Source organism: Saccharothrix sp., assembly GCF_031180885.1.
Taxonomy (GTDB): Bacteria; Actinomycetota; Actinomycetes; order Mycobacteriales; family Pseudonocardiaceae; genus Actinosynnema.
In genome coordinates, this window is record NZ_JAPSLK010000020.1 from 56,924 (window position 1) to 112,618 (window position 55,695).

Sequence of the window (55,695 nt, forward strand, 5' to 3'; positions counted from 1 at the left end):
TTTAGTGGTACGGTGCGCGACCGTGAGTGCGCGGCGCGGTAACCGATCCGTGATGGGCGGACTGGTCGGGCTGCTGCTGGGGGCCGCCGGCGCTACCGGCGTGGCCTTCGCAAGCCCCGAACAGCTCGCCCCGTTCGTGGCGCCCAGCTCAACACAGGCGGCCGAGGGCGACAACCGGGGCGTCGGTGGGGTGGGCGGCGTCGGCGTGCCCGTGCGGACCGGTGAGCGGCCCGTGTCGCCACGGCCCACCACGACCACCGCCGAGACCACCACGACGACCACAGAGACCACGACCTCCACCACCGAGGCGCCGACGACGACCACCGAGCCGACGACGCAGCCGCCCGCCACGACCACCACCAAGCCGGCCCCCGTGTCGGAGGCCCAGCGGGTCGTGGAGCTGGTGAACGAGGCCCGCGCCGCGGCCGGCTGCCCCGCTCTGAAGGTGGACGAGCGGATCGTCAAGACCGCCCAGGCGCACAGCACCGACATGGCAACCCGGAACTACTTCTCGCACGACACCCCGGAGGGCGTCGACTTCGCCGAGCGCATGCGCGCGGCGGGCTACCCGAACCCGGGCGGCGAGAACATCGCGCAGGGCTACCGCACGCCCGAGGCGGTCATGAAGGGCTGGATGAACTCCGAGGGCCACCGCCGCAACATCCTGAACTGCGGTTTCACCGCGATCGGCGTGGGCCTGGACACCCGCGGTTACTACTGGACCCAGAACTTCGGCTGGTAAGAGGGAGCAACGCGTGACCGACGGGCTGTACGAGACCCCGGAACCCGACCGCCGCCGGCCGCGCGTGTCGCCGAACGTCCTGCTGGCCGCCTCCGGCTTGGCCGTCGCGACGATCTTCGCCACGATCGCGTCCTTGGCGGGAGCCGAGGAGGGCGCGGCCCCGGCCAAGGAGGGCCCGCGCCAGGACGTGGTCAACCGCAGCACCCTGACCACCGTCCCCACCACGACGGCCTCGTCGGTCACCCTCACCACGACCGGCACCACGACGACGACCACCGAGACCACGACGACGACGTCGAAGCGCACCCGGGTCACCACGGTCACCCGCCCGGACGGCACCACCACGACCACCACGGTCGAGGACACCCAGCCGCCCACGCAGACGACCCAGCCGACCACCACCACGTCGTCGAAGCCGCCCACCACCGACCCGACGGAACCCACCACCACGCAGCCGCCCGCCACCACAACGACCACCACCCAGCCGTCCACCGGCACGTGACCCAAACGAGCCGGTAGCCGCTCGGTGACGCCGCGCCACACATTCGTGTGGACGACCGCCCGAACGATGAGGCCGCCGACGCGATGAGCCGATAACTCGGACACCTGACCATCCGACCGGGTTTCCCACAGGGAGATGGTGTGTTCGAGGAAGATCATCACGAGTCACCGAAGCGCGGTGTCCCGGCGGTCGTGCTGCTCGCCGCCGGCGGCGCGGTCGTCGCCACGGTGATGGCCACCCTGGCCTCGATGCTGGCCACCGGCGACCCCGAACCCGAGGCCGGCCCGCCCAGGCCCCAGGCCGACGTGAAGGCCACGACCAGCACCGCGGTCCGCGTCGCCACCGGCAGCCACACCTCGACGGTGGTCATCACCGTCCCGGCCCCGGCCAAGCCCCGCGCCGACGCCCCCGCGCTCCAGCCGGCCCCGGAAGCGCCCGCGGTCGAACTCACCACGACGACCGAAGCGCCGGCCCCGACGACGTCCCAGCCGCAGAGCAACCCGCCGACGTCGTGGCCACCCAGCCCCACCGGCTCGTCGTCCGCGTCGAGCACCACCACCACCACTACGCCGACCACCACGACAACCGGGTGACAGCTGCGCCCCTTTCCGGTTGGCTGGCGTCGACCGGAGGGGGATCTGTTGGTGGTGCGCATCCGGGGGCGAGCGCTCCCACACGGCGAACACGTGGACCTGTGCGCGGACGGTGACCGGTGGACCGACGACCCGGTCCCCGGTGCCGAGGTGGTCGACGGGTGGCTGCTGCCGGGCCTGGTCGACGCCCACACCCACCCCGGCACCACCGACGCGAACCAGCCGCTGGACGAGGACCTCCTGCGCGAGCACCTGCGGCAGCACGTCGACGCCGGGGTCACCGCCATCCGGTCCCCCGGCCTGGCCGGCGACCCGCCCCCGTGGTTCGGCACCGACCCCGACACCCCCAGGGCCTTCCACGCCGGCCCCTGGATCGCCCGCCACGGCCAGTTCTTCGACGACTGGGGCCGCCACGCCGACGTGCACGAACTCCCCGGACTGGCCGCCGCCCAGGCCGCCAAGAGCGGCTGGGCCAAGATCATCGCGGACTGGAGCGTGGACGACGAGCCGGTGCCCGTGGACGTGATGACCGCCGTCGTCGCGGCCGTGCACGCCGTGGGCGGCCGGGTCGCCGTGCACACCCAGCACGCGGCCGGCAGCGCGGCGGCGGTGGCGGCGGGCGTCGACTCCATCGAGCACGGCATGTGGCTGTCCCCGGACCTGCTCGACCGGATGGCCGCCCAGGGCACCGCCCTCACCCCGACCCTGTCCGGCTTCGAACGCGCCCTGCCGGACGTGGCGGCCAAGCCGGACGGCCCCCGCAAGGACTGGTTCGTGGGCGGCGTCCACGCACTCCGGAGCTTGGTGACCGCCGCGTCCGAGGCGGGTGTGCGCATCCTCGCCGGCACCGACGCGGTCCCGCACCACCGCCGCGCGGTCCTGGACGAGATCCACGCCCTGTCCGCCCGCATCGGCCCGCACGAGGCCCTGGCGGCCGCCTCCTGGCACGCCCGCGCCTTCCTGGGCCTGCCGGGGTTGGAGCCGGGCGCACCGGCGGACGCGGTCGTCTACGCCGAGGACCCGAGACTGGACCTGGACCAGTTGGCCCACCCGGTCGCCGTCATCCTGCGCGGCCGGAGGGTTCGCTAGGCCGCAACGCGTAGAAGGCGGCAGCGGCCGTGCCGACGCACAGCGCGACCGCACTCCACGCCAGCGAAGCGTGCACGCCCACGGCCGCCCCCAGCAGCCCGACCGTGAACCCGCTCCCCGCCCGCAACCCGCCCGACGACATCCCGTAGACGCCCAACACCCGCCCGCGATCCGCCGGCGGGCTGAGCAACTGCACCACCGTCTGCGTGATCGACATCGACGCCAGGTGCGCCACCCCGCCGACCAGCAGCAACACCACCGCCAACGGGTAACTCCCGGTCAGCGCGAACCCGAGGCTCGTCACCCCGTAGATCCCGGTCGCCACCACCGCCGTCCGCACGGTCGGCCGCATCCGGGTCGTGGCCTCAAGCAGCACACCGCCCAGCACCCCGCCCGCACCGTTGGCGAACAGCAGCACGCCGTACGCCAGACCGGCGTCACCGGCCCCCAGATCGGTCGCGAAGATCGGCATGGCCGACTGGAGCGAAGCGCCGACGAAGAACGACGCCAGGCCCGCCACAGCGATCATCGCCACCAGCGTCCGGTTCGAGCCCACCTCGCGCAGCACCCGCAGCGACTCCAGCACACCCACGCGCGGACGGGCGTCGTGATCACGCGTGTGGCCGGTGAACTTGGTGCGGAACAGGAACAGGGTCAACGGCAGGTAGAACGCGATGTTGGCGAAGATGCCCGCGGTCGGCCCCAGCCCCAGCAACAACGCCGACCCGACGACCGGGCCGAACAGGACGCCCAGGCTGCGGAACGTGGCGTTGAGCCGGACCGCGCTGGGCAGTTCGTCCGGGCCGACGAAGTCGTGCAGCATCAACTGCTCGCCCGGCCCCCACAACGCGCCCGCGATGCCGTGCAGCACCAGCAGGACGCCCGCGTGCCACACCTGGAGCGCGTCGGTGAGGAACAAGATCCCCCACGCCGCCGACACTGCCATGAACAGCACCTGCGCGGCCTGGATGACCCGGCGGCAGTCGTAGCGGTCGGCCAGCGCGCCGAACCACACCGACAGCAGCAGGAACGGCAGCCAGTGGCTGATCACCGCGAACCCGGCCAGGGCCGGCGACTGGAACTTCTCCCACAGCACCCAGTACGTGATGACGTGCTCGATGTTGTCGGCCATCATGGCCAGCCCGGCGCCGAACAGGTACGGCCGGCAGTCCCGGTTGCGCAGCGCGGCGAACCGGCGTGGCGGTGCCGGCACGTGCGTCGGTACACCACAGGCCGCGCACATCATCGTCCTCCCGGAACTCGTCCCCCGGAGGGCACGCTAGGCAGGCGCGCCCGGCGGCACCTAGGACGTGAGCGAACACGCGGCGCGGATCACACCGGTTCCGCGACGTTCCAGCGACGGTGAAACGCGGTCGCCGGGGCGGCGGGGCGGCGGATCGGCGAGTCGGCGGTAGCGTCCGGCGGATGACCGTGCCGGTGGACCCGACCAACGCAGACCAGCTGACCGCCTGGGACGGCGACCAGGGCGCCTTCTGGGCCGACCACGCCGACCGCTTCGACGGCGGCGCCGCCCGCTACCACGAACGGCTGCTCGACGCGGCCCGCATCGGACCCGCCGACCGCGTCCTCGACATCGGTTGCGGCACCGGGAAGTCCACCCGCGACGCCGCGCGGCGGGCGGCGCACGCGCTCGGCGTGGACCTGTCGTCGCGGATGATCGAGGAGGCCCGGCGGCGGGCGGACCGGGAGGGGGTCGCCAACGTCGCGTTCGAACAGGCCGACGCGCAGGTGCACCCGTTCCCGGAGGCCGCGTTCGACGTCGTCATCAGCCGGCACGGGGTGATGTTCTTCGGCGACCCGGACAAGGCGTTCGCCAACATCGCGAGCGCGTTGCGGCCCGGCGGCCGGATGACGCTGCTGACATGGCAACCGTTGGCGCGCAACGAGTTCGCGTCCACGTTCCGCTCGCTGTTCGCGGCCGGCAAGCCCATGCCCGAGCCGCCGCCCAACGCGCCGCACCTGTTCTCGCTCAGCGACCCGGACCGCGTCCGCGCCCTGCTGACCGGCGCGGGCATGACGGACGTGGAGCTGCACGCGGTCAGCGAACCGGTGTGGCTGGGCGACGACGTGGAGGACGCGCTGGCGTTCATCACCGCCCGTCAGGCGAGTCAACTGGCCGAACTGGACGACGAGACCAAGGACCGGGTCATCCAGGCCGCGCGGGAGGACATGGCCCGGCACCTGGACGAGCACGGGGTGCGCTACTCGTCCGCCGCGTGGATCATCCAGGCCACCAAGTCCTGAGTCACCAGACGTCCCCTTCTCGCCAGTCACACACGATGTCGCCGTCGAGGTCCAGCGGCACCGCGACGGGCATGACGTACACGCCGCCGTCGTCGTCCTCGGTGCGCACGACCCCGCTCGGGGCGAGCACCGAGGACGGCCCGCGCCACAGCACCCATCCGCGGGCCGTGTAGAAGTCCAGCGCGTCCTCGCTCGCGCTCAACGCACCGAGGTCGTAGGCGTGGCGGATCACCCGTTCCAGCGCGGTCATCAGGGCCGCGCCGTGGCCTTGCCGCCGCCGGTCCTGCCGCACCGCAACGGCCTCGACGTACCCGGCCCGCAACGCCCGACCGCCGTGGAGCAACCGCCGCTGAACCACGGATCCGTGCCCGACGAGGTCGTCGCCCTCCCACGCGAAAGCGTGAACGCCGCCGAGGGCGTGCTCCCAGTCGTGGTCGGAGAAGTCGCCGTCGAAAGCGTCGTCGCACAGCGCCCGTGCGGCCTTGAGCAGGTCGACGTCCACGTCGGACGTGTGCAGCGTCGTGATCACCGGGCCCCCAAACCCTTGTCCACCAACAACATCACCGTACGCGCCAACTCGGGGGCGTCGGCGGCGGGCAGCAGGCCGGCCAGGAGTTGCGAGCACAGGCCGTGCATGACGCAGGACATCAGCAGCGTCACGTCGGCCACCGGGTGCGGCGCGAGTTCACCGGACTCCTGGGCGGCTTCGATCGAGGTCGCCATGCGGGCGTAGACCCGCTGCTCGGCCGCCGCGAGGTCGGGGAAGTCGGCGCGGCGGGGGACGTCGGCGGAGCCGAACATCAGGCGGTACAGGGACGGGTTGGCCAGCGCGAACTCCAGGTAGGCGCGCCCGATGCCGTGCAGCCGCTCGAGCGGTGTGCCCGGGGGTTCGGCGAGTGCCGCCAGTTCGTCGAAGCCCTGTGCCATCACGGCGGCGACGAGCGAGGCCTTGTCCGCGAAGTGCCGGTAGGCGGCGGCGTGCGACACCCCGGCCGCGGCGGCGGCCTTGCGCAGGGTCAGCCCCTCCGCGCCCTCGGCGTCCACCAGGGCGCGCGCGGCCGTGACCAGTCCCGCGCGCAGGGCGCCGTGGTGGTAGGGCTTACGCGGCAATGTTGCCACTGGTAACTTCCTCCTCATGACTCGCGTCGCCGGAATCCTCCTCGCCGCACTCGGCGCTCTCCACATCGTCCTCACGACCGCGTTCAACCACGAGAGCTGGGCCCGGTGGATCGGCGCCGGCCTGTGGGCGGCCGTGCCGCCGCCGGGTGCGGGGTTCACGCCGGACCAGTACGTCCTGTGGCTCACGCTGGGCAGCTTCGGCGTGCCCCTGATCCTGCTCGGCCTGGTCGTGGCGGACACGGCCCGGCGCGGCGGAAGCGTGCCCGCGTACCTGGGTTGGGTCGTTGGTGCGTGGGCGCTGCTGCTGTCGGTGGTGCTGGTGGCCGTGCCGGGCTGGTTGGTGCTGGTCCCGGCCGTGCTACTGATCCGTGGCGCACGTCACAGCGCTTCGCCGTCACGAATCGAGGTGCCGTCTCGCTCCACCGTCGACTGAAAGGACGTGGACATGACGGACATCGTGGTCATCGGCGCCGGCTACGCGGGCCTGGCGGCAGCGAAACTCGCGGCGCGCTGGACCGGCGCGAAGGTCACCCTGGTCAACGAGCGCGACCGGTTCGTGGAGCGGGTGCGCCTGCACCAGCTGGCGGCCGGCCAGACCCTGCGCGACCTGCCGCTGGTCGACCTGCTGCGGGGGACCGGCGTGGAGCTGGTGGTCGACCGGGTGACGGCGATCGACCCGGAGGCGCGCAAGGTGCGGCTGCGGGACAGCGCGCTCTCCTACGACAAGCTGATCTACGCGTTGGGCAGCCACGCGGACTTGGGCGCTGTGCCCGGTGTTCGCGAGCACGCCCAGACCGTGACCACGTTGGAGGAGGCCGAACGCCTGCGCCTCGCCCTGGCCGATGCGCGCGTGGTCGCCGTGGCCGGCGGTGGCTTGACGGGCATCGAAGCCGCCGCCGAACTCGCCGAGTCCCACCCGCGGTTGGAAGTCCACCTGGTCACCGCCGGCGCGCTGGGCGCCGGCCTGTCCCCTGCGGCCCGTGCCCACTTGGAGAAGGTGTTCACGCGGCTGGGCGTGGTGGTGCACGAGCAGTCCCGGATCACTTCGGTGGACGCTCGGGGCTTGGCGCTGGCCGATGGCCGGGTCGACGCGGACACCGTGGTGTGGACCGCCGGATTCACGGTGCCGGACCTCGCCCGTTCGGCCGGTTTCGAGGTCGACGCGCAGGGCCGGATGATCGTCGACGACACCCTGACGTCGGTGTCCCACCCGGACGTCGTGGCGGTCGGGGACGCCGCCGCGATGCACCGCCCGGACGGGCAGGAAATCCGCATGGCGTGCGCGACCGGGCTGCCGACGACGCAGCGGGCGGTGCGGGCGCTGGCCGACAAGCTGCGGGGGCGGACGCCGAAGCCGTTCCGGTTCTCGTACATCAACCAGTGCGTGAGCTTGGGGAGGCGGGACGGTTTGATCCAGTTCGTCCGGTCGGACGACAGCCCGCGCGACATGGTCCTGACCGGGCGCTGGGCGGCGCGCTACAAGGAGGCGGTCGTGAAGTTCACGATCGCCTTCCAGCGCCACCCCACCCTGCCCGCCGGCTGACTCGGCGGGTTCCGCTCACCGGATCGAGTGAACTCCAGCGCCACACCCCAACCAACCGGCCGCCCAGCCGCGTAAGACGGGGTGAGGGCGGCAGGTGGTTCGCGGGGTGGCTAAAGCTCGAAGCGGTAGCCCATGCCGGGTTCGGTGACCAGGTGGCGGGGGTGGGAGGGTTCCGGTTCTAGTTTGCGGCGGAGTTGGGCGAGGTAGACGCGCAGGTAGTGAGTTTCTTTCGCGTATTGCGGGCCCCACACCTCCTGCAACAGCTGCTTCTGCGCCACCAACCGACCCCGGTTGCGGGCCAGGATTTCCAGCAGCCCCCACTCCGTCGGGGTCAGGTGCACCTCGGCGCCCTCCCGCAGGACCTTCTTCGCCACCAGGTCCACGGTGAACGACGCCGTCTGCACCACGGCGTCCTCGCCCTCCACCACCGCCGACCGCCGCACCGCCGCGCGCAACCGCGCCAGCAACTCGTCCATCCCGAACGGCTTGGTCACGTAGTCGTCCGCCCCGGCGTCCAGCGCCTCGACCTTGTCCGTCGAGTCCGTCCGCGCCGACAGCACGATGATCGGCACCGACGTCCACCCGCGCAGCCCCGCGATGACCTCCGTCCCGTCCACGTCCGGCAACCCGAGGTCCAGCACCACCACGTCCGGTTTCCCCTCGGCGGCGGCCCGCAAGGCCGCCGTGCCGTCGTGGGCGGTCAGGACCGCGTAGCCCCGTGCGGTCAGGTTGATCCGCAGGGCGCGCACGATCTGCGGTTCGTCGTCGACCACGAGCACCTTCGTCACGGTCCGACACTACGTCCAAACCCGCCCCGCTCGCTGTCCGTGGTCAATTCTGACGTGGTCTTGACGCCTCCCCATCACCGCTTTTATGGCGTTTTTACGGGCGGTTGACCGCATCGGTGCGGAAAGCGTGAGTACATCCGGGTGCGAATGAATCCATTTGCTGGACACCGGTCGCGCGATAGTGCAAATGTCCTGTCCGAATTCGGACAACTGCTCACGGTGGGTGAGCCACGAGGAGGTCTTCGATGACCACCAGTGTGACCAACCAAGACGCGTTGCAGCTCGTGGTCGCCGTCCACCGACTGGTCCGCAGCCTGCGGCAGTCGGCGTCGGTGCGCAGGCTCCAGCCCACGCAGCTCCTCGTCCTCGCCGAGCTGGCGGCGCAGGGCCCCATGCGCATCGGCGAGATCGCGGTCCGGGCGCTGTGCTCGCAGCCCACGGCCACGACCGTCGTGACGGGACTGGAGTCCAGCGGGCTGGTGCGCCGCGAAGCCGACCCGGCGGACGGGCGCGCGACCATCGTGGAACTGACCGGCGCGGGCCGGGAGACGATCGTCTCCCTCGCCCACGGCGAGGCCGAACTGCTCTCCGAACGGCTGTCGCGGCTGTCCGAAGAGGAGCGCGACCACGTCCGCTCGGTCACGCCGCTGCTGCGCCGCCTCGCCGAACCCCGAACACGCTAGCGAACCGTCACAGACCGCGCGGCCTCGGCTGGCAGCGCGGGCACGAGTAGGACGACCGGTTCATGAACGGTTCCCGCACCACGGCCGTGCCACACCGGCGGCACGGCCGGTTCTCCTGCCCGTAAACGTTGAGCGAACGGTCGAAGTAGCCGGATTGGCCGTTCACGTTCACGTACAGCGCGTCGAAAGAAGTCCCGCCCTCGCCCAGCGCCTCGTGCATCACCTCGGCCGCGTGGGTGAGCAGCTCCACCGCTTTCGCCCGCGTCAGCTTCTCCGTCGGCCGCAGACCGTGCAGCTTGGACCGCCACAGCGCCTCGTCCGCGTAGATGTTGCCCACACCGGACACCAGCGTCTGGTCCAGCAGCGCGCGCTTCACCTCGGTCCGCCGCCGCCGCAGCGCCGCCACCGCCGCCACCAGGTCGAACGCCGGGTCCATCGGGTCGCGCGCGATGTGCGCGACCGGCTCCGGCAGGGCGGTGCCGTCCACGTCGACCAGTTCGGCCAGCGCGAGCCCGCCGAACGTCCGCTGGTCCACGAACCGCAGCTCGGGACCTTCGTCGGCGAACCGGACCCGCACCCGCAGGTGCTTCTCGTCCGGCGCCCCGACCGGCTGCACCAGCATCTGGCCGCTCATCCCGAGGTGCGCGAGCAGCGCGTCCCCGTCGGACAGGTCCACCCACAGGTACTTGCCCCGCCGGCGGGCCTGGACCATGGTCCGACCGGTCAACCGATGCGCGAAATCCGCCGCACCTGGTAGGTGTCGGCGGATCGCACGGGGGTGCAGGACCTCGACGGAGGCGACGGTCCGACCGGCGACGTGCTCGTGCAGGCCTCGGCGGACTACTTCTACCTCGGGCAGCTCGGGCACGTGCGGGTGGTCAGTCCTCGTTCTCGGCGGTCTCTTCGGAAGCCTGCTCCAGCTCTTCGAGCAGCTCGTAGGCGGCGGCCTGCGGCTTGGTCGGCTTGAGGACCCAGCCACCCGCCTGCGCGGTGTCGCGGACCAGGACCAAGCCCTGGATGCCGCCGCTGCGGGTGGCGTTCAACGGTCGGGAGGGGCGGCGGTCGCGCACGCGCCGGGTCGTCCGGACGTTCGTGGCATACATCGGCGTCAGTCTTCCTTGGTTTGTGAAGTCTGCGGTGTCGCCGAGTTCTGGGCGTGCCCGTTGCCGGCCGCGGCGGTCTCCTGCTCCGCGCGGACCCGTTCCGACAGCACGCGGTAGGCGGCCTCGGCCGCCTTCTGCTCGGCTTCCTTCTTGGTGCGCCCGTCGCCGGCGCCGTGGGACTGCCCACCCACGAGCACCGTGGCGGTGAACTCCTTGCGGTGGTCGGGACCCTGGTCGTCCACGCGGTACTCGGGGACGCCGAGCCCGGCCGAAGCCGTCAGCTCCTGCAGGCTGGTCTTCCAGTCCAGGCCCGCGCCGCGCAGCGGCGCCTCCGCGAGCAGCGGGTCGAACAGGCGGTGGACCAGTTGACGCGCGGTGTCGATGCCGAACTGCAGGTACACCGCGCCGATGACGGCCTCCAGGCCGTCCGCGAGGATGCTCGCCTTGTCCCTGCCGCCGGTCAGCTCCTCGCCGCGACCGAGCAGCAGGTGCCCGCCCAGACCGTCGTCACCCAGGCCGCGGGCCACACCGGCCAGCGCGTGCATGTTCACCACGCTGGCGCGCAGCTTGGCGAGCTGGCCCTCCGGCAGTTCCGGGTGGGTCTGGTAGAGGTGGTCGGTGACGACGAGGCCGAGCACCGCGTCGCCGAGGAACTCCAGTCGCTCGTTCGGCGGCAGACCGCCGTTCTCGTACGCGTACGACCGGTGTGTCAGTGCGAGCGTCAGCAGCTCGGCGTCCAAGGGGACGCCGAGCGCTTCGAGCAACGGGGCGCGGTCGGCGGACCGACCGCGCGACGACCTGCCCCCCACTGTGCGCCGCTTCTCTTCGCTGGAGGAGGTCAGGCCGGCTGGACGACCTGGCGGCCGTCGTACTGGCCGCAGGCCGGGCAGGCGACGTGCTGCGGCTTCGGCTGGCGGCAGGCCCGGTTCGAGCAGGCCACCAGGTGCACGGCAGCGGTCTTCCACTGAGCGCGGCGCGAGCGCGTGTTCGAGCGCGACATCTTCCGCTTCGGGACGGCCACGACTAGTTCTCCTCTGGATTGTCACGATTCCCGTCGAACCGCTCGCGCAGAGCGGCCCACCGGGGGTCAATCGTCTCATGCCCGTGGTCGGGGCCGAGCTCAGCCAGCTTGCCACCGCAGTCGACGCACAGCCCCGGGCAGTCCGGCGAGCACAGCGGCACCTGCGGCAGCGACAGCACGATGGCGTCGTTCACCACAGGCTCGAGGTCGACCAGGTCGTCGTGCAACCGACTGACCTCGTCCTCCTCGGTGGTCTCGTCGGTGGTGCTGTCCGGATAGGCGTACAGCTCCGTGAGCCCCACTTCGACCTTCGCCGACAGCGGTTCCAGGCAGCGCGAGCACTCCCCTTCGACCACCGTCGAGGCCGTGCCCGTCACCAGGACGCCCTCCACCACGGACTCCAGGAGGAGGTCCAGGTCGACGACGCCACCCTTCGGCACCGCGATCACGCCTTCGAGGCCCATTCCCCCGGCGGGCACCGACCGGGTCACCGCGCGTGAAGAGCCCGCACGACGCCCGAGGTCCCTGGTGTCGATGACCCAGGGCCCGGTGGCTGCGGGACGCGCGGAGGCGTGACGGTGCTCAGACATGATGTTGGTTTTGCCGACGGGTGACTTACCACGGCCAGCCGGTCAAGGGTACGGGACAACCGGCCGGGACGTGAAATCGGGTGCTCAGGGGCTTGCGCGGACGGTGACCGCCCGATGGGCCGGCGGTCAGCGGGCGGCCGACTCGTGGTAGTCGAACGGCGCGGCGGCGGCGTTGACCGCCGGGCCGCGCAGGTGCGAGCGGCCCTTGCCGACGCTGCGCAGGGTGTGCGCGAGCAGGTCCTCGAAGTCGGCGAGCTTGCCGTCCACGTAGGCGTCGCACTCGTTGCGCAGCCGGATGGCCTCCGCCTGGGCGGCCTCCAGGATGCGCGCGGACTCGGCGTGCGAGGCCTGCACCACCTCGGTGGCGTCGACCAGGCGGGCCTGCTCGGCGCGGCCCTCCTCGATGGCGCGCTCGTAGTTGGCGCGGCCGGCCTGCACCATGCGGTCGGCCTCGGCGTGGGCGCGCCCGACCAGGTCCTCGTACTCCTGGCGGCCCGCGGTGACCGTGCGCTGCGCCTGGTCCTCCGCCTCGGCGACCATCCGCTCGGCGCGCGACCGGGCCTCGGACAGCATCCGCTCGGCCTCGTGCTGGGCCTCGGCGACGATCCGCTCGGCCTCGGCGCGGGCCTTGCTGGTGGCGGCCTCCAGCTCGTGCTGGGCCTTGCCGACCAGCTCGTCGCGGTGGTCGAGGACGTCCTGCGCGTCGTCCAGCTCGGCCGGGATGGCGTCGCGGACGTCGTCGAGCAGTTCGAGCACGTCACCGCGCGGGACGACGCACCCGGAGGTCATCGGCACGCCACGCGCTTCCTCGACGATCGTGACCAGCTCGTCGAGGGCCTCGAACACCCGGTACACGGCACACTCCCCACGCCCACACTGCGGTACCCGTCCTAGTGTGCCCTGCCCGATCACGACACGCGGGGAGATCGGGGTGGCGTGTTGGCGAGGGTGATCAAGCTTTCAGATGGGCTCAGGTCAGACCGGTGTGACGTCACTCATGCGAGTGGCCGGATCACCACATCGTGTGAATATCCGGCTACTGGGAGTTGTGTGCTTATCGGCTTATCGCCGCTCGGCGAGGCGCTGGGTCAGGCGGGCCATGATCGACGGGGGCAGCAGGGTGGACACGTCGCCGCCGTAGGTCGCCACGTCCTTCACCAGGGAGCTGGCCAGGAAGCTGTAGATGGGGTTGGTCGGCATGAACAGCGTCTCGACCCCGGTGAGCTGGTGGTTCATCTGGGCCATCTGCAACTCGTAGTCGTAGTCGCTGACCGCGCGCAGGCCCTTGACGATGGCCTTGATGTCGTTCTCCCGGCAGTAGTCGACCAGCAGGCCGTGCCACGAGTCGACCCGCACGTTGGGCCACTGGGCGGTCACCTCGCGGAGCATGTCCGTGCGCTCTTCCACCGAGAACAGGGTCTTCTTGTTCTTGTTGATGAGCACGGCGACGACGACCTCGTCGAAGAGCTTCGCCGCTCTGCCGATGATGTCCAGGTGTCCGTTGGTGGCCGGGTCGTAGGAGCCGGGGCACACGGCACGCGTCATGGTTTCGGACGGTAGCACCCGATCGGATGCGTCCAGTCCGGTCGTGGTCCGCATCACCCGTGCGGGCCGGCGTGCTCCGCCCAGTACAGCGCGGTGTCGCCGTATCGCTTGCTGCGCAAGGATTCCAGCGCGGGTGGCCAGATCGGTTCAGGAGTCCGCGCGGACCGTTCGACGACGATCACCGAGCCGGGCGCGGTCCACCCGTGCGCGACCAGCGCGGCGAGGACCTCGGCCAGTTGGGCGTCGGTCACGTCGTAGGGCGGATCGGCGAAGACGACGTCGCACGGGGCCTCGGGCGGGCTCGCGAGGGCGGCCAGCGCGGTCCGGTTGACGACGGTGGCGCCCGGCAGCCCGATGGTCTTGGCGTTCGCCTTCAACACTTCGGCAGCCCGCTTGTCCGACTCGACGAACGTGGCGTGCGCCGCACCCCGGGACAGCGCCTCGAACCCCAGCGCCCCGCTGCCCGCGTAGAGGTCGAGGACGCGGACGCCGTCGAGGTCGACGAGCGCTTCGAGCGAGCTGAACAACGCCTCCCGCACCCGGTCGGAGGTGGGACGCGTGCCTTTCGGCGGCACCTGCAGGCGCCGACCCCCGGCCACGCCCGCCACGATCCTGGTCATGGGGTGATTGTGCAGTGTTGGATGGCGCGACTCCGTCGCGGCGGCGAGGCCGCCCCGAGGGTCGGCTCATCGCGCCGCGTTTCCCGCCGACCGAAAAACATGATCGTCGGGAAACGCGGCGCGACAAGCCGACGGCGGCCTCGCGGGGTCATCGTCCCAGGTGGGCGCCGCCGTTGACCGGGATGACCTGGCCGGTGATGTGGCCCGCCTCCGGCGAGGTGAGGAACGCCACGGTCGCGGCCACGTCCGCCGGTGTCCCGGCGCGGCCGTTCGCGGTCTGGGAGATGAGCGTCCGGCGGCGCTGGTCGGTCATCCCGCCGCCGAAGAACTCGGTGTCCTCGATGAAGCCCGGCGACACCACGTTGGCCGTGATGCCCCGCCCGCCCAGCTTGAACGCCAGCTCCGCGGTCCACGCCTCGACCGCCGCCTTGGCCGCGCCGTAGCTGCCACCGCCGCGCCGGCCCGCGATGGAGCCGATGGTCACCACGCGGGCCTGCTCGGCGAGCCGGGGTTCCAGCGCGGTGGTGACCAGGACGGCCGTGACGACGTTCGACTCGTAGGCCGCGAGCCACTGGCCGCGCAGGTCGTCGCCACCCGTGAGCCCGCCGGCGTTGTTCACCAGCACGTCCACAGTGGACGGCAGGTCGGCCAGCGCGGCGTCCACCTGCGCCGGGTCGGCCGCGTCGAACGCCACCGCCCGCGCACCGATCTCCGCCGCCGCGGCCCGGAGCACGTCCTCCCGCCGACCTGTGATCACCACTTCCAGCCCACGCGCCACCAGTTCCGCCGCGATGGCCCGCCCGATACCGGTGCCACCACCGGTCACCACCGCCGTCCGAGCGCCCTTGCCGCTGTCCGTGCCCGTGTCCGTGCTCATGCCAGTGCCTGCCACCATCCGTCGACCTGCGGGGGATCGTCCACGTCGATCCTTTCACCGGGTCGCGGGACGGCGAGCGGGATTTCCCACGCCTTGGCCTCCCGCCACACCCGGTCGACGGGTTCGGACCAGTCGTGGAAGGCCAGGTTGAACGTCGCCCAGTGCACCGGCACCAGCAGTCCGCCCCGGACGTCCCGGTGCGCGGCCACACCCTCCTCGGGCGTCATGTGGATGTCCGGCCAGCCCGGCCCGTACGCGCCGATCTGGATCAGCGAGGCGTCGAACGGGCCGTACTTGTCGCCGATGCGCTTGTAGCCGTCGAAGTACCCGGTGTCACCGCTGTAGTACACGCGGTGCTCGGGGCCGAGGATGACCCAGGACGCCCACAGCGTGTTGTCGCGCCGGAAGCCGCGGCCGGAGAAGTGCTGGGCGGGCGAGGCGACCAGCCGGACGCCGGCGACCTCGTGGGACTCGTCCCAGTCCAGCTCGACGATCCGCGACCCGGGCACCTTCCAGCGGCGCAGGTGCGCCCCGATGCCCAGCGGCACCACGAAGACGGCGTGCGTGGTGGCGGTCAGGTCCCGGACGGTGGCCTGGTCGAGGTGGTCGTAGTGGTCGTGCGAGATGACGACCGCGTCCACCGGCCCGACCTCGGCCAACGTGTGCGGCACCGCGTGCAGCCGCTTCGGGCCCACGAGGCGGGACGGCGAGCACCGGTCGCTCCACACGGGATCGAGCAGGATGCGGGCGCCGTCGATCTCGACCAGGGTGGACGCGTGGCCGTACCAGGTGAGGTGGAGCCCTTCGGTCGCCACGTCGTGCGGGGCGGGCACCAGCGGCACGTCCCCGACGGGATGCCGTTGCTGCCCACCGAAAACCAGCTCACGCGCGGTGTCCCCGGCACTGCCAGCCGGCATGGTCCGCGTCCGCACGGCGTTGTGGAACTTCCCGTCCCAGTACCGCGGCGACCGCCACACCCGCTCCCCACCGGGCCGCCCACCCAAGGCCCCCGGCACGTCCCGCAACCCCCACACGACCGCGCCGGCCGCCAACCCGAGCAGCGCTGCGGTGACCTTCTTCATGGCTCCTCCAACGCCAAGACGCCCGACCGGGTTCCCCCACCGGACGCCGCCAACCCGAGACCCCCGTCACCTCCGGTCGAGATCACGGACGGTCAACCACCGACACCAGGACCTGGCCCAGCACCGCCGCGAGAACGACCAAGACGTACAAGGCGACCGGCCGGCGCGGCAGCCGCTCCGGCGGGCGCACCACCTCACCCACGGCCCTCCCCCGTTCCAGCGCGGCCGTCAGCAGGGCCTCGTTGCGCCCGCGCCGCGCGGCGTAGGAGGGAGACAGCTTCGACCACAGCCAAAGCTGGTCGAACTCCCACACCTCCTCCCCACCCCCGGCGAACACGAGGTGCAGCCGGTTGAACTCCTCCTCCACGCGGGCGATCGCGCTCCACCGGTACACCGACGCCGTCAACGACCGCACGACCAGCACCCCGCCGTCGTTCCACACCAACCGAGGCCGCAACCCCGACCGCCACATCAGCTCCACCAGCGGCAACGCCACCACCAACGACACCGCCCACGCCGGCACCCACCCCGGCAACACCACCAACTCGGCCGCCGGCACCCCACCCGCGAACAACGCGCACATCACGGCCGCGAAGTAGTTGATCAGCGCACTGCGCCTGATCTCCCCCACGTCCCCTCCCGAACCACAAAACGGGCCGGGCACCCCGCGAGGATGCCCGGCCCGCTCGAACTCCGGCACTCACTCCAGCACGATCAACAGATCGCCACCCTCGACCTGCTGCACCCCGCCCACAGCCAGCCGCTTCACGCGACCAGCCTTCGGCGCGGTGATAGCGGCCTCCATCTTCATGGCCTCGATGGTCGCCACCGTCTGACCGGCCTCCACCGAGTCGCCCTCCGCCACCGACGGCGTGACGACCCCGGCGAACGGCGCGGCCACGTGGTCCGGATCCGCGCGGTCGGCCTTCTCCGCCGCCGGGATCTCCGCCGCGATCGACCGGTCCCGGACCTGGATCGGCCGGAGTTGGCCGTTCAGGGTCGCCATGACCGTCCGCATGCCGCGCTCGTCGGCCTCGCCGATGGCCTCCAGGCCGATCAGCAGCCGCACACCCGGCTCCAGGTCGACCTGGTACTCCTCCCCCGGCCGCAAGCCGTAGAAGAAGTCCTTGCTGGTCAACACGCTCGTGTCGCCGAACGCATCCCGGTGGGCCCGGAACTCCTTGGTCGGCGCCGGGAACAGCAACCGGTTCAGGGTGTTGCGGCGGTCCGTGGCCAGGCCCTCCTCGTCCTCCGGGGTCAGCGAAGCCACGCCCTTGGGAGCCGCGCGGCCCTGCAAGGCCTTGCTGCGGAACGGCTCCGGCCAGCCGCCGGGCGGGTCGCCCAGCTCGCCGGACAGGAAGCCGACGACCGACGCCGGGATGTCGAACCGGCCCGGGTCCGCCTCGAAGTCCTTCGGGGAGACGCCCGCGCCCACCAGGTGCAGCGCCAGGTCACCGACCACCTTGGACGACGGCGTCACCTTCACCAGGCGACCGAGCATCCGGTCCGCCGCCGCGTACATGGCCTCGATCTCCTCGAACTTCTGCCCGAGACCGAGCGCGACCGCCTGGGTGCGCAGGTTCGACAGCTGACCGCCGGGGATCTCGTGGTGGTACACGCGACCGGTCGGGCCGGGGATGCCGGACTCGAACGGCGCGTACACCTTGCGCACGGCCTCCCAGTACGGCTCGATGTCGCACACCGCCTGCAACGACAGACCCGTCGCGTGCTCGGTGTGGTCGGTGGCCGCGACGATCGCCGACAGCGGCGGCTGGGACGTCGTCCCCGCCATGGACGCCGCCGCGCCGTCCACCGCGTCCACACCGGACTGGATGGCCGCGAGGTAGGTCGCCAGCTGGCCGCCCGCCGTGTCGTGCGTGTGCAGGTGCACCGGCAGGTCGAACTCCTTGCGCAGCGCGCCGATCAGCCGGGCCGCGGCGGGCGGGCGGAGGAGGCCCGCCATGTCCTTCACGGCCAGCACGTGCGCGCCCGCGCCGACGATCTGCTCGGCCAGCTTGAGGTAGTAGTCGAGCGTGTAGAGCCGTTCGTCCGGGTTGGACAGGTCGGCCGTGTAGCACAGGGCCACTTCGGCGACCGCCGTCCCGGTCTCCCGCACCGCCTCGATCGCCGGCCGCATCTGCTCGACGTCGTTCAAAGCGTCGAAGATCCGGAAGATGTCGATGCCGGTCTTGGTGGCCTCCTCGACGAACGCGGTCGTCACGGCCTCCGGGTACGGCGTGTAGCCGACGGTGTTGCGCCCGCGCAGCAGCATCTGGAGGGTGATGTTCGGGACGGCCTCGCGCAGCGCCGCCAGCCGCTCCCACGGGTCCTCGGCGAGGAACCGCAGCGCCACGTCGTAGGTCGCGCCGCCCCACGCCTCCAGGGACAATAGCTGCGGCGTCAGGCGCGCCACGTGCGGCGCGACCGCGAGCAGGTCCTTGGTGCGCACGCGGGTCGCCAGCAGCGACTGGTGGGCGTCGCGGAACGTCGTGTCGGTGACCTGGAGCGCCTTGCTCTCCCGCAGCCACCGGGCGAAGCCCTCGGGCCCCAGCTCGGTCAGCTTCTGCTTGGACCCCGCCGGCGGTTCGGCGTTGAGGTCGACGACGGGCAGCTTGTCCTTCGGGTCCACCGCGGACGGGCGCGGGCCGTTGGGCTTGTTGACCGTCACGTCCGCCAGGTAGGTCAGCAGGCGGGTGCCGCGGTCGGCGGAGTGCCGCGCGGTCAGCAGGTGCGGGCGCTTCTCGATGAACGAGGTGGTGACCCGGCCCTCGAAGAAGTCCTCGTCGTCCAGCACCGCCTGGAGGAACGGGATGTTCGTGGACACACCGCGGATGCGGAACTCCGCCACGGCGCGCCGCGCGCGGGCCACGGCCGCGGCGAACGTCCGGCCCCGGCAGGACAGCTTGACCAGCATCGAGTCGAAGTGCGCGCTGACCACGGTGCCCGCGCCGGTGGTGCCGCCGTCGAGCCGGATGCCCGAGCCGCCCGGCGAGCGGTAGGCGCTGATCATGCCGGTGTCGGGGCGGAACCCGTTGGCCGGGTCCTCGGTGGTGATGCGGCACTGGAGGGCCGCGCCGCGCAGCTGGACGGTGTCCTGGCTCAGGCCGAGGTCAGCCAGCGTCTCGCCGGAGGCGATGCGCATCTGCGACTGGACCAGGTCGACGTCGGTGACCTCCTCGGTCACCGTGTGCTCGACCTGGATGCGCGGGTTCATCTCGATGAAGACGTAGTTGCCGTTCGGGTCGAGCAGGAACTCGACGGTGCCCGCGTTGCGGTAGCCGATGTGGCGGGCGAACCGGACGGCGTCGTTGCAGATGCGCTCGCGCAGCTCGGGGTCGAGGTTGGGCGCGGGCGCGATCTCGATGACCTTCTGGTGGCGGCGCTGCACCGAGCAGTCCCGCTCGAACAGGTGGATCACGTCGCCCTCGCCGTCGGCGAGGATCTGCACCTCGATGTGCCGGGGCTCGACGACGGCCTGCTCCAGGAACACCGTCGGGTCGCCGAACGCCGACTCGGCCTCGCGGGACGCGGCCTCCAGGGCCTCGCGCAGCGCGGCCGGGTCCTCGACGCGCCGCATGCCGCGGCCACCGCCGCCGGCGACAGCCTTCACGAACACCGGGAAGTCGATCTCCTTGGCCGCCTCCAGCAGCGCGTCGATGTCGCTGGACGGCTCGCTGGAGCGCAGCACGGGCAGCCCGGCCTCCCGGGCGGCGGCGATCGCGCGCGCCTTGTTGCCGGTCAGCTCCAGCACCTCGGACGGCGGTCCGACGAACGTGATCCCGGCGTCGGCGCACGCCTTGGCCAGCTCGGGGTTCTCCGACAGGAAGCCGTAGCCCGGGTACACCGCGTCGGCGCCCGCCTTGCGGGCGGCCTTGATGATCTCGTCGACGGAGAGGTAGGCCCGGACGGGGTGGCCGGGTTCACCGATCTCGTAGGACTCGTCGGCCTTCAGCCGGTGCAGTGAATTGCGGTCCTCGTGGGGGAAGACGGCAACCGTGCCGGCACCCAGCTCGTAGGCAGCGCGAAAAGCCCGGATCGCGATCTCGCCGCGGTTGGCGACAAGAACCTTGCGGAACATTCGGCGTTCCCTCCCAGGTCACTCGGCGGACAATCAAGGCACGCTACCGTGAGGTTCCCGCTGGTCGGGAGTTCCATCCCACGTGACGGACGTCATCCTGATCGTTCACTCGTCCGGTCAAGCACGGGCGCGGCCGGGGAATTGTCCCGTGCGGACGTCCCGCCCGCAGCCCCCGACCGATCGGCTCACACTGCGGGACGCCGACAAGTGCGGTGGACTGTGAGCGCACGATCACCGACCCGTTACAGCGCGTTCGCTGCATCGGGTGAGTGGTGGAGTCGACTTCTCGGTAGGGTTGGGCATATGGCCGGGGCTGAAGGGACGGGGCAGCCTGCTGCCCGCACCCACTTCGACGTCGTTCTGCGCGGGTACAACCAGCGGCAGGTCAACGAGCGCGTGACACGCCTGGAGTTCGACCTGAAGAACTCCAACCGGGCGCGCGACGCCGCGTCGGCCCAGGTCGGCGAGCTGACCAAGCTGCTCAACAGCACCCGCGCGGAGCTGGACAAGGTCAAGGCGCAGCTGGGGAACCTGGCCAACAGCCCGGTCAACGCCTCGAACGTCACCGAACGCGTGCGCGTGATGATGACGCTGGCCGAGGAGGAGATCGCCGACATCCGCAAGGGCGCCCTCGACCAGGCCAACGCCACCCGCGCCGAAGCCGAGCGCTTCGCCGCCGAGGGCCGGGCCGCCCACCAGCGCGCGATGGGCGAGGTCGAGGAACGCCGCAAGCAACTGGAGGCGGCCCACAAGCAGCGCACGGCCGAGCTGGAGCAGCAGTACCAGGAGCGCCGCGCCGAACTCGAGCGCGCCCACGAGGACCGCCGCGCCGAGCTGGAGCGCTCGCACGAGGAACTCCGCGCCAAGCTGACCGCCGAACACGAGGCCCTCCTCGCCCAGACCCGCGCCGACCACGACCGCCTGGCCGCGGAGTTCGACGAGAAGACCAAGGACCTGGAGAAGCGCCGGGTCGACCTGGACGCCAAGTACAAGGGCTACCACGACGACCTGGACAAGGAGTACGACGAACTCCGCACCACCCTCCGCAAGGAGCACGAGGTGCACGTCGTCGAGGCCAAGGCCGAAGCGGCGAAGCTGCTGGAAGCCGCCCGGGCGGACGCGGAGAAGCTCCGCGCGGACTCCGCCAAGCAGGTCGCCGACCTGGAGTCCGAGGCCCTGGCCAAGGCGGAGAAGGCGGTCGCTGAGGCCAACGCGACGGCCGAGAAGACGCTGTCGGAGGCCAAGGCCGCGGCCGAGAAGACGACCTCGGAAGCGGACAGTTATGCCGAACGCACCCGCGGCGAGGCCGACACCTATGCCGAACGCACCCGCGGCGAGGCGGATTCCTATGCCGAGCGCACCCGCGGTGAGGCGGATGCCCACGCGGACCAGCGGATCACGGCGGCCGACCGGAAGCTGACCGAGCTGCACACCGTGCACAAGGCGCTGACCGAGCAGTTCACGGCGGCCCAGGAGGCGGTCCTCAACGCGGTAGCCACCCTTTCGCCCCTCGACATCGAGGCGGAGGAGGAGGCTGCGGCGGCAGAGGGGACTGCGTCAGAGGGCGCTGCGGCGAAGGAGGAGGCTGCCGCGGAGGACACGCCCGAGTCCGAGCAGCCGACCAAGCAGCTGCCCATCCCGAAACCGAGCTAACGCCCCCACGCCACAAGCGACCCCAACGCTTTTCACCGCACAGCGCCTGCTTTTGCCGAGCAGCGCCTGCTTTCGCTTTTGCCGCGCAGCGGCTGCTTTTGCCGCGCAGCGGCTGCTTTTGCCCGGGCTTGCCAAGCCACAGGAAGGGCCTCGGTTCGTCCCCCGTACGGCCTGGGCGCAGCCCAACCACGCTTTGGTCCTTTCCGCAACCACGCTTTACCGGTTGCGGAAAGGACCAAAGCGTGGTTGCCTCCGGCAGGCCGTGCGGGGGACGAACCGACGCCCTTCCACCCCCGGGGGCCTGCCGCGCGGCGAGCGCCGCTTTTGATCTTTCGAGCGCGCCAGCGCGTTCGGCTCGAGAGCGCGTCAGCGCAGTTCAAGAGCGCGAAGGGCGTTCAAGAGCGCGAAGCGCGTTCCTCCTCCAGCCGCGCGGAGCGCGTTGCGTTCGGCCCCGCGAAGCGTGGACTTGAGCGCGTAAGCGCAATCTCAAAGATTAAAAGAGCCTCGCCGGCGGGCGAGCCGCCAAGGATGACACAACTACAACTGCGGGGGCTTCTTGCTTGTGTCATCCTCGCTGACCCGGCAAAGCCGACCACATTTTTGGTCGGATGCCGCTAAAAATTTTGCTCGTTCCTCACAAAATTTTCGGCTGCACCCGACCAAAAATGTGGTAGCCCTTCGGGCGGGCCATACGGGGATGACACAAGCAAGAAGCCCAAGTTGAGCTGTGTCCCCACCGGCGGACTGCCCGCACGGCAACGCGGACTAGCCGCGCGGCGAGGCGGGCTGGCCGCATCGCGAGGCGGACTGGCCGTGCGGCAACGCGGGCTGGCCGTGCGGTTGCGGAGGCCGGTTGTCGGGGGAACGTGGGCTGGCTAGCCGGGTAGCTGGTCCGCCGGAATGGTTTCCGACGCCGGCGGGAGGGTGACGTCGAGTTTGCCGCCCCACTCGGTGAACCGGGTGGTCGACTGCTTGACCACCTTCCCCTCCAGCTCGAACCGGTACTCCGCCTTCAACGGCGTCCCCGCCCCGTCCACCCACACCACCGCGTTGATGGTCACCCCGTGCTCCGCCAGCTGCGTGTGCTGCAACTGGGTGTCCGAGTCCTTGATGACCTTCGCCATCTTCAGCGGGTCGACCACCAGGTCGTACCGGGTCGCCGCCACCCCGTCCAAGGGCTCCTCGGCCTTCGACACGATCAACGCCGCCCTCGGCTGGACGTAGTCCAGTTCCGCGCCCACGGTCGCGCCCGGGCCGAAGCCCCGCAGCAACGCCGTCACCTCGCCGTTGTTGCCCGAGGTGTACAGGCCCCACTTCTTGCCCGCCGGCATGGGGGCGCCCTCGACGTGGACGTAGATGCCCTCGCGGGCGATCACCAGGTCCATCTTGCGGTTCTGGCCGGCGGTGGTCATGGTCATGGTCATCGCGCCGGTCACGCCCTCGGGGTCCTGGCGCAGGGTGCCGTCCACGACGTTGCGGACCTCGGTGGACGCGCCGTCCGAGGCGAAGCCCTCGGTGTGGAAGCGGGCGGTCTTCAGCTCGGACCGGCGTTGGTCGATCTTCTCCGCGAGCACGGCCAGGTCGCCCTTGGGCAGCGACGACGCCGTGGGCGGCGCGGTTTCGCCGCCGGACGTGCATGCGACCAGCAGGAACGGCATCAGGGCGAGCAGCAGACGGCGCACAGTGCGCCGACGTTACTACTCCTCCACCGCGCGGTCGCGGCGGGTTCTTGTCAGCGCCGCCATCATCAGTTCCCGGGCGCCGGCGATCGGCATGGTGCTGAGCAGTTGCTGCGCGATGTCACCGCTGCCGCCGATGAACTGCGGCGCCCGGGCCTTGGCCAGTCGCGCGATCCGCTCGGCCGCCACCTGCTCCCGGCCCAGCAGCTTGACCAGGGTGCGAACGGAATGGGAATTCCACTTCGCCGGCACTTTCCGCCGGTTCAGCGCAGCAGGACCTGCCACTCCTCGCGCACCGGCGGCAGGTCCAGGTCGAACTCCCACAGGAACGCCCGCCGCCACTGCCACCCGGTGCGCGCCGCGTGCACCATCAGCGCCGACCCGAGCAGCACGCACCCCACGGCGAGCACCGCGAACAGCTTCTGCCCGGCGTCACCCACGCTCCACGCCCGCACCGCCACCACCACCGGCAGCGCGACCACCGCCAGGTCGAACAGCAGGCCCAGCAGCCGCCGCCACCACGGCCGCGCGTGGAACACCACCCCGGAGTCCAGCAGGGTGTCGCACTCGTCGGGACCGTGCTCGCGCAGCCGCATCGCCTCCGCGCGCCGGTGCCCGATCTCGTGCCACACCCGCACCAGCGTGGCCCCGCCCAGCACCAGCAGCAGCAGGTCCACCGCGTGCAGGAACCACGGGCCGGGGTTGGCCAGCCACGACAGCACCCCGGCCAGCAGCATCACCGCGCCCGAGGCCTCCATCGACCACAGGTACCGCGTGGCCACCCACCCCGGCACCATCGACCGCACGACCAGGTCGCGCATGTCCGGCCGGCCGCGCAACAACTCCAGCGCCTCGGCGTGCGCTCGGGCGTAGTCCCCCGGCATCCTCGTTACGCCTTCTCCAGGTATTCCGCCCGTTCCTCGTCCAGCAGCCCGGCCACGAGGCCGGCCAGGCCCGGGTGGGCGACGAGGTCCGGGTCGGCGTCGACGACCTCGGTGGCCACGATCCGCGCCTGCGCGATGACGTCCTCGTCGCGCAGCAGCGAGAGCATCTTCAACCCCGACCGCTTGCCCGACTGGGCCGCGCCGAGGATGTCGCCCTCGCGCCGCAGCTCCAGGTCGAGCTGGGCCAGCTCGAAACCGTCCAGTGTGGACTCCACCGCGCGCAGCCGCTCCATGGTCGAGGTCCCGTCGGGCATCTCCGTGACCAGCAGGCACAGCCCCGGCGCGCTGCCCCGGCCGACCCGGCCGCGCAGCTGGTGGAGCTGGCTGACGCCGAACCGGTCGGCGTCCATGATCACCATGACGGTCGCGTTCGGCACGTTCACGCCGACCTCGACCACGGTCGTGGCGACCAGCACCTGCACCTCGCCGGACGCGAAGGCCCGCATCACGGCGTCCTTCTCGTCCGGGGGCATCCGCCCGTGCAGGATGTCGATCCGCAGGCCGTGCAACGGCCCTTCGGACAGCTTCTGCGCCACGTCCACCACGGCCAGCGGGGGGCGGCGGTCCGCGGAGTCGTCCTTCTTGGGCGGGGTGTCCTCCTCGCTCTCCCCGTCGCCGATGCGCGGGCACACCACGTACACCTGGTGGCCCTTGCGGACCTCCTCGTGGATGCGCTGCCACGCCCGGTCCAGCCAGGACGGCTTCTGCGCCACCGGCACCACGGACGTGCTGATCGGCGACCGGCCGGCGGGCAGCTCGCGCAGCGCCGAGACCTCCAGGTCGCCGTAGACGGTCATGGCGACCGTGCGCGGGATCGGGGTCGCGGTCATCACCAGCACGTGCGGGGTGGACCCGCTCGCACGCCCGCTCAGCGCGGCCCGCTGCTCGACGCCGAACCGGTGCTGCTCGTCCACCACCACCAGGCCCAGGTCGTGGAACTCGACCTTGTCCTGGATCAGGGCGTGCGTGCCGACGACGATCCCGGCCTCCCCGGTCATGATCTCCAGCAGCGCCTTCTTGCGCTGGGCGGTGTTCATGGACCCGGTCAGCAGGGTCACCCGGGTCGCGTGCTCGGCCGCGCCCAGCTCGCCCGCCTGCCCGAGGTCGCCCAGCAGTTCGCTCAGCGACCGGGCGTGCTGCGCGGCCAGCACCTCGGTGGGCGCGAGCATCGCGGCCTGCCGGCCCGCGTCGACGACCTGGAGCATCGCCCGCAGCGCCACCATCGTGTTGTGCGTGACGATGAAGTGGTCGGTCACGTACAGCCGGGACGGGTGCGCGATCGAGATGCACTGCACCGGTTTCACGCCGACGAACTCGACCGCCTCGACGCGCCGGACGGGTGGCGCGGTGCGGTCCAGGGCGTCGCGGAACGGCGGGAACTCCTCGGGCAGCCGCACGGTCACCTCGTGCAGCTCGTAGCCGAACGCGATGCTGCCCGTGCCGCCCAGCGACTCGGCCAGCTCGCTGACGTACTCGGCGAGGTTCTCGGACTCGGTGCGGAACACCACGTCCACGCCGTCGCACCGGCCGCCGGTGGTGAGCAGGCCCTGGAGCAGTTCGTGGCGTTCCTTGACCGGCGCGAGTTCGACGCAGTCGACGTCCGGCGCGACCACCATCGGCAGCCGCCACTTCGGGGTGCCGTCCAGGTCGTAGAGGTCGTCGCGCAGCTCGCGCAGGGTCTTGACCTCGCCGGTGTGCAGCTGCCACAGGTGGTCGAGGTCGCACTCGACGGACTTCCCGTCCGACAGCACCACCCGGTACACCTCGCGCTCCCCCTGCGGGAACACGCCGGTGACGGTCGTCGTGGTGCCGTCGGCGGCGATCACCTCGGCGCCCTCTTCGATCTCCCCCATCGGCACGAAACCCTCGGGGGTGAGCACGAGCGCGTCCAGCGGCTGGGCCTTGCCGGAGCCGACCTCGCCCTGGAGCAGCCGGTTCATCGGGTGCTCGCCGGACAGGTCGCGCGCGATCGCCCCGCCGACCTCCTGCTGGCCCTTGGTGAGCTCGAACGGCAGCCGCGCGTCGAACGCGTCCCGCACCATGCCGGGCTTGGGCGGGCACGCGGGCGCGGGCCGGGCGGTGGCGGACTTGCGGCGCTGGGCCAGGGCGAGCTGCACGGCCAGCGCCTCGTCCCACTTCAGGCGCTGCTGGGCGAGGGTGATCTCGGCCCAGCTCTCGGGCCGGTGGACGAACCGGATCGCCTTCTCCAGCCCGATGAGGTCCTGCGACTCGCGCAGCCGCTCCGGCAGCGGGTCCTCGTCCACCCCCTCCCACACGGCCAGCACCTGCTCGACGCAGTTGGACACGTGCCAGGACTGGATGCCCTGCGCCGCCGGGTAGACCGGGATGAACGCACCCGCGAACTTCGCCGCCGCGTCGTCGGACGCGGCGTCGAGCACCTGGTAGTCGGGGTGGGCGAGCTGGAGCTTGCCGTTGAACATGCCGACCTTGCCCGCGAACATGGCCTCGCGCCCCGGCAGCAGCTCCCGCTCGACGGCCCGCGACCCGCGCCCGAAGAACACCAGGTGCAGGTCCGAGGACCCGTCGGTGATCACGGCTTCGAGCAGTTCCCCGTTGCGGCTCTTCATCCTGCGGTGCCGAACGCTCTTCACGCGTGCTTGGACGGTGGCGTGCTCGCCCAGTTCCAGGCCCTTGATCTCGGTGAGCTTGCCGCGCTCGTCGTAGCGGCGCGGGTAGTGCCGCAGCAGCTCACCGACCGTCGTCAGGCCGAGCCCGCTCTCCAGCGCGTCGGCGCTCTTCTTGCCCAGCACCGACACCAGTTTGTCGTCGAAGGTCGTCATCGCCGACCATTCAACTACTCGACACCGACAACGAGTGCGGCGCCGGGCTGTCCACCGTGGTACGCCGTGATTTCAACCTCCGGATGGGCGATCCTCAGGTGGCTTTCGAGTGTTTCCGCGAGCCCGTCGGGGGCATCCTCGCCCAGCAGCGCGGTCACCAGCTCCCCGCCGCCGGCGAGCATCCGGTCCACCAGCCGGCACGCCAGCGCGGCCAGGTCGGTGCCGGCGGGCTCGACCATGACGACCTCGCCGTCCTGCATGGCCAGCAGGTCACCGGGCTCGCAGCGGCCGACCCACGTGATGGCTTCCCGTTCGGCGACCCGGACCTCACCCCGCCGGGTCGCGGCGGCGGCTTCGGCCATCGCGACCACGTCGTCGCCGGCGCGGCGGTTGGGGTCGTGCACGGCCAGCGCGGACAGCGCCTGCACCGGCGAGAACGCGGGCACGACGACGACGTCCTGCCCGGCCGCGACGGCGTAGGCGACGGCTTCGTCCACCGGGCCGCGCATGTCCTCGGCGGTGGGCAGCACGGTGACGTGCCGCGCCCGGGTGCCCGCGATGAGGGCGAGCAGCCCGGCCGGGTCGGCGGTGGGCGCCGCCGCGACCGCGCCCTCGGCCTCGAACAGCTCCCGCGCACCGTCCCCGGCGACCACCACGACGACCGCGCGGTCCTGCCCGAACCGGACCGCTTGCGCCTCGACCTGGTCGGCGAACCGGGCGACCGTGATCCGGTGCGGCCGACCCTGCTCCACGCCCGCCTCGATGGCCGCGCCGATGTCGTTGCAGTGGACGTGGACGGTCCACAGGCCCGCGCCGTCGCCGACCACCGAGACGCTGTCGCCGAGGGCGTTGAGGCGCTGCTTGAGGTCTTCGGGGTCGGTCGGGTCGTCGAGGAGGTACATGACCTCGTACTCGAAGTCGGTGGAGCCGGCCTCGCGGGCGGTGGTCAGGGCTTCCGCGGTGCGCGGGGGCGCGGTGATCTTCTGGTGCTCGACGGGCTGCCCCGTGATCACGGCGACGAGTGTGTCCAGCAGCACGACCAGCCCTTTCGCGCCCGCGTCCACCACCCCGGCCTTGGCCAGGACGGCGAGCTGGCGGGGGGTGTCGGCGAGGGCTTCGGCACTGGCCTTGGCGGCGGCGGTGACGACTTTGTCGAGGTCGTCGGAGGGGCAGTCGCGCGCGGCCTCGGCGGCGGCGTGCAGAACGGTGAGCACGGTCCCCGGGACCGGCTTGGACACGGCGGCGGTGGCCAACTCGTCCGCCCTCTTGAGCGCGGTGCGGATCGCGGCCCCACCCGCCTCGGACACCCCTTGGGCGGCTTCGGCCAGCCCGCGCAGGACCTGGGAGATGATCACCCCGGAGTTGCCCCGGGCGCCTTGGAGCGCGCCCCTGGCCAGGGCCGCGAGGGCCTGACCTGCGTCGTCGGCGCGGGTGCGCAGGAGGGAGTCCTGGGCGGAGCGCATGGTCTGGGAGAGGTTGGTGCCGGTGTCGCCGTCGGGGACGGGGAAGACGTTGATGCGGTCGATGTCGTCCCGGTTGGCGTCCAGGGACCGGACACACGCGTCCGCCCACCGGCGCACCGCGACCGCATCGAGAGCCTGCATGGCGGGGAGGGTATTCGATATCGCCAGGCCTTGGTTCGAGAGCGCAGCCGGCTTGGCGCGGGGGGCGCGCTCGGCCCTGGTGTGGAGGCCCGGCCCGGCCCTGGCGTGGCGGCGCGCTCGGCCCTGGTTCGGAGGCGCGGCAAGCGCGGTTCGTGGACGCGGCGTGCCCCGGTTTGGAGGCGTCACGACCGACGGGCTACCCTGTCCAGGTTGCCATGCCCGGCTGAGGCTTGTGCACGCTTGCGCGCCCGCCGGGGCGTGAGTACCGCTGGAGAAACCTTAAGGAGTGGCTGACGTGGCTGCCGTGTGCGACGTCTGTGGCAAGGGGCCGGGCTTCGGCAAGTCGGTCTCGCACTCCCACCGGCGCACCAACCGCCGGTGGAACCCGAACATCCAGACCGTGCGCGCGAAGGTCTCGTCTTCGCAGCGGCAGCGGCTGAACGTGTGCACCTCGTGCCTGAAGGCGGGCAAGGTGGTTCGCGGCTGACACCCGCGTTCTGACGTTGTCGAGAGGCCCCCGGAGCCCGCTCCGGGGGCCTCTCGGCGTGCTCGGGCGGTCGCATGTCATACCTCGGCGGGGGAATCAGCGGCAGGCGCGAGCGGCGGCACCGCGCGAGCAAGCGGCACCGAGGTAGCAGGCAGGTGGTGGCCAAGCCGGGACCGCCAACCGCGCCACAGCCAACCGCCCAACCGCTCCCAGGCCGGCCCCTCGCAGGCCGGCCGGTCAGCCGGTCCGGTCCGGACCTACGGCAGCTTCCAGTCGATCGGCTCGGCCCCCTGCTGCACCAGCAGCTCATTCGCCCGCGAGAACGGCCGAGACCCGAAGAACCCGGCCGCCGCCGACAACGGCGAAGGATGCGCCGACTCGATGCACGGGAACGGCTCCAGCATCGGCCGCAGGTTGCGCGCGTTGCGCCCCCACAGGATCGCCACCAACGGCTCCGACCGCTCCGCCAACGCCCGGATCGCCTGCTCGGTCACCGGCTCCCACCCCTTGCCCTGGTGGGAGTTCGACTTGCCCGGCTGCACGGTCAGCGCCCTGTTCAGCAGCAGCACGCCCTGCTCGGTCCACGGCGTCAGATCACCGTTGGACGGCTTGGGGTGCCCCAAGTCGTCCACGTACTCCTTGTAGATGTTGATCAACGACTTCGGGATCGGCCGCGTCTCCGGCGACACCGAGAACGACAACCCCACCGCGTGCCCCGGCGTCGGGTACGGGTCCTGCCCCACGATCAGCACCCGCACCCCGTGGAACGGCTGCTGGAACGCCCGCAGCACGTTCTCCCCGGCCGGCAGGTAGGTCCGCCCCGCGGCCACCTCCGCGCGCAGGAACTCGCCCATCTTCGCGATCTGGTCGGCCACCGGCGCGAGAGCGCGCGCCCATCCGGCCTCGACAATTTCCTCTAGGGGACGTGCCACGGCGGTGGACCCTATCTCAGTCGATCCGGCGAAGATCTTTGCGGTAGGTCACGATGTTGTTCACGTACTTGTCCACCGCGAACTGCCACGCGCCCTCCGGCACCGTGTACCCCTCGCGCACGCGCGCCGGAACACCCAACGCCATCGCCCGCGAAGGCACGTGACCGTTGAACGACACCACCGCCCCGGCACCGACTATGGCACCGGTCTCCACCACGGCCCCGTTGAGCACCACCGAACCGGACGCGATCAGGCACCGGTCCGCGATGGTCGCGCCCTCGATGTGGACGTTGTGGCCGATCACGCACTCCTCGCCGATCAACGTTGGGTGCACCTCGGTGCAGTGGATCACCGTGCCGTCCTGGACCGATGTCCGCGCGCCGATCTCGATGCGCCCGGAATCACCGCGCAGCACCGCCTGCGGCCACACCGAGGCCTGCGCGCGGATGTGCACGTCGCCGATGACGGTGGCGTCGGGGTGCACGTAGGCGTCCGGGTGGATCACCGGCTCGTGGTCGCCCAGCGCGTAGATCGGCACAGCGGGTCCTCCCACGATCCTCCGCGAACTACGACAACAGCTCCTTCGCGAAGCAAAGGCTGTCCGGATCATGCCGGTAGACACCGAAGTTGTCGATGCGCTCGTACCCGCTGGTCTGGTACAGCCGGATCGCCTCCGGCTGGCGGGTCCCGGTCTCCAGGATCATGCGCCGGCGTCCGGCCGCCCGCGCCGACGACTCCAGCTCGGCCAGGACCACCCGGGACAGTCCCCGCCCGCGCACCGAGTCCGCCGTGTACATGCGCTTGATCTCGGCGTCACCGGGTCGCACAGAACCGTCGGCCACGTCGTGCGCCCGCCAGCCGCCGCACGCCACCGGGGCCCCGTCGAGGTAGCCGACGACGAAGTGGCCCAAGGGCGCGGCGAACTGCGCGGGGTCGACCGGGGTGACGTCCTCGTGGCCGTAGCGGACCACGTAGACCTCCTGGAGGTCCATGATCAGCTTCACCGAATCTGCATGGTCATACGCCCGCGTGAATAGTTCCACATCCACCAGGTTAATCGGAGCGTCCAGGCGTTATCTCCAGTGCTCCCACCCGGGCGGCTTCTCGTAGACCCGGCCGTCCACGGTCACCCCGCTCCCGTGCCGCACGGTGCCGATCGTCCGCCACCCCTCCGGCACCGCCCGGGGGTCCGGGAACGTGGCCGCCAGCGCGTGGTCCTCGCCGCCGGTGAGCACCCAGTGCCGCGCGTCCGCGCCCAACGCCGACGCCACGTCCAGCAGGCGCGGGTGGACCTCCAGCAGCTCGGTCCGGATGTCGATCCCGATGCCCGACTCGTCCGCGATGTGCCCGAGGTCGGCGAGCAGCCCGTCGGACACGTCGATCATCGCCGTCGCACCGGCCGCCGCCGCCTGCGGACCCGCCGCGTACGGGGGTTCGGGATTCCGCTGCGCCCCGACGACCGCCACCGGCGACCGGAAACCGCGCTGCAACACCGCCAGCCCACCGGCCGCCCAGCCGAGCCGTCCGCAGACCGCCACGACATCACCCACTTGGGCGCCCGACCGGGTGACGGGCTCCAAACCGTTCATGTCGCCCATCGCCGTAACGGAGATCACCAGTGTTGCCGAGGACACCATGTCCCCGCCCACCACACCGGCCCCCGCGGCGGCGGCCTCCTGCCACAGCCCGGCGGTGATCCCCTCCACCACCGAGGAGGGTGTGTCGGCCGGGCACGCCAGGCCCACGGTGAGGGCCGTGGGCACGGCTCCCATGGCCGCGACGTCGGCCAGGTTGACGGCCGCCGCCTTGCGGCCGACCTGCTCGGGAGACGACCAGTCGAGTCTGAAGTGGACACCCTCGACGAGCACGTCGGTGGACACCACGACACGGCCGTCCGGCGCGGCCACGACGGCCGCGTCGTCACCGGGTCCGAGGAGCGTCGTCGGCGGCTGCGCCCGACCGGCCGTCACCCGGCGGATGAGACCGAACTCACCCACTTCAGCGACCGTGTCCGCGTTCAGCGGCGGGTCCGGACGCAAGATTGCCTCCCGTTCTGAGCATTCGGAACCCCCACTGGGGTACGTTGCTGACCACGTTCCTACCCCGACCTGACCTGTCGCGACGAAGGGGCACGCCGTGGTGCACGCATACATCCTCATCCAGACCGAGGTCGGCAAGGCAGCCGCCGTCGCGGCAGAGATCTCCGGCATCCCCGGCGTCACCACCGCGGAGGACGTCACCGGCCCCTACGACGTGATCGTCCGCGCCGAGGCCGACACCGTGGACCAGTTGGGACAGCTCGTGGTCGCCCGCATCCAGAACGTCGAGGGCATCACCCGAACACTGACCTGCCCGGTGGTCCACCTGTAGGCCCGTGTTGTCATAACGGGGTGGCACAGGAACCGGAACCCACGTCCCTGCTCCCCCGCCCGCTGCTCGCGGTGGCCATCGGCCTGCCCGCGCTGCTCGCGGCGGGCGTGGCGGCCGTGGGCCTCTTCCTCGGCGCGAGCGGCAAGGAAGACCCCGCCGGCCCCACCGCGGACCGCTCGGGCCCGGTGGCCCTGGTCCCGGTGCCCGCACCCAAGGCGGAGTCCGAGGAGTGCAAGGCCCTCCTGAGCAAGCTCCCCATGCAGCTGGTCTCGAACGGCACGCCGATGCCGCGCCGGGACCTGGCCGCACCGGCCCCGGCGGGCGCGCTGGCGTGGGGTGACGCGAAGCACGAGCCGATCGTCCTGCGCTGCGGGCTGGACCGGCCGGGCGAGCTGACCCAGACGTCCCAACTCCGCGTCATCTCCGACGTCCAGTGGCTGGAGGTCACCCAGGCGGGCTCGTCGACCTGGTACGTGGTCGACCGCCCGGCCTACGTGGCCCTCACCGTCCCCGCGGACGCGGGCACCGGGCCGCTCCAGGACGTCTCGACGACGATCCGGGACACCCTCCCGGCCGTCCCGGTCGACACCACGGGCTGACTCAGCGCAGCCCGGTCCCCCGGGCGAGCGCGGTCTCGATGAGCGTGGTCAGCAGGGTCGGGTAGTCCACCCCGGTCTCCGCCCACATCCGCGGGTACATGGAGATCGGCGTGAACCCGGGCATGGTGTTGACCTCGTTCACGACCAGCTCGTCGTAGTCGGTGACGAAGAAGTCGACCCGGGCCAGCCCCTGGCAGTCCAGCGCCCGGAACGCCGTGATCGCCATCTCCCGCAGGGCGTCCGCCACGTGCGGCTCCAGCCGCGCCGGGATGTCGAACTCGCACACGTCGTCGAGGTACTTCGCGTCGAAGTCGTACCAGTCCACGGCGCCGCCGACGACCCGCAGCTCCGCCGGCAGGGACGCCTCGACCCGCCCGTCCGGGAACTCCAGCACCCCGCACTCGACCTCGCGGCCCGACACGGCCGCCTCGACGATCACCTTCGGGTCGGTCTTCCGGGCCAGCGCGATGGCGCTGTCCAGGTGCGACCAGTCGACCACCTTGGAGATCCCCACCGACGACCCGGCCCGCGCCGGCTTCACGAACACGGGCAGCCCCAACCGCTCCCGGTCGTCCACCGACAGCGTGTCCTGGTCGCGCCGCAGCACCACGAACTCGCCCACCGGCAGGCCCGCGCCCTTGAGCAGCCGCTTGGTGAACTCCTTGTCCATCGCCACGGCCGACGCCAGCACGCCCGGACCCACGTACGGGATGGACGCCAGCTCCAGCAGGCCCTGGATGGTCCCGTCCTCGCCCCACGCGCCGTGCAGCACCGGGAACACCACGTCCACGTCGGACAGCACCTCGTCCGGCGACACCGGCACCAGCTCGCCACCGGACACCGGCACGAGCGAGTTCACCGACGGCAGCCGGCGGTCGCGCACCTCCAGCGCCTTGGTGTCGTCGGCGCCGATCACCCACCGGCCGTCCTCGTGGGTGATGCCGACCGGCACCACCTCGAACCGCTCGCGGTCCAGGTGCGGGAGGATGCTGCCGGCGGACAGGCAGGAGACCATGTGCTCGCTGCTGCGCCCGCCGAACACGACGGCGACCTTGGTCTTTCGTGTCATGGTCAGCGACCCTACCCGGATGGCGTAACGCGCGATCCCAGCAGCTCTACCAACACCGGCAGCGCCCGGTCGAGCTGCTCCCGCGAGCACGCCCCGTACCCGATCGCCACGCCGAACACCTTCGGCCGGCCCGCGTGGTGCCGCGCCAGGCCGTCCAGCCGGAACCCGCGCGCCTCGGCCTCGGCCAGCAGCTCCTTCTCCGCGCCGGCGTCCTCCAGGAGCACCACGACGTGCGCGCCGGCGTCGTCACCGAGGACCGCCACCCCCGCCTCCGCCAGCGTCGAGGCCACCAGGGCCCGCCGCTCCGCCAGCTCCCGACGCAGCTTTCGCAGGTGCCGCCCGAGATCGCCGTGCCGGGCCAGCTCGACCAGCACCCGCTGGCCCGCCGCCGACGGGCTCGTCCCCGTCCGGTCCCGGTGGGCCAGCACATCGGCCGCGATCCGCTCCGGCGCGACCATCCACCCGGCGCCCAGGGTCGGTGTGAGAATCTTGCTCGTGGTCCCCAGGTGCACCACGACGTCCGGTGCCAACGCCGCCAACAACGGCAGCGGGGCCACGTCGAACCGCAGCTCGCCGTCGTAGTCGTCCTCGACCACGAGCCACTTCTCCGCCCGCGCCCGCTCCACCAGCGCGACCCGCCGCGCCGCCGACATCCGGCCGCCCATCGGGTACTGGTGGGCCGGCGAGCAGTACACGCCCCGCACGCCCGACGGCACGCCCTCGACCAACAACCCCTCTTCGTCGACCGGCGCCTGCACGACCTTCACGCCCGCCGACCGCAGCGCCCACACCGCCCGCTGGTAGCCGGGTTCCTCGACGGCCACCGCGTCACCGGGCCTGAACACCGCCGCCGCCAGCTCCACCAGGGCCGCCGTGGTCCCGCCGGTCGCCAGCACCTGCTCGTCGCGCAACCCGCCGCGCACGGCCAGTCCCCGGTGCCGCAGCAGGTGCTCGGCGACGACGCCCCGGTACTCGGGCAGCCCGGCGCGCTGGGGCCGGAACAGCGGCAGGGCGTCCGCCGCCGCCCGCCACGCCCGCCGCCACGCCGCCCGGTCCAGCCCTTCGGCCCACGGCGCGCCGGGAGCCAGGTCGAGGACGTCGGCGGGCGCGGTGGACACCGGCGCCTTGCGCGGCCGGGACTTCAGCGCGCCCGGCGGGGTGGTCGTCACGTACGTCCCCGAGCCGTGCCGCCCGGCGATCCAGCCCTCGGCGTGCAACTGCTCGTATGCTGCTGCCGTCACGGTCCGGCTCACGCCCAGCCGCTCGGCCAGCGCCCGGGTGGACGGCAGCCGGTCGCCCAGCCGCAGCCGACCGTCGGCCGCAGCCGCGCGCAGGGCGTCGGCGAGCTGCACGGCCAGCGGCTCGGCGGAGGCGCGGTCCAGCGTCACGGGAAGCGCGGTCTCGGCCACAAGTGGCCTCCTGGATCACCTCGAAATTGGCCCTTGAGGAATGCCACTTTACCCAGCAGCCTCGAACCATGACCCCGCCGTTGTCCCCCACCGACCGCAGCACCGTCAAGCGCGGCAAGCACCGCGCGGTCACCGACCGGTCCGCCCTGCACGCCGTCCTGGACGCCGCCCTCGTGTGCCACCTCGCCGTGGTCGTCGACGGCGCGCCGCTGGTGCTGCCGACCGGCTTCGGCCGCGACGGCGACCGGATCTACCTGCACGGTTCCACCGGCGCGCGCAGCCTGCGCGAGGCCGCGACCGGCGTGCCGGTGTGCGTCGCGGTGACCGTGCTGGACGGCGTGGTCTACGCGCGCTCGGTGTTCGACCACTCCATGAACTACCGCGCCGCCGTCGTCCACGGCACCGCCGTCCCGGTCACCGACCCGGACGAGAAGACCCGCGCGCTGCGCGTCCTCACCGAGCACATCGCGCCCGGCTCGTGGGACTACGCCCGCCGCCCCACCGCCAAGGAACTCGCCGCGACCTCCGTGCTCGCGCTGGACCTCACCGAGGCGTCGGTGAAGATCCGCTCCGGCCCGCCCGGCGACGAGGAGGACGACGTCCTGGCAGGCGAGAAGTGGGCCGGGGTCCTGCCGCTGCACGCCGCGTGGGGCAAGCCCGTGGCGGACCCGTCCCTGGTCGGCGAGTGGGAGGTGCCCCCGCACGTCGCGCGGCGCGCCGGCACCCCGCACGACTAGCGCCTGCCGCGGAGCGCCTACAGCGGCACCGGGCCGGCCACCGGGTCGAAGCCGAACGGCCGCATGGTCCGCTCGCCGTCGCGGTACACGTGGATCGAGACGGCGGGGTCCGCCCCGTCGTTGCGCACCTGGTGGACGTAGTTCGGGCCGAACACCCGGGACTGACCGGCCACCAGGTGGTGCAGCACCTGCGTCGGGCCGGGCGCGACGACCTCCGTCAGCGCCCCGCTGACCACCGTGAACGCCCCGCTGGTGGCGCCGTGGTCGTGCAGGTCGGCGGACTGGCCGGGCAGCCAGCTCATCAGCCACACCTCCTGCCGCTCGGTCTTCTCGACCAGCGCGGCGAAGCGGGTGTCGGGGTCGTAGCGCAGCAGGTGGGCCCAGCGCTCCCGCCGCGCCGCCACGTCGAGCGCGATCCGCACCGGGTGCAGGGCGGCGTGCGACTGGGGCAGTGCGATGGTGTTCTCCGGAACGGCGAACATGGTTCCTTCTTCGTCGGTGATGTGCGGAAGCGTGAGCCTGAAGCCCACAGGACGCGAATCGATCACCGACAGGAACAGAGCGCGCTGGCGACCAGGCTGAGGTCGATGTGACCCCGCCCGTGGCTCATGGCGCGGAAGGACATGCCAGAGAGAGTGACAGCACGGACCCTCCCGGGCAAGCCCTCCCACGCCGTGGGACCGGCTTTCAGCCGGCCGAGTGATCAAGAGCGGCGAGCACGTCCGCCACGAGGTCCGCCGTGTCCTCGCACCCGGCGGACACCCGCACGAACCCTTCGGGCACCGGATCGCCCCACTGCGCCCGCCGATCACACGTCGTGTGCAGCCCGCCAAAGCTCGTGGACTCGGCCACCAACGCCGAGCGCTTCACGAAACCGGCCACCGCCTCCGCGGAAGCCAACTCGAACGCCAACACCCCGCCGAACCGCCGCATCTGCCTGCCGGCGACTTCATGCGCGGGGTCCTCGGCACTCCCCGGCCACCGCAGGTTCCGCACCGCCGGGTGACCCTTCAACACCTCGTACAGCGCCGCCGCGTTCTCCGCCTGCCGGGCCAGCCTCAGGTCCAGCGTCCCCAGTCCCCGGTGGACCATCCACGCCTCGAACGGGCCGGGGATCGCGCCGCCGACCGTCCGCCCGGCGCGGACCTTCGCCGCCAACTCGGGGTCCGCCGTGGACACGTGTCCCATCAGGACGTCGCTGTGCCCGGCCACCGCCTTGGTGTCACTGCTCACCACGATGTCCGCGCCCAGCTCCAACGGCCGCTGCCCCAACGGCGTCGCCGTCGTGTTGTCCACCGCGACCAACGCCCCGGCCTCGTGCGCCGCTTGAGCCAGTGCCGTGATGTCGCACACGTCCAGCCCAGGGTTCGACGGCGACTCCAGCAGAACCAGCCGCACCCCCTCGAACGACGGATACGGGCCGGCGGTAGGCGCTTCCACCACCTCCACCGGCATCTCCGCCACCAACGTCCGAGTCAGGTAGTACCCATCGCTCGGCACGACCACGGTGTCACCAGCCGACAGCACCACCCGCAACACGGTCGAGATCGCCGCCATCCCCGACGGGAACAGCACCGCCTCGCCGCCGTCCAACGACCCCAGCGCGGCTTCCAACGCCCGCCAGGTCGCGTTGTGCGGCCGACCGTAGGTGTCCTCACCGCCCAGGTGGTAGGTCGAGGCGAACACGGGACTGCTCCCGAACGGCTCACCGGCCGCTGGCGGCACCGAATGCACCACCCGCGTGCCGTCACCCCAGTCGGTCACTGCCGCTCCGCCTTCCGCTCCCGCTCCAGCAACGCGGCCGTCAGCAGCCGCGGGTCCAGCCCCTCGTGGCACACCCGGTGCACGCCATCGGTGATCGGCATGTCCACGCCCAGCCGCGCCGCCAGCTCGCGGATCGACGAGCACGACTTCACGCCCTCGGCCACCTGCCCGTGCGCGGCCTCCTGCGCCTGCGCCACGGTGTCGCCGCGCCCGAGCCGCTCCCCGAACGACCGGTTGCGCGACAACGGCGACGCGCAGGTCGCCACCAGGTCGCCCAGTCCGGCCAACCCGGCGAACGTCAACGGGTCCGCGCCCAGCGCCGCGCCCAGCCGCGCGGTCTCCGCCAGGCCGCGGGTGATGATCGACGCCATCGTGTTGTCGCCGAACCCGAGCCCCGCCGCCATGCCGCACGCCAGCGCGATGACGTTCTTGCACGCCCCGCCCAGCTCGCAGCCGACCACGTCGACGTTGGTGTAGGGCCGGAAGTAGGAGGTGGAGCACGCGTGCTGGAGGTCGACCGCCCGGTCGTGGTCGGTGCACGCGATCACCGTGGCGGTGGGCTGCTCGGCCGCGATCTCCTTGGCCAGGTTCGGCCCGGACACCACGGCCACCTGGTCCTCGGGCACTTCCGCGACCTCGCGCACGACCTCGCTCATCCGCTTGAGCGTGCCCAGTTCGACGCCCTTGGCCAGGCTGACCAGGGTCGCGGCGGCCGGCAGCAGCGGCCGCCACTCGGCGAGGTTGGCCCGCAGCGTCTGGCTCGGGACGCCCAGCACCACGGCTTGCGCACCCGCCAAGGCCTTCTCGGCGTCGTGCGTGGCCACCAGGTTCGCCGGCAGCTTCGTGCCGGGCAGGTACCCGGAGTTCACCCGGGACCGGGTGATCTCGTCGGCGACCTCCGCCCGCCGGGCCCACAGGACGACGTCCGTGCCCGCGTCGGCGAGCACCTTCGCGAAGGCCGTGCCCCACGACCCCGCACCCATCACCGCGACGCGCTCCACGGTCAGCTCTTCTTCGCGGTGTAGAAGCCGTCGGGCGCGGTCTCCTGGCGGACGTCCGCCAGCAGCTCCTTGACCTCGCCCATGATCACGTCGGTGACCTCGCGCAGCAGCGGCAGGGTCTCCGGCTTGCCCCGGTAGGCCGACAGGTCCACCGGCGCGCCGACCTTGGTCACGATCGTCTTGCGCGGGAACGGCCGGAACTTCCTGCGGTAGTGGTCGTAGATCTCGCGGGTGCCCCAGCGCGCGGCGGGCAGCACCGGGACGTCGTGCTCCAGCGCGAGCCGGGCGACGCCGGTGCGGCAGGTCATCGGCCAGCCGTCCGGGTCCTTGGTGATCGTGCCCTCGGGGTAGATGACCACGACCAGGCCCTGCTCCAGGGCGTCGTGGGCGGCGCGGAGGCTCTGCTGGGCGTCGGTGGTGCCCCGGTAGACCGGGATCTGCTTCGCGCCCTTGACGACAGTGCCGACGAACGGGACGTTCCACAGGCTGTGCTTGGCCAGGAAGTGCGGCACCCGGCCCTGCTTGTGCGTGAAGACGGCGTCGTAGACCGGGTCGAGGTGGGACACGTGGTTCATCACGAGGAGCGCGCCACCGGTCTTCGGGATGCGCTCCCCGCCCTCGTTGCGCCGCCGCGCGAGCAGCGCGGTCACCGGGTAGAAGACCGCCGCGGCGAACCCCACCCAGAAGCCGCCTTTCTCCTTGGCCACCTGTACTCCCTCTCGTCACCCGCCGGACGCCTGGAGTCTTCCCCCGGGTCGGTCCCGGGTCCAGTCGTGCCCTCGCGCTCGTCGGCGTCGGATATCGGGGAGTATGGCTGGTGTGCGTGCCGACGTGGACCTCGTGGTGCCGGTGAAGGCCCTGCGACGTGCGAAGACCCGCTTGGTGGGGGTGACCGACGACCGCCCGGCCCTGGCCCTGGCGTTCGCCCTGGACACCATCTCCGCCGCGCTGCCGGTCGTCCGGAGTGTGCTTGCCATCACAGACGACCCGTCGGTCGCGGCCGAACTGGCGGCGCTGGGCGTCGATTCGACACCCGGCCCCGAGGGCCTCAACGAGGCGCTGCGACACGGCGCCGCACGCCTCCGGTCCCGCGATCGCCGCTCGGTGGTAGGCGCCCTTCAAGCCGACCTGCCCGCTCTCCGCACCGACGAACTGAAGCTGGCCTTGGCCGCGGCAGAGGGCCGCGCGTTCTGCCCCGACCGCCAGGGCACCGGAACCACTCTCCTGCTGTCCGCCCCGGGCGAGGACCTGATGCCACGTTTCGGCGTCGGCTCGGCGGAGGCACACGCCCGCGACGCCCAGACGTTGATCGGCCCGTGGCCGTCACTGCGCAACGACGTCGACACCGCCGAAGACCTCGACCTGGCAGCGGAGTTGGGACTGGGGCCACGCACGTGCGCGACCCTCAGCCCCGTGTGCGGCTAACAACAAGCAGAGCCGTCGCCGCAGCCCCGGCCGAACAGCATCGGGCAGCCGTAGCCGTAGTCCGGATCAGGAGCCAGTGGCAGGCGCTTGCGCGGTGCCTCCGCCGGTCGAACGCCGGCAGGGTTCGCCGTCGTCTTCAACTGAACGTTGGTGCGCGTCTCCTGCGCCTCATAAGCCGCCTTCGACAGCTTCAACACCTCCACCCCGCGCGCGAAGTCAGCCAGGAACACCCGGTCCCGGTGGAAGTACGGGGCCCACGACACCGCGCCCTCCGGCCGCCAGTAAGCGATCTGGATGGGCTTCGTCGGGTCCGTGATGTCCAGGAAGCGCGTCCCCTGCTCGTACCAGGAGTACGCCACCACCCGCTTCTGCACGTCGAAGTAGTGCGCCGAGCAGAACACGTCCGGACCGGGCAGCGTGCCCTCCTGGTCGTCCGGGCTCCACACCCCGACCGTCTTCAACGTGAACGGCTTGTCCGGGCTCGCCCGCCACGACTCGCCACCCGTCGAACCCTCCAGCGACGAGATGACGAACCGGCCCTGGTCCTTGCACGTGGCCGACTCGAACGCCTCCTCGGTGTGCAGCAGCAGGCTGCCCGCCGGGTGCTCCGGAGTCGGCTTCGGGCCGTCCGCCAGCGTTCGACCCACCGGACGGAACGAGTTGTGCGAGAACGACGTCGGCATGTCCAGCTTCGGCGCGGCCCCGCCCGCGTACGGGATCGGGTCCACCGCCGTCGCCTCGCGCCAACGACCCGTCAACGGGTCCCGGTGCCGACCCTTCGTCCAATACCCCCGTGTGCCACCGGTACCCGCCACCCACGCCACACCCGCCGCGTCCACCTGGACGTCGTGGGTCATGTGGGTCTCGCCCTGGTTGCGGTTGAGGTCGACGTAGGTCGGCAGGGTCTTCGGGTTGCGCGGGTCGCGGATGTCGGTCACGAAGACCTTGCCGGACCGGCGGTAGGTGTCGGGGTCGGTGGACGGGGTGCCGTCGTAGCCGGTGGTCCACAGGTACGTGCAGTCGTTGACGCACGTGGTGATGTGGCCGGTGCCCATGGGGGCGAAGTTCAGCAGTTCCAGGTTCGCCGGGTCGGCCGCCGAGATGAGGTACACCCCCGTGGGCCGCTCGTTGCCCGGTTTGCGGCCGAACGCGCTGCGCTCACGCGCCAGGAAGACCAGCTTGCGCTTGGCGTCGACGGTGACGTCCTCGTTCTCCCAGAAGCGCTGGGCCGGGTCGTCGCCGGGCAGCGCCAACTCCTGCTTGGTGAGGTGGTCGAGGAACCTCGGGTGGTCGGTGTCGGTCACGTCGTAGGTCTTGAGACCCCACGTGCCGCTGACGAACATCACGTCCCGGTTCCGGTACTGCACGAAGTTGATGGAGATCGCGCCCTCGGTCTCCGGGATCGCCGCGCGCAGCTCGACGTTCCCGGCCGCCGCCGGCAGCGGCTCCCCGCCCTCGTCGGTGAACACGACGGGCGCCGCCGAAGCGGTGCTCTGCCCGGCGAAGCCGATCATCAGGGCGACGACGGCCCCTGCCAAAACCCTCATGCCCGCCACTCCTTTCGGTAATGGGGTCATCGCGGAGCGTGGCAGCCGGCGGGACGGCGCCACCACCCCCCGATCGGCTAGCGTTGCCGGCGTGGTCGAGCAGGCGACGGTGAGCGCGCACCACGCGGACGGTTCGGCGACCGTGCTGCGCGATGACGGCGTGCTCGTGGACGTCCCGGCGGCGGCCGTCGCCGAAGGCGGCTGGCGGGTGCTGCGCCCGGGGCAGCGCGTGACGGTCGAGCGCGCGAACGACGGCCGGGTGCGGGTTTTGCGCAAACCGGTGTGACCGGAGTTCGCCTCTCCTCCCGGTGTGACCGGGAGTTCACCTCTCCGCCGACTCCGATCAGCGCGGAGCCGCACTTTGTGCGGAACAATGCCTACTGTGAGCACGGACAACACACCCGAGCAGCCCAAGCGACGCACGAGGACACCGCGGACCCAACCGGCCGCGAGCGCGCCCCGCCGCCGCCCACGTCCGGCAGTCCGTCGCACCACGCGGGGCGTGCCCCAGGCCGAGACGCCGCAGCGCCCCTTCCCCAGCTCACCGCCGGCCGTCACGGCCAGCCTGGAGGCCCAGGACCTGCCCGACGACCGGTACTTCAACCGCGAGCTGTCCTGGCTGGACTTCAACGCCCGCGTGCTCGCCCTGGCCGAGGACTCCTCCCAGCCGCTGCTGGAGCGCGCGAAGTTCCTCGCGATCTTCGCGTCCAACCTCGACGAGTTCTACATGGTGCGGGTCGCCGGCCTGAAGCGCCGCGACGAGACCGGCCTGTCGGTGCGCAGCGCGGACGGGCTCACGCCGCGCGAGCAGCTGGCCGCTATCTCCAAGCGCACCCAGGAACTGGTCGAGCAGCACGCCCGCGCGTTCCTCGACCACATCCAGCCGGAGCTGGAGAAGCACGGCATCAGCATCGTCAACTGGGCGCAGCTGACCGACTTCGAGAAGCTGCGGCTGTCGAACTACTTCACCGACCAGGTGTTCCCGGTGCTCACGCCGCTCGCCGTGGACGCCGCGCACCCGTTCCCCTACATCTCCGGCCTGTCGCTGAACCTGGCCGTGACGGTGCGCGACCCCGAAGGCGGGGCGGAGCGGTTCGCGCGCATCAAGGTGCCGGACAACGTGCCGCGGCTGGTCCGGGTGGAGGCCGACCGCACCAGCGAGACGGCCACGTTCCTGCCGCTGGAAGAACTCATCTCCGCCCACCTGGGCGAGCTGTTCGCGGGCATGCAGGTCATCGAGTGCCACGCCTTCCGGGTCACCCGCAACGCCGACCTGGAGGTCGAGGAGGACCAGGACGAGGACCTGCTGAAGTCCCTGGAGCGCGAACTGGTGCGCCGCCGGTTCGGTCCGCCGGTCCGGCTGGAGATCGCCGGGGACATGACCGAGCACATGCTGGACCGGCTGCTGCGGGAGCTGGAGGTCGACCCGCACGACGTGGTCCAGGTGCCCGGTCTGCTGGACCTGTCGTGCCTGTGGCAGCTCTACAGCGTGGACCGCAAGCAGCTCAAGGACGCGCCGTTCGTGCCCGCGACGCACCCGGCGTTCGGCGAGCGGGAGACGCCCAAGAGCATCTTCGCCACGCTGCGCGAGGGTGACGTGCTCGTGCACCACCCGTACGACTCGTTCTCCACGTCCGTGCAGCGGTTCATCGAGCAGGCCGCCGCGGACCCTCGCGTGCTGGCCATCAAGCAGACCCTGTACCGCACATCGGGTGACTCCCCGATCGTGGACGCGCTGATCGACGCGGCCGAGGCGGGCAAGCAGGTCGTGGCGCTGGTGGAGATCAAGGCGCGCTTCGACGAGCAGGCGAACATCAAGTGGGCGCGGGCGCTGGAGAAGGCGGGCGTGCACGTCGTCTACGGCCTCATGGGCCTCAAGACGCACTGCAAGACCTCGCTGGTGGTCCGGCAGGAGGGTTCGCGGATCCAGCGCTACTGCCACATCGGCACCGGCAACTACAACCCGAAGACCGCCCGCCTGTACGAGGACATCGGCATCCTGACCGCCGAGCCGACCATCGGCGCGGACCTCACCGACCTGTTCAACGTCCTCACCGGCTACGCCCGGCAGGAGCACTACCGCAGCCTGCTGGTGTCGCCCAAGGGCGTGCGGCGCGGGATCGTGGAGCGCATCGAGCGCGAGATCGAGCTGGCGCGCGCGGGCGAGCGGTCCGGGGTGCGCATCAAGGTGAACTCGCTCGTGGACGAACAGGTCATCGACGCGCTGTACCGGGCGTCCCAGGCGGGCGTGCCGGTGCAGGTGGTCGTGCGGGGCGTGTGCACGCTCAAGCCGGGCCTGAAGGGCCTGTCGGAGAACATCCACGTGCGCTCGATCCTGGGCCGGTTCCTGGAGCACTCGCGGGTGTTCCACTTCATCGGCTGCGGCGAGCACTGGATCGGCAGCGCGGACATGATGCACCGCAACCTCGACCGCCGGGTCGAGGTGCAGGTGCGGGTGACCGACCCGAAGCTGACCAACCAGCTCGACGACATGCTCGACTCGGCGCTGGAGCCCAGCACGCGCTGCTGGGTGCTGCAGCCCGACGGCGAGTGGGAGGCGTCCCCGACCGACGGCGGGCGCGTGCGGGACCACCAGACCGAGCTGCTGCGCGCGCACCGCGCGGTGGGGTGAGGCGCGTGATCCGGGCTGCCGGCGCCGTCCTGTGGCGCGACGGCTTGGTCGCCGTCGTGCACCGGCCGCGCTACGACGACTGGTCGCTGCCGAAGGGGAAGCTGGACGCGGGCGAGACCGTGCCCGCGGCGGTGGTGCGGGAGGTGCTGGAGGAGACCGGGTTCCACGCCGTCCTCGGGCGGTACCTGACCACCCTGTCCTACACCGCGTTCGGCAAGCCGAAGAAGGTCGACTTCTTCAGCGCGCGGGCGGTGTCGGGCGAGTTCACGCCCAACGACGAGGTGGACGAGCTGCGCTGGCTGCCGGTCGAGCAGGCCGCGGCACTGGTGTCCAGGGACGGCGACCGCGAGGTGCTGGACGTGTTCGCCGCGTCCCCGCCGGACCTGGCCACGCTGCTGCTGGTGCGCCACGCCAAGGCGGGCAAGCGGGACCACTGGGCGGGCGACGACGACCTGCGCCCGCTCAGCTCCGCCGGGTGGCGGCAGGCCGCCGGGCTGCGCGCCCTGCTGCCCCTGTGGAGGCCGTCCCGCGTGCACTCCGCGCCGCGCGTGCGGTGCGTGGAGACCGTGCAGGGGGTCGCCGAGGACCTCGGGCTGGGCGTGCTGCTGGAGCCCCGGCTGGCCGAGGAGGGCTACTGGCCCGACCGCGAGGCGGGGCTGGTGCGGCTGCTGGAGATCGCCGACGGGGCGGGCGTGCCGGTGGTGTGCAGCCAGGGGGAGGTCATCCCGGACGTGGTGGCCACCCTGGCGTCGCTGTCCGGGCTGCCGCTGGGCGGGGACGTGCCGTGCAAGAAGGGCAGCGTGTGGGTCCTGTCGTTCCGCCGGCCGGAGCCGGGTTGGTCCACATCGGACAGCACCGCCACCTGGCCCCGCCTGGTCTCGGCCCACTACCTCCCGACCCCGTTGGCCGCGCCCGTGCCCTGACCCGCCGAAGCCGCCCTTTCGCGGAGAACAGGGCCGTCCGGGAGTGCTGGGCGGCCCTTTTTCGTGCCTGAAGAGCCTTCTGCGGCCACGTCGGATTCGTCCCGCTCACTCACACCGGTATGGGTGCGTCGCGGCTTCGGCGGCCCGCACAGGGCCGCACACCCTGTCCTGAAGCACTGCGCCGAAAGGGTGGCCGCAAGACCGTAGACACGCTCAGGGCCCGATACGCGTCCGCATCGGGCCCTGGGGCGTTCATTCACTTGGTCGGCCGGGCGCGCGCCCGGCGGGTTTTCACTTCTTGGCCGCGGTCTTCCGGGCGGCCGGCTTCTTGGCGGCGGCCGTCGTGGTGGACTTCGCCGCCGTCGCCTTGGCGGCGGCCGGCTTCTTCGCCGCGGTGGACTTCGCCGTCGACGCCTTGGCCGTGGTCGCCTTGGCCGCGGTGCTCTTGGCAGCCGGGGCCTTGGCCGCGGTGGCCTTGGTGGCCGCCGCGGTGGTCTTCCGCGTGGCCGGGGCCTTCGTGGCCGCCGCAGCGGTGCGCGTGGTGGTGCCACGCGTGGCGCGCGTGGTGGTGGTGCGCGCGGTGGTGCTGCGGGTGGCGGGGGCCTTGGTCGACGCGGCCGGCTTGGCCGCGGCGGACGCGGCGGGCTTCGCCGCGGCGACCTTCGGCAACTTCTTCGTGCCGCTGATGACGTCCTTGAACGTCGAACCCGCGCGGAACGCGGGAACGTTGGTCTTCTTGACCTTCACGGTCTCACCGGTGCGCGGGTTGCGAGCGGTGCGGGCCGCACGGGCACGCTTCTCGAAGACACCGAAGCCGGTGATGTTGACCTTCTCGCCCTTGTGGACGCTGCGGACGATGACGTCGACCAGACCGTCGACGGCAGCGGCGGCGTTCTTCTTGTCGCCCAGGCGCTCGGCGAGCGCCTCGATGAGCTGGGCCTTGTTCACCTTCAGTCCCTCCCAGGACGCTCACGGCCCTAGTCGGGCCGACTGAAGGCCACGGTAAGCCCAAATGCAAGGAAATACCAATCGCCACGCCAGATTTTTCGTTGTGGCGTGGGCAATTACGTCCGGTCGAGGGAGGCCCCCGGGGGCTCTGGCGGGGGTGGGCCGGACCGGATTCCCGCTGATAGAAGGGGGAATCCGGCCCGGGAAGTCACCTCGCGGGCGCCGGAACGGTGGTGGGCAACCAACCCGCCCGGTTCCGCTCGAACGTGGTGATGTCATCGGCGTGCCGCAGGGTCAGGGCGATGTCGTCCAAACCCTCCAGCAGCCGCCAGCGGGTGTACTCGTCGATGGTGAAGGGGGCGGTGAAGTCCTTCGCCACAACCGTCTTCTCGGCCAGGTCGACGGTCACCTCGGTGCCCGGGTCGTTCTCCAGCAGCTTCCACAGCAATTCGACATCGGACTGCTCGCACTGGGCGGCCACGAGGCCCTGCTTGCCGGCGTTGCCCCGGAAGATGTCGGCGAACCGGGAGGAGACGACCACCCGGAAGCCGTAGTCCATCAACGCCCAGACGGCGTGCTCGCGGGACGAGCCGGTGCCGAAGTCGGGGCCCGCGACGAGCACGCTGCCGGCCCGGAACGGTTCCTGGTTGAGCACGAACTGCTCGTCACCGCGCCAGGCGGCGAACAGGCCGTCCTCGAACCCGGTGCGGGTCACGCGCTTGAGGTAGACGGCCGGGATGATCTGGTCGGTGTCCACGTTGGACCTGCGCAGGGGGACGCCGACGCCGGTGTGGGTGGTGAACGCTTCCATGTCGCTTGGGCTCCTCAGACCAGGTCGGCGGGCGAGGACAGGGTGCCGCGCACGGCCGTGGCGGCGGCCACGAGTGGCGAAACCAGGTGGGTGCGGCCACCCTTGCCCTGCCGGCCCTCGAAGTTGCGGTTGGAGGTGGACGCGCTGCGCTCGCCCGGCTTGAGCTGATCGGGGTTCATGCCCAGGCACATCGAGCACCCGGCCTGCCGCCACTCGGCGCCCGCCGCGATGAACACCTCGTGCAGTCCCTCGGATTCGGCCTGTGCGCGCACCCGCATGGACCCGGGCACCACGAGCATCCGGACGCCGTCGGCCACCTTGTGGCCCTTCAGCACGTCCGCGGCGGCGCGGAGGTCCTCGATGCGGCCGTTGGTGCACGAGCCGAGGAAGACGGTGTCGACGTGGATGTCGCGCAGCGGGGTGCCGGGCTCCAGCCCCATGTACGCCAGCGCCTTCTCGGCGGCCACGCGCTCGTTCTCGTCGACGATGGTCTCCGGGTCCGGGACGGAGTCGCCCAGCGGCAGGCCCTGGCCCGGGTTGGTGCCCCACGTGACGAACGGGGTGAGGTCGTCGGCGTTGAGGTGGACCTCGGCGTCGAAGGTGGCGTCGTCGTCGGTGCGCAGCGACTTCCAGTACTCGACCGCGGCGTCCCAGTCCGCGCCGGACGGGGCGTGCGGGCGGCCCTTGAGGTAGTCGAACGTCGTCTGGTCCGGGGCGATCATCCCGGCGCGGGCGCCGGCTTCGATCGACATGTTGCAGACGGTCATGCGGGCTTCCATGGACAGCGCCTCGATCGCGCTGCCCCGGTACTCCAGGACGTAGCCCTGGCCGCCGCCGGTGCCGATCTTCGCGATGACCGCGAGGATGACGTCCTTGGCGGTCACGCCGGGCTTGAGGGTGCCCTCGACGTTGATCGCCATGGTCTTGAAGGGTTTCAGCGGCAGCGTCTGGGTCGCCATCACGTGCTCGACCTCGGACGTGCCGATGCCGAACGCCAGCGCGCCGAACGCGCCGTGCGTGGAGGTGTGGCTGTCACCGCACACGACGGTCATGCCGGGCTGGGTGAGGCCGAGCTGCGGGCCGACCACGTGGACGATGCCCTGCTCCGCGTCCCCCATCGGGTGCAGCCGCACGCCGAACTCGGCGCAGTTCTTGCGCAGCGTCTCGACCTGGGTGCGCGACACCGGGTCGGCGATCGGCAGCTCGATGTCGACCGTCGGGACATTGTGGTCCTCGGTGGCGATCGTCAGGTCGGGGCGGCGGACCCGCCGGCCCGCCAGGCGCAGCCCGTCGAAGGCCTGCGGACTGGTCACTTCGTGCAGCAGGTGGAGGTCGATGTAGAGCAGGTCCGGCTCCGCGCCACTGCCGTGGCGCACCACGTGTGCTTCCCACACCTTCTCCGCGAGCGTGCGGCTCATCGCGTCTCCCAGGATCTGGACAGTCGATAGATCTGGACTTCCCAGACAGTGGGAAGTTAGTATCGGCTTGTGGGACAGCATAGCGGGATCGGCGTGCTGGACAAGGCAGTGGCCGTCTTGAACGCCGTCGCAAAAGATCCGTGTGGGCTCGCCGAGCTGTGCAACCGGACGGGCTTGCCTCGGGCAACCGCGCACCGGTTGGCCGTGGGGCTCGAGGTGCACCGGTTGCTGCGACGGGGTTCCGACGGCCGCTGGCGTCCGGGCGCGGCATTGGCGGAATTGGCGGGCGGGGCCACGGACCCGTTGCTCGACGCGGCGTCCTCGGTGCTGCCGAGGTTGCGCGACATCACCGGCGAGAGCGTGCAGCTCTACCGGCGGGACGGGATGCAGCGCATCTGCGTGTCCTCGGCGGAGCCGCCGAGTGGCCTTCGCGACACCGTCCCGGTGGGAGCGAGGCTGCCCATGACGGCGGGCTCGGGCGCGAAGGTGTTGGCGGCGTGGGCGGACCCGGGCACGCAGCGTTCGGTGTTGGCCGACGCGGTGTACGGGGAGCGCACCCTGCTGGAGGTCCGCCGGCGCGGTTGGGCGCAGTCCGTGGCCGAGCGGGAACCGGGTGTGGCGAGCGTCTCGGCGCCGGTGCGCGACAGCACGGGCTCGGTCGTGGCGGCGGTCTCCGTGTCGGGACCCATCGACCGCATGGGCCGCCGTCCGGGAGCCCGCTGGGCCGCCGACCTCCTGGCCGCCGCCGAAGCCCTCCAATCGCGCCTCTGAGCGTCCGAGAGCCCCGAAGCGGTCCCACCACCCCGGTGGGCCGCTTCGGGGCTCTCCACGCGAGGAGCCGGCCGGGGTCCGGGGGCTGGGCCCCCGGCTGGGGTTTGGGGACTGGGCCCCCGAAGGACAATGCCGAACACCCCGTGCCGGCTTTACCGGCACGGGGTGTTCCAGGTGAGTAGCCCCGAAGGGATTCGAACCCTCGCTACCGCCTTGAGAGGGCGGCGTCCTAGGCCGCTAGACGACGGGGCCCTAGGTGGTGATCTCTATCTTAGCAGATCATCTCATTCAGTTTTTCGCTCTGTCCTGCTTGCCTGCGGTAGCTTAGCACATCCATTTTCTACCGCGTGCAGCTGGGGTACCAGGACTCGAACCTAGACTAACTGAACCAGAATCAGTCGTGCTGCCAATTACACCATACCCCATTGGCTTTCCCGATCAACTTCCCCGTCGCCTTGCTCCGGGGGCTGTCCGTTCCGCCGGGGAGAATACTAGACCAAGCCCCCGGCGGAACGGAAATCGGGGGTCAGGCGGAGGCGGCCGACAGCTCGCAGACGAGGAGTTCGGGCAGCTCAGCGAGGCTGCTGATGGCCCGCACGCCGGTCGGCAGCGCACCTTCGCGCGGACCTTGGCGGTTCAGCCACACGCCGTGCATGCCTGCGTCGCGGGCGCCTATCGCGTCGGCGTGCAGGCGGTCGCCGACGTGGACGGTGTCACCCAAAGAGACACCGAGGTCCTGGCAGGCGGTGTCGAAGATCACGCGGTCCGGTTTCGCGGCGCCGACTTCTCCGGCGATGAGGACCGTGTCGAAATACTGGGCAAGGCCGAGCGCGGCGATCTTCACGCGCTGGTGGCGGCCCGAGGCGTTGCTCACCGCGGCGAGCGGCAATCCGGCGGCGCGCAGCCATTCCAGGCACGGCACCACGTCCGGGAACAGCCGCCAGCCCGACGCGAGCACCTCCTGGCGGTGCAGCTCGCGACGGGTCGCCTCGGCGAGGCTGAGTTCTTCACCCAGCGCGGCGAAGAAGGCGCGGGTGCGGATGTTGCGCATGGACTCGTACTCGAGTTCGCCCGCGAGCAGCCGGGAACAGTGGTCGTCGGTGATGCGCTGCCACAGCGTCCAGTTGTCTGCGTTGCCGACCATCGCGGCCAGCGCGGCGCGGGAGGAGGTGCTGTAGTCGACGAGCGTGTCGTCCACATCGAGGCTCACCGCGCGGATCTCGCCGGTTCTCCGGGGGGTGAAAGTCGGGGCTGCGGTTGTCACCCAGTGAGGCTAGGTGCGCGCAGCCCCCGTCCGACTCGACCAGAGAGGTGATATCTGGCGATTCTTGCACGGTCAAGCACCGCGCAACCGCCCGATCGCACCAGTCAGATTGACCCCAACGCGCGGCGCAATCGCCCGATCGAGCGATCCCGACCGAGCAACTCCATCGATTCGTACAGCGGAGGCGAGACGGTACGGCCCGTCACGGCGACCCGCACCGGGGCGAACGCCTTGCGCGGCTTGAGACCCAAACCGTCCACAAGGGACACCTTCAGCGCGTCCTCGATCGCGGCGGTCGTCCAGTCCGGCAACGATTCCAGGGCACTGATGCTCGCCTCGAGCACCGGCCGCGCGTCGGCACCGAGCGCCTTGGCCGCGGACTCCTCCTCCGGCCGGAAGGACTCCTCGTCGGTGAACAGGAAGCGCACCATCCCGGCGGCCTCCGACAGCACCACCAGTCGCTCCTGCACCAGCGGCGCCACACCGCGCAGCGTCGCGAGCTGATCCTCGGACGGGTCCACCAGGACGCCGTCGGCCGCCAGGTGCGGCAGCACGCGGCTCACGAAGTCCTCGACGGACAGCGCGCGCAGGTGCGTGGCATTGATCGCCTCGGCCTTCTTCAGGTCGAACCGCGCGGGGTTCGCGCTGATCTTCTCCAGCGAGAACGCGGCGACCATCTCCTCGACCGAGAAGATGTCGCGGTCGTCCGCGATGGACCAACCGAGCAGCGCGAGGTAGTTCAGCAGTCCCTCGGGCAGGAATCCGCGGTCGCGGTAGTTGAAAAGGTTCGACTGCGGGTCCCGCTTGGACAGCTTCTTGTTGCCTTCGCCCATCACATAGGGCATGTGTCCGAACTGCGGCGTGAAATCGGTCACGCCGATTCGCTGCAAGGCCGCATAAAGGCCGAGCTGGCGCGGAGTGGACGGCAGGAGGTCTTCTCCGCGCAGCACGTGCGTGATGCGCATCAACGCGTCGTCGACCGGGTTGGTGAACGTGTAGAGCGGGTCGCCGTTGGCGCGCACCAGGACCGGGTCGGGCGTCGCGCCGGCCTTGAACGTGATCTCGCCGCGGATCAGGTCGACCCACGTGAAGTCCTCGTCGGCCAGGCGCAGCCGCAGCACGGGCTCGCGGCCGTCGGCGCGGAACGCGGCCTTCTGCTCGTCGGTGAGCGAGCGGTCGAAGTTGTCGTAGCCCAGCTTGGGGTCCTGGCCCGCGGCCTTGCGGCGCGCTTCGACCTCCTCCGGCGTGGAGAACGACTCGTACAGCTCACCCGCGTCGAGCAGCTTCTTGGCGATGTCCGCGTAGATGTCGCGGCGCTCGCTCTGCCGGTAGGGCGCGTGCGGGCCGCCGACCTCGGGGCCCTCGTCCCAGTCCAGGCCGAGCCAGGCCATGGCCTCGAGCAGCTGCTCGTACGACTCCTGGGAGTCCCGTGCCGCGTCGGTGTCCTCGATCCGGAACACCATCTTGCCGCCGGTGTGCCGCGCGTACGCCCAGTTGAACAGGGCGGTGCGGATCAGGCCCACGTGCGGCGTGCCGGTCGGCGACGGGCAGAAGCGGACACGGACCTCTGGGGTGACTGCGGATGCGCTCATGACCCGATCAGCGTATCCGCCTTGACCGGCGGGCCCGACAGGAGCATCCTCAAGTTATTCAACCGGTGTTGAAAACGAGGTGGGGACGATGGAGAGGACCACGGTGGCGGTCGTCGGCGGCGGGCCGGCGGGCATGGTGCTGGCGCTGCTGCTGGCGCGGGCGGGGGTGGCGGTGACCGTGCTGGAGAAGCACGGCGACTTCCTGCGCGACTTCCGCGGGGACACGGTGCACGCGTCCACGCTGACGCTGCTGGACGAGCTGGGCCTGGGGCCGTCGTTCGCGGACGTGCCGCACCAGCTGATGGAGAAGGTGCAGGTGGTCACGGACGGCGGGATCGCCACGATGGCCGACCTGTCCCGGCTGCCGGGCCCGCACAAGCACATCGCGATGGTGCCCCAGTGGGACTTCCTCGACCTGCTCGCCGACGCGGGCAAGCGCGAGGACGCGTTCACGTTGGTGATGAACGCGGAAGTGGTGGGCCTGGTGAAGTCCGGCACGCGCGTCACCGGCGTCCGCTACCGCACGCCGGACGGTTCACGCGCGCTCGGCGCGGACCTCGTGGTGGCCGCCGACGGGCGTGGTTCGTTGGTGCGCCGGGAGGCGGGCTTGGCCGTGCGCAGGTTCGGCGCGCCGATGGACGTGTGGTGGTTCCGGATCCCGAGGCACGCGGACGAGCCGGACAACGGCCTGGGCCGGTTCTCGCGCGGTGTGGGCCTGGCGATGATCCCGCGCGGCGACTACTACCAGTGCGCTTTCCTGATCCGGAAGGGGACGGACGAGCAGCTGCGGGCGGAGGGCATCGAGTCGTTCCGGCGGCGGGTGGCGGACCTGGCCCCGTGGATCGCGGACCGGATGGGGACGGTCGAGTCGCTGGACGACGTGAAGCTGCTGGACGTGAAACTGGATCGCCTTCCGCGCTGGCACGGCGAGGGCGTCCTGTGCATCGGCGACGCGGCGCACGCCATGTCCCCCATCGGGGGTGTGGGCATCAACCTGGCGGTCCAGGATGCCGTGGCCGCCGCCCGAATCCTGGCCGCTCCGGCTCGTCGGGGCGAGTTGAGTTCGGCCGTGCTGGCCCGCGTCCAACGCCGCCGCTGGTTCCCGACGGTGGTGACCCAGGCGTTCCAGCGGAGGATCCAGGACTCGTTCCTGCGTCGGACGTTGGCCGGTGAGTCGGCGGGGACGACCGAGATGCCCCGGGCGATCGCGGTGATGCAGCGGTTCCCGGTGCTGCAAGCGATCCCGGCGTACTTGGTGGCGATCGGGTTGCTGCCCGAACACGCGCCGGACTTCGCGCGGCGCGCGCCTCAGCGGATCGCACGCGGCTGATTGTCGGTGCCGGGTGGGAGGATCTCCCCAGGGGCGCTCACCCGGGATTGTCGGTGGTCCGTGGGACAATGGAGACGGGGGCCGGAGGCCGGAGGCCAGCGGTTCGGGCGTGCGGAGCGGCCGGCGGGCAGTGCTCGCGGCGGCCGGCGGCACGGATTTCTCGCAGGAGCAGGCGGCCGGCAGTGCGCGCGGGAGACCGGGAGCCGGCGGGCAGCGCACGCGGAGCGGCCGGCGGCACGGATCTCTTGCGGCAGCCGGCGGCAGGCAGTGCGCGCGGGAACCGGCGGCCGGCAGTGCGCGCGGGAACCGGCGGCCGGCGGATAGTGCACGCGGCAGACCCGGGGCCGCGGCCGGCGGGCAGTGCGCGCGGGTGGGCGGCGGGAGGGTGCGAAGTGGCCGGCGGCACGGATCTCACGCAGCAGCCCGGGGCCGCCCGGTTGTGGCGCAAAGGTCCCAGGCGGGCAGTCCGGGTGCGGCACAGGCAGCAGAAACGACAACGGGCGGCTCCCCCATCCACCGGGGAGCCACCCGAAGCCCCACGGTCAGCGGTTCGCTACCGGGTTGGTCAGGGTGCCCAGGCCCTCGACCGTCACCGACACCGACTGGCCGGCCTTGATCGGGCCCACCCCCGCTGGCGTCCCCGTCAGGATCACGTCCAGCGGCCGCAGGGTCATCACCGACGAGATGTACTCGATCAGCGCCGGGATGTCGTGCACCAGCAGCGACGTCCGCGAGTCCTGCTTCAGCTCGCCGTCCACCGACGTCCGAATGGCCACGTCGGTCGGGTCGAACTCGGTCTCCACCCACGGCCCCAGCGGGCAGAACGTGTCGAAGCCCTTCGCGCGCGTCCACTGGCCGTCGGCCTTCTGCAGGTCGCGGGCGGTGACGTCGTTGGCGATCGTGTAGCCCAGCACCGACTGGCGCGCCCGCGACGCCGGGATGTCCCGCCCGCCGACACCGATCACGACGGCCAGCTCACCCTCGAAGTCCACCCGTTCGGACACGGCGGGCAGCTTGATCTCCGCGTTCGGCCCGATCACGGCCGTGTTCGGCTTGAGGAAGATCAGCGGGTTCTCCGGCACCTCGTTGCCGAATTCGGCCGCGTGCTCGGCGTAGTTCCGCCCCACGCACACGATCTTGGGCGGCAGGAACGGCGCGAGCAGGCGGACGTCGGCCAGCGGCCACTTCCGGCCGGTGAACGTGGGGTTGGCGAACGGCTCGTCGGCGATCTCGACGGCGGTCAGGTCGTCGCCGTCGCCTTCGATCGCGGCGAAAGCGAGGCCATCCGGCTGGGCGATACGGGCAATGCGCACGCCGATCACCCTAACCGGCGGCTTGTGCGGCCACCCGTCGTCCCTAGCGTCGAAGGCATGCGAACCCTGCTCATCGCGCTCACCCTCGTGAGCACCACCACAACAACGGCGATCCCGCTGGAAGCGGGCACGCCCCTCACCTCCAGCACCGGCGCCCGGTGCGTCAACGGCTTCAACGCCGACGGCTACCTGATGCTGCACCCGTCCTGCGCGGGCGCGGGCGCGACCGTCAAAGGACCCGGCGGCGGGACCATCGGACCGGTCGTCGCCGCGCGCACCACCTACTCGATCGTGAAGGTCGTCGACCCGACCGCGTGGGACCAACTCCCCCGCGCCGCCGGCACCACCATCACCGGCAGCGCCGAGACCCCGGTCGGCGGCACGGTCTGCATGCTCAGCCCCACCACCGGCCACCGCTGCGGCACCGTCACC

General features: G+C 71.5%; 58 protein-coding genes and 2 tRNA genes (1 of these 60 running past the window's edge). 20 read left to right on the forward strand and 40 right to left on the reverse strand.

What is annotated here, in order from left to right; genetic code table 11:
• Positions 1 to 52 precede the first annotated feature (52 nt).
• From RIN75_RS22765 to RIN75_RS22780, 4 genes are all read left to right on the forward strand, one after another.
• A complete protein-coding gene (locus tag RIN75_RS22765) occupies positions 53 to 742 on the forward strand; it encodes a CAP domain-containing protein (protein WP_309114023.1) in 690 nt (229 codons plus the stop codon).
• Between the two features lie 13 nt (positions 743 to 755).
• Positions 756 to 1,244, forward strand: a complete 489-nt coding sequence (locus RIN75_RS22770; RefSeq protein ID WP_309114024.1) for a hypothetical protein — start codon at positions 756 to 758, stop codon at positions 1,242 to 1,244.
• A gap of 140 nt (positions 1,245 to 1,384) precedes the next feature.
• Entirely contained in the window at positions 1,385 to 1,837 is a 453-nt protein-coding gene (locus RIN75_RS22775; protein ID WP_309114025.1) for a hypothetical protein, read from the forward strand.
• 51 nt (positions 1,838 to 1,888) lie between these two features.
• Complete coding sequence (locus tag RIN75_RS22780) at positions 1,889 to 2,926, forward strand: amidohydrolase family protein (RefSeq protein WP_309114026.1); 1,038 nt, start codon at positions 1,889 to 1,891, stop codon at positions 2,924 to 2,926.
• On the opposite strand, the gene RIN75_RS22785 is transcribed toward RIN75_RS22780, so the two are convergent.
• A complete protein-coding gene (locus tag RIN75_RS22785) occupies positions 2,898 to 4,139 on the reverse strand; it encodes an MFS transporter (RefSeq protein WP_309114027.1) in 1,242 nt (413 codons plus the stop codon). The genes RIN75_RS22780 and RIN75_RS22785 overlap by 29 nt on opposite strands.
• A 212-nt stretch (positions 4,140 to 4,351) precedes the next feature.
• On the opposite strand from RIN75_RS22785, the gene RIN75_RS22790 reads away from it, so the two are divergent.
• Positions 4,352 to 5,191, forward strand: a complete 840-nt coding sequence (locus RIN75_RS22790; protein ID WP_309114028.1) for a class I SAM-dependent methyltransferase — start codon at positions 4,352 to 4,354, stop codon at positions 5,189 to 5,191.
• Position 5,192: 1 nt separating this feature from the next.
• Here the strand turns inward: RIN75_RS22790 and RIN75_RS22795 are convergent, their stop codons facing one another.
• Positions 5,193 to 5,720, reverse strand: a complete 528-nt coding sequence (locus RIN75_RS22795) for a GNAT family N-acetyltransferase (protein ID WP_309114029.1) — start codon at positions 5,718 to 5,720, stop codon at positions 5,193 to 5,195.
• The gene (locus tag RIN75_RS22800; protein ID WP_309114030.1) at positions 5,717 to 6,310 is read right to left on the reverse strand and encodes a TetR-like C-terminal domain-containing protein; all 594 of its coding nucleotides are present in this window, start codon (positions 6,308 to 6,310) and stop codon (positions 5,717 to 5,719) included. The genes RIN75_RS22795 and RIN75_RS22800 overlap by 4 nt, the downstream gene beginning before the upstream one ends.
• 16 nt (positions 6,311 to 6,326) lie before the next feature.
• Between RIN75_RS22800 and RIN75_RS22805 the strand changes: the two genes are divergently transcribed.
• Together RIN75_RS22805 and RIN75_RS22810 are read left to right on the forward strand one after the other, a co-directional pair.
• Positions 6,327 to 6,743 carry a DUF6463 family protein gene (locus tag RIN75_RS22805; RefSeq protein WP_309114031.1) on the forward strand — a complete coding sequence of 139 codons (417 nt, stop codon included), beginning with the start codon at positions 6,327 to 6,329 and terminating at the stop codon, positions 6,741 to 6,743.
• Between the two features lie 12 nt (positions 6,744 to 6,755).
• Complete coding sequence (locus tag RIN75_RS22810) at positions 6,756 to 7,853, forward strand: FAD-dependent oxidoreductase (protein WP_309114032.1); 1,098 nt, start codon at positions 6,756 to 6,758, stop codon at positions 7,851 to 7,853.
• 110 nt (positions 7,854 to 7,963) lie between these two features.
• On the opposite strand, the gene RIN75_RS22815 is transcribed toward RIN75_RS22810, so the two are convergent.
• A complete protein-coding gene (locus RIN75_RS22815; protein WP_309114033.1) occupies positions 7,964 to 8,641 on the reverse strand; it encodes a response regulator in 678 nt (225 codons plus the stop codon).
• A 245-nt stretch (positions 8,642 to 8,886) separates the two neighbouring features.
• Here RIN75_RS22815 and RIN75_RS22820 point away from each other — a divergent pair, with 245 nt between their 5' ends.
• The gene (locus RIN75_RS22820; protein WP_309114034.1) at positions 8,887 to 9,324 is read left to right on the forward strand and encodes a MarR family transcriptional regulator; all 438 of its coding nucleotides are present in this window, start codon (positions 8,887 to 8,889) and stop codon (positions 9,322 to 9,324) included.
• 7 nt (positions 9,325 to 9,331) lie between these two features.
• Here the strand turns inward: RIN75_RS22820 and mutM are convergent, their stop codons facing one another.
• The 12 genes from mutM to RIN75_RS22880 form a co-directional block, all read right to left on the reverse strand.
• A complete protein-coding gene (mutM, locus tag RIN75_RS22825) occupies positions 9,332 to 10,192 on the reverse strand; it encodes a bifunctional DNA-formamidopyrimidine glycosylase/DNA-(apurinic or apyrimidinic site) lyase (protein WP_309114035.1) in 861 nt (286 codons plus the stop codon).
• Between the two features lie 10 nt (positions 10,193 to 10,202).
• Positions 10,203 to 10,427: a hypothetical protein gene (locus RIN75_RS22830; protein WP_309114036.1), complete on the reverse strand. Its 225-nt coding sequence runs from the start codon at positions 10,425 to 10,427 to the stop codon at positions 10,203 to 10,205.
• 5 nt (positions 10,428 to 10,432) lie between these two features.
• Entirely contained in the window at positions 10,433 to 11,236 is an 804-nt protein-coding gene (gene rnc, locus RIN75_RS22835; RefSeq protein ID WP_309114037.1) for a ribonuclease III, read from the reverse strand.
• 29 nt (positions 11,237 to 11,265) lie between these two features.
• Complete coding sequence (rpmF, locus tag RIN75_RS22840) at positions 11,266 to 11,448, reverse strand: 50S ribosomal protein L32 (protein ID WP_015104500.1); 183 nt, start codon at positions 11,446 to 11,448, stop codon at positions 11,266 to 11,268.
• Positions 11,449 to 11,450: 2 nt separating this feature from the next.
• Positions 11,451 to 12,038: a YceD family protein gene (locus RIN75_RS22845; RefSeq protein ID WP_309114038.1), complete on the reverse strand. Its 588-nt coding sequence runs from the start codon at positions 12,036 to 12,038 to the stop codon at positions 11,451 to 11,453.
• Positions 12,039 to 12,164: 126 nt separating this feature from the next.
• On the reverse strand, positions 12,165 to 12,893 hold the full coding sequence (locus RIN75_RS22850) for a DivIVA domain-containing protein (RefSeq protein WP_309114039.1): 729 nt from the start codon (positions 12,891 to 12,893) through the stop codon (positions 12,165 to 12,167).
• A 207-nt stretch (positions 12,894 to 13,100) separates the two neighbouring features.
• A complete protein-coding gene (gene coaD / locus RIN75_RS22855) occupies positions 13,101 to 13,583 on the reverse strand; it encodes a pantetheine-phosphate adenylyltransferase (RefSeq protein ID WP_309114040.1) in 483 nt (160 codons plus the stop codon).
• A gap of 53 nt (positions 13,584 to 13,636) precedes the next feature.
• Entirely contained in the window at positions 13,637 to 14,203 is a 567-nt protein-coding gene (gene rsmD / locus RIN75_RS22860) for a 16S rRNA (guanine(966)-N(2))-methyltransferase RsmD (protein ID WP_309114041.1), read from the reverse strand.
• A gap of 148 nt (positions 14,204 to 14,351) precedes the next feature.
• On the reverse strand, positions 14,352 to 15,080 hold the full coding sequence (locus RIN75_RS22865; protein ID WP_309114042.1) for an SDR family oxidoreductase: 729 nt from the start codon (positions 15,078 to 15,080) through the stop codon (positions 14,352 to 14,354).
• Positions 15,077 to 16,162: an MBL fold metallo-hydrolase gene (locus tag RIN75_RS22870; RefSeq protein ID WP_309114043.1), complete on the reverse strand. Its 1,086-nt coding sequence runs from the start codon at positions 16,160 to 16,162 to the stop codon at positions 15,077 to 15,079. Before RIN75_RS22870 ends, RIN75_RS22865 begins: the two co-directional genes overlap by 4 nt.
• Before the next feature lie 82 nt (positions 16,163 to 16,244).
• Complete coding sequence (locus RIN75_RS22875) at positions 16,245 to 16,793, reverse strand: hypothetical protein (protein ID WP_309114044.1); 549 nt, start codon at positions 16,791 to 16,793, stop codon at positions 16,245 to 16,247.
• A gap of 69 nt (positions 16,794 to 16,862) precedes the next feature.
• On the reverse strand, positions 16,863 to 20,240 hold the full coding sequence (locus RIN75_RS22880) for a pyruvate carboxylase (protein ID WP_309114045.1): 3,378 nt from the start codon (positions 20,238 to 20,240) through the stop codon (positions 16,863 to 16,865).
• A gap of 303 nt (positions 20,241 to 20,543) precedes the next feature.
• On the opposite strand from RIN75_RS22880, the gene RIN75_RS22885 reads away from it, so the two are divergent.
• Positions 20,544 to 21,893, forward strand: a complete 1,350-nt coding sequence (locus tag RIN75_RS22885) for a hypothetical protein (RefSeq protein ID WP_309114046.1) — start codon at positions 20,544 to 20,546, stop codon at positions 21,891 to 21,893.
• Positions 21,894 to 22,768: 875 nt separating this feature from the next.
• On the opposite strand, the gene RIN75_RS22890 is transcribed toward RIN75_RS22885, so the two are convergent.
• Genes RIN75_RS22890 through RIN75_RS22910 form a run of 5 tightly spaced genes read right to left on the reverse strand, consistent with a single transcriptional unit; the run spans position 22,769 to position 28,921 of the window.
• The gene (locus RIN75_RS22890) at positions 22,769 to 23,575 is read right to left on the reverse strand and encodes a hypothetical protein (protein ID WP_309114047.1); all 807 of its coding nucleotides are present in this window, start codon (positions 23,573 to 23,575) and stop codon (positions 22,769 to 22,771) included.
• A 15-nt stretch (positions 23,576 to 23,590) separates the two neighbouring features.
• Complete coding sequence (locus RIN75_RS22895; RefSeq protein ID WP_309114048.1) at positions 23,591 to 23,824, reverse strand: hypothetical protein; 234 nt, start codon at positions 23,822 to 23,824, stop codon at positions 23,591 to 23,593.
• A gap of 11 nt (positions 23,825 to 23,835) precedes the next feature.
• Positions 23,836 to 24,456, reverse strand: a complete 621-nt coding sequence (locus RIN75_RS22900) for a hypothetical protein (RefSeq protein ID WP_309114049.1) — start codon at positions 24,454 to 24,456, stop codon at positions 23,836 to 23,838.
• A 5-nt stretch (positions 24,457 to 24,461) separates the two neighbouring features.
• Complete coding sequence (locus RIN75_RS22905; protein ID WP_309114050.1) at positions 24,462 to 27,317, reverse strand: helicase-related protein; 2,856 nt, start codon at positions 27,315 to 27,317, stop codon at positions 24,462 to 24,464.
• A gap of 14 nt (positions 27,318 to 27,331) precedes the next feature.
• On the reverse strand, positions 27,332 to 28,921 hold the full coding sequence (locus RIN75_RS22910) for a DAK2 domain-containing protein (protein WP_309114051.1): 1,590 nt from the start codon (positions 28,919 to 28,921) through the stop codon (positions 27,332 to 27,334).
• A 295-nt stretch (positions 28,922 to 29,216) separates the two neighbouring features.
• On the opposite strand from RIN75_RS22910, the gene rpmB reads away from it, so the two are divergent.
• Positions 29,217 to 29,408 (forward strand): 50S ribosomal protein L28, encoded by a 192-nt coding sequence (rpmB, locus tag RIN75_RS22915; protein WP_015804671.1) that lies wholly within the window; start codon positions 29,217 to 29,219, stop codon positions 29,406 to 29,408.
• Positions 29,409 to 29,665: 257 nt separating this feature from the next.
• Here the strand turns inward: rpmB and RIN75_RS22920 are convergent, their stop codons facing one another.
• From RIN75_RS22920 to RIN75_RS22935, 4 genes are all read right to left on the reverse strand, one after another.
• Positions 29,666 to 30,340: a uracil-DNA glycosylase gene (locus RIN75_RS22920; protein WP_309114052.1), complete on the reverse strand. Its 675-nt coding sequence runs from the start codon at positions 30,338 to 30,340 to the stop codon at positions 29,666 to 29,668.
• A 16-nt stretch (positions 30,341 to 30,356) separates the two neighbouring features.
• The gene (locus RIN75_RS22925; RefSeq protein WP_309114053.1) at positions 30,357 to 30,878 is read right to left on the reverse strand and encodes a gamma carbonic anhydrase family protein; all 522 of its coding nucleotides are present in this window, start codon (positions 30,876 to 30,878) and stop codon (positions 30,357 to 30,359) included.
• Positions 30,879 to 30,906: 28 nt separating this feature from the next.
• A complete protein-coding gene (locus RIN75_RS22930; RefSeq protein ID WP_375296008.1) occupies positions 30,907 to 31,332 on the reverse strand; it encodes a GNAT family N-acetyltransferase in 426 nt (141 codons plus the stop codon).
• A gap of 81 nt (positions 31,333 to 31,413) precedes the next feature.
• Positions 31,414 to 32,379: a thiamine-phosphate kinase gene (locus RIN75_RS22935; protein WP_309114055.1), complete on the reverse strand. Its 966-nt coding sequence runs from the start codon at positions 32,377 to 32,379 to the stop codon at positions 31,414 to 31,416.
• A gap of 97 nt (positions 32,380 to 32,476) precedes the next feature.
• On the opposite strand from RIN75_RS22935, the gene RIN75_RS22940 reads away from it, so the two are divergent.
• Together RIN75_RS22940 and RIN75_RS22945 are read left to right on the forward strand one after the other, a co-directional pair.
• Positions 32,477 to 32,710: an Lrp/AsnC ligand binding domain-containing protein gene (locus tag RIN75_RS22940; protein ID WP_309114056.1), complete on the forward strand. Its 234-nt coding sequence runs from the start codon at positions 32,477 to 32,479 to the stop codon at positions 32,708 to 32,710.
• 20 nt (positions 32,711 to 32,730) lie between these two features.
• Entirely contained in the window at positions 32,731 to 33,309 is a 579-nt protein-coding gene (locus RIN75_RS22945; protein WP_309114057.1) for a DUF3515 domain-containing protein, read from the forward strand.
• A gap of 1 nt (position 33,310) precedes the next feature.
• Here RIN75_RS22945 and RIN75_RS22950 read toward each other — a convergent pair whose 3' ends face one another.
• Together RIN75_RS22950 and RIN75_RS22955 are read right to left on the reverse strand one after the other, a co-directional pair.
• Positions 33,311 to 34,378, reverse strand: coding sequence for a D-alanine--D-alanine ligase family protein (locus RIN75_RS22950; protein WP_309114058.1), 1,068 nt, complete (start codon positions 34,376 to 34,378; stop codon positions 33,311 to 33,313).
• An 11-nt stretch (positions 34,379 to 34,389) separates the two neighbouring features.
• Positions 34,390 to 35,787 carry a PLP-dependent aminotransferase family protein gene (locus RIN75_RS22955; protein ID WP_309114059.1) on the reverse strand — a complete coding sequence of 466 codons (1,398 nt, stop codon included), beginning with the start codon at positions 35,785 to 35,787 and terminating at the stop codon, positions 34,390 to 34,392.
• Positions 35,788 to 35,855: 68 nt separating this feature from the next.
• On the opposite strand from RIN75_RS22955, the gene RIN75_RS22960 reads away from it, so the two are divergent.
• Entirely contained in the window at positions 35,856 to 36,524 is a 669-nt protein-coding gene (locus tag RIN75_RS22960; protein ID WP_309114060.1) for a pyridoxamine 5'-phosphate oxidase family protein, read from the forward strand.
• A gap of 17 nt (positions 36,525 to 36,541) precedes the next feature.
• On the opposite strand, the gene RIN75_RS22965 is transcribed toward RIN75_RS22960, so the two are convergent.
• The 4 genes from RIN75_RS22965 to RIN75_RS22980 form a co-directional block, all read right to left on the reverse strand.
• The gene (locus RIN75_RS22965; protein WP_309114061.1) at positions 36,542 to 37,006 is read right to left on the reverse strand and encodes a cysteine dioxygenase family protein; all 465 of its coding nucleotides are present in this window, start codon (positions 37,004 to 37,006) and stop codon (positions 36,542 to 36,544) included.
• A 205-nt stretch (positions 37,007 to 37,211) separates the two neighbouring features.
• The gene (locus RIN75_RS22970) at positions 37,212 to 38,288 is read right to left on the reverse strand and encodes a cystathionine gamma-lyase (RefSeq protein ID WP_309114062.1); all 1,077 of its coding nucleotides are present in this window, start codon (positions 38,286 to 38,288) and stop codon (positions 37,212 to 37,214) included.
• The gene (locus tag RIN75_RS22975; RefSeq protein WP_309114085.1) at positions 38,285 to 39,271 is read right to left on the reverse strand and encodes an NAD(P)H-dependent glycerol-3-phosphate dehydrogenase; all 987 of its coding nucleotides are present in this window, start codon (positions 39,269 to 39,271) and stop codon (positions 38,285 to 38,287) included. The genes RIN75_RS22970 and RIN75_RS22975 overlap by 4 nt, the downstream gene beginning before the upstream one ends.
• A gap of 20 nt (positions 39,272 to 39,291) precedes the next feature.
• Positions 39,292 to 39,996, reverse strand: coding sequence for a lysophospholipid acyltransferase family protein (locus RIN75_RS22980; RefSeq protein ID WP_309114063.1), 705 nt, complete (start codon positions 39,994 to 39,996; stop codon positions 39,292 to 39,294).
• Positions 39,997 to 40,099: 103 nt separating this feature from the next.
• On the opposite strand from RIN75_RS22980, the gene cofC reads away from it, so the two are divergent.
• Positions 40,100 to 40,714 carry a 2-phospho-L-lactate guanylyltransferase gene (gene cofC / locus RIN75_RS22985; protein ID WP_375296006.1) on the forward strand — a complete coding sequence of 205 codons (615 nt, stop codon included), beginning with the start codon at positions 40,100 to 40,102 and terminating at the stop codon, positions 40,712 to 40,714.
• On the opposite strand, the gene RIN75_RS22990 is transcribed toward cofC, so the two are convergent.
• Positions 40,711 to 42,261 (reverse strand): hypothetical protein, encoded by a 1,551-nt coding sequence (locus tag RIN75_RS22990; protein ID WP_309114065.1) that lies wholly within the window; start codon positions 42,259 to 42,261, stop codon positions 40,711 to 40,713. The genes cofC and RIN75_RS22990 overlap by 4 nt on opposite strands.
• 91 nt (positions 42,262 to 42,352) lie before the next feature.
• On the opposite strand from RIN75_RS22990, the gene RIN75_RS22995 reads away from it, so the two are divergent.
• From RIN75_RS22995 to RIN75_RS23005, 3 genes are all read left to right on the forward strand, one after another.
• Entirely contained in the window at positions 42,353 to 42,547 is a 195-nt protein-coding gene (locus tag RIN75_RS22995) for a hypothetical protein (protein WP_309114066.1), read from the forward strand.
• Between the two features lie 87 nt (positions 42,548 to 42,634).
• Positions 42,635 to 44,893, forward strand: coding sequence for an RNA degradosome polyphosphate kinase (locus tag RIN75_RS23000; RefSeq protein ID WP_309114067.1), 2,259 nt, complete (start codon positions 42,635 to 42,637; stop codon positions 44,891 to 44,893).
• On the forward strand, positions 44,890 to 45,816 hold the full coding sequence (locus tag RIN75_RS23005; protein WP_309114068.1) for an NUDIX hydrolase: 927 nt from the start codon (positions 44,890 to 44,892) through the stop codon (positions 45,814 to 45,816). Before RIN75_RS23000 ends, RIN75_RS23005 begins: the two co-directional genes overlap by 4 nt.
• A gap of 291 nt (positions 45,817 to 46,107) precedes the next feature.
• On the opposite strand, the gene RIN75_RS23010 is transcribed toward RIN75_RS23005, so the two are convergent.
• The 3 genes from RIN75_RS23010 to leuC form a co-directional block, all read right to left on the reverse strand.
• Positions 46,108 to 46,764, reverse strand: coding sequence for an HU family DNA-binding protein (locus tag RIN75_RS23010; RefSeq protein ID WP_309114069.1), 657 nt, complete (start codon positions 46,762 to 46,764; stop codon positions 46,108 to 46,110).
• 208 nt (positions 46,765 to 46,972) lie between these two features.
• A complete protein-coding gene (gene leuD, locus RIN75_RS23015) occupies positions 46,973 to 47,575 on the reverse strand; it encodes a 3-isopropylmalate dehydratase small subunit (RefSeq protein WP_309114070.1) in 603 nt (200 codons plus the stop codon).
• A gap of 14 nt (positions 47,576 to 47,589) precedes the next feature.
• Entirely contained in the window at positions 47,590 to 48,993 is a 1,404-nt protein-coding gene (leuC, locus tag RIN75_RS23020) for a 3-isopropylmalate dehydratase large subunit (RefSeq protein ID WP_309114071.1), read from the reverse strand.
• Between the two features lie 69 nt (positions 48,994 to 49,062).
• On the opposite strand from leuC, the gene RIN75_RS23025 reads away from it, so the two are divergent.
• The gene (locus RIN75_RS23025) at positions 49,063 to 49,764 is read left to right on the forward strand and encodes an IclR family transcriptional regulator (protein ID WP_170199751.1); all 702 of its coding nucleotides are present in this window, start codon (positions 49,063 to 49,065) and stop codon (positions 49,762 to 49,764) included.
• Positions 49,765 to 49,943: 179 nt separating this feature from the next.
• On the opposite strand, the gene RIN75_RS23030 is transcribed toward RIN75_RS23025, so the two are convergent.
• The 4 genes from RIN75_RS23030 to gltX all read right to left on the reverse strand — a co-directional run bounded on the left by RIN75_RS23030 (position 49,944) and on the right by gltX (position 52,620).
• Positions 49,944 to 50,016 (reverse strand) — tRNA-Glu (locus tag RIN75_RS23030).
• Positions 50,017 to 50,117: 101 nt separating this feature from the next.
• Positions 50,118 to 50,189: transfer RNA gene (locus RIN75_RS23035), tRNA-Gln, on the reverse strand.
• A 101-nt stretch (positions 50,190 to 50,290) separates the two neighbouring features.
• Positions 50,291 to 50,974 carry an HAD family hydrolase gene (locus tag RIN75_RS23040; RefSeq protein WP_309114072.1) on the reverse strand — a complete coding sequence of 228 codons (684 nt, stop codon included), beginning with the start codon at positions 50,972 to 50,974 and terminating at the stop codon, positions 50,291 to 50,293.
• A 158-nt stretch (positions 50,975 to 51,132) separates the two neighbouring features.
• A complete protein-coding gene (gene gltX, locus RIN75_RS23045) occupies positions 51,133 to 52,620 on the reverse strand; it encodes a glutamate--tRNA ligase (RefSeq protein ID WP_309114073.1) in 1,488 nt (495 codons plus the stop codon).
• 88 nt (positions 52,621 to 52,708) lie between these two features.
• Here gltX and RIN75_RS23050 point away from each other — a divergent pair, with 88 nt between their 5' ends.
• Positions 52,709 to 53,950, forward strand: coding sequence for an FAD-dependent oxidoreductase (locus RIN75_RS23050; protein WP_309114074.1), 1,242 nt, complete (start codon positions 52,709 to 52,711; stop codon positions 53,948 to 53,950).
• Positions 53,951 to 54,492: 542 nt separating this feature from the next.
• Here RIN75_RS23050 and RIN75_RS23055 read toward each other — a convergent pair.
• On the reverse strand, positions 54,493 to 55,263 hold the full coding sequence (locus RIN75_RS23055; RefSeq protein ID WP_309114075.1) for a fumarylacetoacetate hydrolase family protein: 771 nt from the start codon (positions 55,261 to 55,263) through the stop codon (positions 54,493 to 54,495).
• Between the two features lie 57 nt (positions 55,264 to 55,320).
• On the opposite strand from RIN75_RS23055, the gene RIN75_RS23060 reads away from it, so the two are divergent.
• Positions 55,321 to 55,695, forward strand: the 5' portion of a protein-coding gene (locus RIN75_RS23060) for a S1 family peptidase (protein WP_309114076.1). 210 nt of this gene lie beyond the right edge of the window; the window shows 375 of its 585 coding nt (coding positions 1-375); the start codon lies at positions 55,321 to 55,323; its stop codon lies beyond the right edge, outside the window.

Excerpts from the sequence above, each read along its gene's own strand:
- RIN75_RS22765 (WP_309114023.1), top strand. The coding sequence starts at position 53 with ATGGGCGGACTGGTCGGGCTGCTGCTGGGGGCCGCCGGCGCTACCGGC.
- RIN75_RS22790 (WP_309114028.1), top strand. The coding sequence starts at position 4,352 with ATGACCGTGCCGGTGGACCCGACCAACGCAGACCAGCTGACCGCCTGG.
- RIN75_RS22805 (WP_309114031.1), top strand. The coding sequence starts at position 6,327 with ATGACTCGCGTCGCCGGAATCCTCCTCGCCGCACTCGGCGCTCTCCAC.
- RIN75_RS22810 (WP_309114032.1), top strand. The coding sequence starts at position 6,756 with ATGACGGACATCGTGGTCATCGGCGCCGGCTACGCGGGCCTGGCGGCA.
- RIN75_RS22820 (WP_309114034.1), top strand. The coding sequence starts at position 8,887 with ATGACCACCAGTGTGACCAACCAAGACGCGTTGCAGCTCGTGGTCGCC.
- RIN75_RS22830 (WP_309114036.1), bottom strand. The coding sequence starts at position 10,427 with ATGTATGCCACGAACGTCCGGACGACCCGGCGCGTGCGCGACCGCCGC.
- RIN75_RS22845 (WP_309114038.1), bottom strand. The coding sequence starts at position 12,038 with ATGTCTGAGCACCGTCACGCCTCCGCGCGTCCCGCAGCCACCGGGCCC.
- coaD (WP_309114040.1), bottom strand. The coding sequence starts at position 13,583 with ATGACGCGTGCCGTGTGCCCCGGCTCCTACGACCCGGCCACCAACGGA.
- rsmD (WP_309114041.1), bottom strand. The coding sequence starts at position 14,203 with ATGACCAGGATCGTGGCGGGCGTGGCCGGGGGTCGGCGCCTGCAGGTG.
- RIN75_RS22865 (WP_309114042.1), bottom strand. The coding sequence starts at position 15,080 with ATGAGCACGGACACGGGCACGGACAGCGGCAAGGGCGCTCGGACGGCG.
- RIN75_RS22870 (WP_309114043.1), bottom strand. The coding sequence starts at position 16,162 with ATGAAGAAGGTCACCGCAGCGCTGCTCGGGTTGGCGGCCGGCGCGGTC.
- RIN75_RS22880 (WP_309114045.1), bottom strand. The coding sequence starts at position 20,240 with ATGTTCCGCAAGGTTCTTGTCGCCAACCGCGGCGAGATCGCGATCCGG.
- RIN75_RS22885 (WP_309114046.1), top strand. The coding sequence starts at position 20,544 with ATGGCCGGGGCTGAAGGGACGGGGCAGCCTGCTGCCCGCACCCACTTC.
- RIN75_RS22900 (WP_309114049.1), bottom strand. The coding sequence starts at position 24,456 with ATGCCGGGGGACTACGCCCGAGCGCACGCCGAGGCGCTGGAGTTGTTG.
- RIN75_RS22905 (WP_309114050.1), bottom strand. The coding sequence starts at position 27,317 with ATGACGACCTTCGACGACAAACTGGTGTCGGTGCTGGGCAAGAAGAGC.
- RIN75_RS22910 (WP_309114051.1), bottom strand. The coding sequence starts at position 28,921 with ATGCAGGCTCTCGATGCGGTCGCGGTGCGCCGGTGGGCGGACGCGTGT.
- RIN75_RS22930 (WP_375296008.1), bottom strand. The coding sequence starts at position 31,332 with ATGGACCTCCAGGAGGTCTACGTGGTCCGCTACGGCCACGAGGACGTC.
- RIN75_RS22950 (WP_309114058.1), bottom strand. The coding sequence starts at position 34,378 with ATGACACGAAAGACCAAGGTCGCCGTCGTGTTCGGCGGGCGCAGCAGC.
- RIN75_RS22960 (WP_309114060.1), top strand. The coding sequence starts at position 35,856 with ATGACCCCGCCGTTGTCCCCCACCGACCGCAGCACCGTCAAGCGCGGC.
- RIN75_RS22965 (WP_309114061.1), bottom strand. The coding sequence starts at position 37,006 with ATGTTCGCCGTTCCGGAGAACACCATCGCACTGCCCCAGTCGCACGCC.
- RIN75_RS22975 (WP_309114085.1), bottom strand. The coding sequence starts at position 39,271 with ATGGGTGCGGGGTCGTGGGGCACGGCCTTCGCGAAGGTGCTCGCCGAC.
- cofC (WP_375296006.1), top strand. The coding sequence starts at position 40,100 with ATGGCTGGTGTGCGTGCCGACGTGGACCTCGTGGTGCCGGTGAAGGCC.
- RIN75_RS22990 (WP_309114065.1), bottom strand. The coding sequence starts at position 42,261 with ATGAGGGTTTTGGCAGGGGCCGTCGTCGCCCTGATGATCGGCTTCGCC.
- RIN75_RS23000 (WP_309114067.1), top strand. The coding sequence starts at position 42,635 with ATGCCTACTGTGAGCACGGACAACACACCCGAGCAGCCCAAGCGACGC.
- leuD (WP_309114070.1), bottom strand. The coding sequence starts at position 47,575 with ATGGAAGCGTTCACCACCCACACCGGCGTCGGCGTCCCCCTGCGCAGG.
- leuC (WP_309114071.1), bottom strand. The coding sequence starts at position 48,993 with ATGAGCCGCACGCTCGCGGAGAAGGTGTGGGAAGCACACGTGGTGCGC.
- gltX (WP_309114073.1), bottom strand. The coding sequence starts at position 52,620 with ATGAGCGCATCCGCAGTCACCCCAGAGGTCCGTGTCCGCTTCTGCCCG.
- RIN75_RS23050 (WP_309114074.1), top strand. The coding sequence starts at position 52,709 with ATGGAGAGGACCACGGTGGCGGTCGTCGGCGGCGGGCCGGCGGGCATG.